Origin of the sequence: Aquiflexum gelatinilyticum, from assembly GCF_024741135.1 — a bacterium.
GTDB lineage: Bacteria > Bacteroidota > Bacteroidia > Cytophagales > Cyclobacteriaceae > Cognataquiflexum > Cognataquiflexum gelatinilyticum.
In genome coordinates this window covers 1-57,671 of sequence record NZ_JANSUY010000019.1, presented here as the reverse complement: position 1 = coordinate 57,671, position 57,671 = coordinate 1, and the positions used below count along the sequence as shown (strand labels likewise).

The window sequence follows — 57,671 nt, the reverse complement described above, 5'->3', positions numbered from 1 at the left end:
CAATTCCCAAATAGGCATTGGCAGATACGATTTTTCCATGGGACTGGAGCGGTAAACCCGTTTCGAGGCAGTTTTCTTCCGGATCCAAAAGTGACAAAACATCATCACCATGCACCACGGCAACTTTCACTTTCAGTCCTTGCTTTTTGGCAATTTCAATGATTTTATTTCCTGCGGCCAAAGGATTGGCTGCACCCATATTAGTAACCAAACGTGTACGGTGCTTTACCAGTAAGGGCAACAGTCCTTCTATCCTTCGTTCAAGCAGTGGATCATAACCAAGTGAGGGGTTGATTTGCTTTTGCTTTTGTGCCAAGGCAATGGTCCTTTCGGCAAGACATTCCAGCACCAGGTAGTCCAGATTGCCCTTTTCGGTGAGGATGAGAGCAGGTTCTATCCTGTCTCCCGAGAAACCCGCACCGCTGCCAATCCTGATTGATTTTTTCATATTCCTGAATTAAACAACTATTACCCCCATCAAAATGGAAACTGAGAGCATCACCAAGGTAACCAAAAAAGCCCAAGGGATGGTCTTGACCTGATGCTCCCCGAGGTCCACGCCGGCCAACCCGATCAGCAAAAATGTGGAGCCTGTCAAAGGACTTACGGCAAAACCAGTGGTCATCTGACCTAAAATCGCAGCTTGTCCCACTTGAATACCCGAGCTTCCAAAAGTCTCAGCGGTATTGGCCAAAAGCGGCAGCATCCCAAAATAAAATGAATCCGGATCAAAAAGCAGACTTGCAGGCATAGCCAAAATCCCCGTGATAAGGGGAAGCTGCATCCCCAAAGTCTGTGGCAAAATGTCTGAGATACCTGCCGCCATGGCATCCATCATCCCTGTTCCTTTTAAAACTCCTGTAAAAACCCCTGCCCCAAATAGAATGGATGCCATCAGCAAGGCCGATTTGGCATGGGCATCGATGCGGTGCCTTTGGTCTTCCATTTTGGGATAGTTGACTGTGATCGCTATAGCAAATGCCAACATAAATACCACATAAGGCGGAGCCCAAGCTGCCATCATGGTTGTAATGGCCAATAGAATCAAAGCAAGGTTGAAGTAAAATAATTTTGGACGGATCAGCTTGTTGTCTTTTTCCAGAGCAGCATATCCCTCAGCCATCTTTATCATTTCTGTACCTAGCCTGTTTTTTTCCTTTTTGCCAAGGTAAAAGGCGATACCCAATACGGTCAATAATCCAATGATTACTGGAATCATGATAGGGAAAAACAGGTCCATCACCTCCACTTTCAAAGATGCCGCCGCCCTGATAGTGGGACCTCCCCAAGGCAGGATATTCATCGTCCCGGCAGCGATGGCCACAATAGTGGCAAGTGTGAGTCTTTTCATTCCCATCGCATCATAGACTGGAAGCAATGCAGGAATTACGATAAGGAAGGTAGTGGCGCCTGAACCATCCAAATGGACCAACATGGCCAAAAACGCAGTGGCAATGGTTATTTTCACAGGATCATTTCCTGCCAATTGCAAGGTTCGGGAAATGATCGGATCAAAAGTCCCTGCATCCATCAGCACCCCAAAAAACAAAATGGCAAAAACAAACATGACGGCTGTTGGCGCAATGCCTTTGAGCCCCTCTCCCACCATTGCCGATAATTCAGAAGCAAATCCAGCCGCTAAACCCGTAATCAGAGGCACCAAAATCAGCGCTACCACAGGCGAGGCTTTTTTGGAAATAACCAAAAACAACAATACCCCAATAGTCAACAATCCATAAAAAGCCAGCATGGCGCAAAATTGGAAGAAATTCCAATCTTTCAAAATCGGGGATTCAAATATCCAAAAATCCGCGTAAAAGGATTTCCTAGCGATCAGGATAAAATAAAATTTCTTCAGATAACTCTAAAATAGAAAATCAGGAAGCCAAATATTCAAAGAGAAAATAAACCAAGTAAGACTAAATATTTTTTAAACTAAACAGTTTCTTATAAATTGAATTTCATTAAATCAGCTTGTTGTGACTATGAAAAATTATTTACTTCTCTTTTTGGCTCTTGTGATATTTGGATGTGCTAAAGAAAAAACTCCTGAGGAGGTTTTTCAGGGGGCCAAAGAAAAATTTTATGCTGCAGAGCAAGTCAGCTTTAAACAGGTGATGCTGTGGGAAAATCCTTTATTGGGAGAAGTCGATACGTTTTTATATGAGTTGAAGCTTCAAAAACATCCAAATATATTTTTTGAATACAATTACATAGGCAGGAGAAAAGATTCAGAATTATCCTATCTGGATGATGTATTGACCACCATCAATCACAAGGACAGCACTGTGACGATTCATTCAGAGGAAACCAAACCTGGAAATGAAAATTTTGCGAGTTCAAATACCTACCTGGATTTTTCTCCTGTAAATCTTTTAAAAAAGTCACCATGGATTTATAAACAGGACACGGCAATCAATGGAAAAACCCACCTGAACTTCTATTGGGTAGAAATGGATACTATGATCAGTGAAAAGAAGATTTACCTAGAAAACAACATGTTTATCAATCCTGCCAACCTGACTGTGAATTTGTTATCGCGCAGGTTGTACCACGATGGAAAAAGAAGCCAATTGATTGAAAATGTTTTTGAGGAATATGAATTCTCCGCAATTAAAGACTCTTTGAGGATCAATCCACCCAAGGGCTACCTTTCAAAAATCGATGGACAGACTGACAAAGAATCTCCCAAAATATTGGCTAAAGGCGAAATTGCTCCTGATTTTGAACTCAAAGACCTTGACGGGAATACGGTCAAACTTTCAGATTTCAGAGGTAAAAAGGTTTTGCTTGACTTCTCAATGATCAATTGCGGTTGGTGCAAAGTCGCATTGGAAGAATTCAGCAAACCGAATTTCGAATTTGCAGCCAACATGGTTCCCTTGTATATCAATCCCGTAGATCCCAAGGAAAAAATGGAGAAATACGTTTCAAGAGTGACTGTTCCATTTCCTGTCCTCATCGACGCCAAATCGGTGGGAGAAGCATACGGTGTAAGCGGCTACCCTACCTTTTTTCTGATCGATGAGTCAGGCAAAATAGAAAATGTGGAAGTAGGGTATTCAGATGAATTGATGGTGAAATTGAATAAGGGCGGTTAATGCCTTTCTTTGAAATCTAATCATAAGTATACAAAATTGTGTACCCTCCCAAAGGTTTTATGGGTAAATCAGAATTAGGACCAAAAGCCTTATCGAACCCTTCATCCGTATATAGATATACTTGGTAATCCTGTGGAAACCTTTCTGAAAGGGCATTTTTATAAATTTTACTTGAAAAAAAATGTACAATTTGTGAAGCATTCATTTCATCCAATTTAGAGTTTGGAATGTGGATTCCGTCTAACCAAATTGCGAACATCTTGGAATCTTTCCAACCTTCAAAAGTCTCGGAAGATGGATTTGCTTTTTTTGGTGCAGGGGGTGGTTCTGGTAATCTGGCTTTTTCAGATTCACTAAGATCGGAATAGAATTTCTGAGTTTTGTTTCCTTTTTTATCTTGAATGTAAAAGGTGGTGTGTTGGTAATACAAATCTTTTTTACCTGATGGAACTGAGTCGGAAATAACCGTTTTTTCCTCAGCTCTAATCAATTCTACGTGTGTTACACCATTTTCAAAAAGCGCCATCTGTAAATCAAAAACATCTCCGGTAGATATGCCTTGGTTTATTGATACTCTCGCAACAAGGCCATTTTCCTTTTTGGGAACCTGTTGGAGAATCTCACTAGTCTGGGCCAATTGGTAGGTCTTGTTATCAACTGATACTACATCGCTTTCGATAAAATTTAAGTGAATGTCAACATCATCTCTTTTATCCTCTCCTAGATCAAGATAGTTCGTTGTTCTGGGCATTTCTTCATCGTTATGGGCAATGACCCGTTCGCTGACGAAATAAACCAATGCCCCGAGTACGGGAAGAACGGCCATAATTTTGAGCCATCTCATCGAATTTGTGGTTTTTTGTTTCATCATTTCCAGTCTTTTTTTGGTGAGTGAAAAATTCAAACTACTTGCCAATCCAAAATTTTGTCCCGTCAAAACCATAGACAATAGCTCAAGTTTATATTTTTCTACAGGAATAATTTTCAATGCAGCTTGGTCAGCTATAAATTCATGGTTCAATTTGATGGCGGTCTTGGCCCAATACAATCCCGGGTGAAACCAAAAGAAAATCAAAAGAAATTCGACCAAAAGGTTATCCCAACTGTGCTTTTCCTGCACATGGGTGGACTCATGAATCAGTATCGCATCCGTAAATTTTCCGCTTTCAAAATCTGTATGGGAGACAAAAATATATTTCAAAAAAGAAAAAGGAGGGCAATCTTCATGGAGCATCACGAGGTTTTCCCCACGGTATTTGATCAAAACATTCCGGTTTACTTTTTCAAATAAAATGTGGATGTTCCTTATAAACCGGACCAACAATGCAAATGTGATCAATCCATAAAAAAGGGTCAGGACCAGCTTCCAATTGAAGCTTTTTTCGGCTTGGGAAACGGTAAGCTGCATTTCCACACTTTCCACGGCAGGTACAAACTCGGTTGGCACTTCAGGTTCAAACAGCGGCTGTGTAACAGCAACTTCAATGGTATTTAAAGGTATCAGGAATGACACCACCACTGAAAACAGGAGGTAAAACCTGTTGAAATGATACATGGCCTCTTTCTGCAACACCAAACGGTGAAACAACAGAAGGAGAAGTAGGCAGACCGCGGATTTGATGAAGTAAAGTGCCATTATTTTTTATTTAGGAGGTTGTCAATATCGGCTTTGATTTCGATGAGTTCCTCATCGCTGAGTTGGGTCTTTTTTGTAAAAAAAGAGGCAAACTGAGCCGGTGAATCATTGAAGAAGTTTTTTATCAAGGCATTGATGTGCTTGGAGAAATAATTTTCTTTGGTCACCAAAGGATAATATTCCCGTGAATTTCCAAATGCCTTGTAGGCCACAAATTCCTTTTCCTGCATCCGTTTTAGCAAAGTGGAGATTGTCGTTGATGCGGGTTTTGGTTCTGGATAAGCATCCAAAAGGTCTTTCATGAAAGCCTTTTTAAGGCTCCAAAGATGGTTCATGAGTTCTTCTTCAGTTGGGGAAAGTTTCATTGTCTAGATTTAAGTTCGATATCTACAAATGTAGATATTAATTTTAAATCTACAAGTGTAGATTGGATTTTTTATTTCAGATTTTCATAGTTGAAAATCTTTACTATATACTTTAATAGAATAAACTTTAAAAACATTCTTAGTTCGATATGGGAATCGATCCTATTTTTTACAGCTACTTTTTTGCTTGACAAAAAAAGTAGCCAAAAAAGTCAAGACGGCCTACCGCACAATCAGGCTATTAAAACTCGCGTTTTAATCCCTTATCCACGCACAAGGCCCGAGCCGGCCCGGTCCGCCGTCATTCCTCCCCACCTCAAACCTATAAGATTTTGTATTAGATAGAAAATTTTAAAAATAGTTATGATCATAAGAAAGTATGGATATCCAAATTTTAAAACCCAACTCCGATATTGGAATTAAAAAACATGGCTCAATCCAAAACCTTAAGGATTGTTTTACCATTATAATTTTTTATCCCCAACTTGCTGCCATGAATCTTAACCTCTTCGAACCAAGTACCAACCCAACCAAAAACCTTCTCCCCAAAGATGGGATCGTCAATTATTACGGGAAAATTTTCAATCCCAAAGAAGCAGATTTTTACTATGAGGTTCTCCTGAATACGATAGAGTGGAAAAATGACGAGGCACATATTTTTGGCAAAAAGATCATCACCAAGCGTAAAGTCGCCTGGTACGGCGATAGGGAGTTTGAGTATACTTACTCGAATGCGACCAAGACAGCCCTGCCATGGACCAAGGAACTGCTGACGCTTAAAGAAGCCATCGAAAAGGAAACAGGGGAAACATTCAATTCCTGCCTGCTCAACCTCTACCATACCGGAGAGGAAGGCATGGCATGGCACAGCGACGGGGAAACAGACCTCAAAAAAGACGGCGCGATCGGTTCGGTAAGTTTCGGCGCCGAGCGGAAATTTGCCTTCAAACACAAAGAAACCGCCGAGAAAGTGGAATTGGTTCTCGAACACGGAAGCCTGCTCGTGATGGCAGGTAAAACTCAAACGCATTGGCTCCACCGCCTTCCTCCCACCAAAATGGTCAAAAGGCCAAGGGTGAACCTGACCTTCAGGACGATAGTTGGCTAATCAAAAACCAATTATCCGGCGGTTCATTCCACTTTGACGACCGGAAATTCTGTGATCCTGAGCGTCGTGCAGCCATAAGGAACAAGGGTAATATCCTTTTGCCTTAGGGTTACTTCATTCAAAGACATGCTTTTGGGAAGGTTTTCAGGGAGTTGTGGCGCACTCTTGACAGTTCTCCATTCCGGTATATGAACACCTTTTAATCTCAGCTCGATAGGCGCGTTTTCCAGATTCCATGGAAATTCCCCTTTCCAGTCATTTTCGAAGATTTCGATATTGCTGCTCAGATTCGAAAGGGTGTTGGCTTCAAGGGCAAAATTCCAATCACTTTTCGGAAAAACTTCCCAAAAGGCACGGAAGCGGTCTTTTCTGTCTTTGATTTTATTTTCAGATTCGATTTTCAAACTGAATACCAAAGGTCCTCTTTCAATAGACACCAAGTCCCGATACCAAGTAGAGTACGTCAATTCCATGGGCAGGGTCAAAGTAACCTTGTCACCACTCTTCCAGGTCCGCTTCAGCACAGCCACTTGACCGATAACTTCAAATTTCTCCTCGGTACCGTTGATTTCAATTTTGGGATTTTGGGACCAATCCGGAATCCTGAGGTGAAAAGGGAATAACGCATCTTCCGAAAGCTCCATTTCGAAATGGGTGGTTTCACGAAAAGGAAATCCGGTGGTTTCTTTGATTTTGAGCGTGGCTCCGTGGCCAACGGTCATTTCTACGCTGCTCGGGGCATATAGCAAAGCAGCCACTCCTCCATCCGGCGTCGCATAGAATAGATTCTGTACAAATTTTGGCCAAGACTGGTGCATGTTGGTCGTGCAGCAAGGATAACCCGAGAGCACCCCAAACACAAAATCCGTCCCCTCGTGATTGGTTTTCTCAAAGGAAGTTTCAAGCTGATCGGTGAGTTCCACTTGATTAGCTGCCTGAAAATATTGCCTTGTCTGGTAATCATCCGAAACCTGTGTCGGGAGGGCGTTGTAAGTGATTTTTTCCAGCAGGTCTGCGAATTCCATGTCGCCGGTTATCTTGAGAATGGTTTCCAGAGAAAACATTTCTTCGGCGATGGAGCACAACTCAACTCCCTGAACAGGATTATTTCCGTGAAGGGGCTCATCGCCTCCATACATTCCCTGTGCCTGCCCGTGATATTGCTGCAGGTCTTGAAGTGCTTTTTTGACAGCAGGCAAGGCTTGGGAGTCTTTGCTTTTTTGGAAATAAACCATCGGCTGCTTGAGGCTTTGGGCGACATTGACAGTATGCAGTCCGGGGACTTTTGACAGGGTCAGGTTCCCGATTTCTTCCCGATCAAAAGGAAAGCGCTTGATTTTATTGTAATGCCAGACATCTTGATATTGGACAGCATTTTCCGCATTGGTAAAAATCTGCTGCCAAGGAAAAGTCTGTTCCTGAATCAAATCCCCCAATTCCAACAGGAATGCATCTCCGGTGATATTATACAGCCAATAGACGACCATTAGGTTATCCCCTGCCCTGCGGTTTGCCCAAAGGGAAAGGTAATCCAGCGGTTTTTCGGGAAGGGTTTTTAATTGGTATTGGAAATATTTGGTCAAAGCAGCAATTACCCGTTCATCGCCTGTAGCCTGATAGTATTGCTGCAGGACTTTGAGCATGACCATTTTCGGCCACCAATCCTCCCTTGGCCCTTTTTGGATTCCTTTTTCGGTTTCCGGTTCGGTCTCAAAAGGAATTGGTCCAAGGTAGCCGGATTCCGCCTGATTGTTCAGCGTCCACTCAATCCAGGTTTGTGCTTTTTCCTTGAGGCGCTCATCATCGAGGATATAGGCCAAAGGCAACAGACCATCTATCCAATAGGGACCCCGTTCCCATCCATCTCCATCTCCGCCAAGCCATCCATTGCGCGCACCTACCACCTCGGGGTAAACCTCGTCCAGGTGTCCGGTCAGTCCTTTGGCCATGCGCTGAAGTTGGTCCTGCAGCCATCCTTCGGCCTTGATACTTCCGAGGGGCAGTTCAAGGTAAGGGGTGGGCTCCAATGGTGCGCGGTTGACAAGATAATGGGATTTTACGGTAGATTCCTGAGAAGAGTCAGTTTGGGAACATGCAACCAACAAGGTACTCAGAATTAAAAAACAGGCTAGTTTTTTCATAGGATGGAGGAATTATTTTGGGTATTCCAAGTTAATTATTTCCATCCTGAAAAAAAGAAATAGAGCTGAAGATTGCCTTGGCTCAGGATTTATGGTGGATTTGATCAATCAAATTTATCACCTAAAGTCTTTATCCCATTTTCATCTCCCTGATTGTTTATCTCAAAAGTCCAGATAAAATCTCTGCAATCTGCAGATACATTTGCCCCGGGACAAGTTTGTTTGGTTCCTTCAATTACATAGCCATTGTGGTCGGAGGTTGATTTCAGCTTTTCTCCGTATTCATTGAAAAATCCTCCGTAGGTCTTTTGCCAAACCAACTGACCTGAACCATCAATATTCAAAAGTAAAACATCATAATTACCGGCCCCGAATGAGCTTGTGGAACCCAATACCAAGCAACCGCCGTCTTCGGTAGGAAGGATTTGGGATGCTTTGTCATAGCTTGTGCCACCGTAGGTTTTTTGCCAGAGGATATTTCCTCCGTGATCTTTCTTGGTGACTTCAATATCGCACTCGGTCTCAGAACCGCAATTCACTGTGGCTACTTCAAAGGCATAATTTTGGGATTCTTGACTTTCATTTGGTCTACTATTTGGCCAAAATAAGAATGTCAAAATAGACAATCCGACAAGCGAAAGCGATCCTAACAGGGGAATTCTGTACAGAGTAAAAGAGGAAAATAAGCCGTTCATGGTTTTGGAATGTTTAGAATTTGGAACAAAGGTTTCTTTTTCAGAATCCTTAAAAAAACCAACCAAATCCACTTCCAGTACCTCGGAAAGTTTCTTCAAAGAATAAAGGCTTGGTTTGACTTCCCCGTTTTCTATTCTTTGGATGGTCCGCAGGGAAATGCCGCTTTGGTCTGAAAGTTCCTGCTGCGTAAGTCCTTTGGCAAGCCTCAGGGATTTGATTTTTTCTTCTGGATTCACGGTCAAATATCTTGTTTATAATCCTGTTCCAAAACGCCAAGCATGCGACATCTTTGCGTCATTATCCAAACTGCCATCCAAAGGGATTGTTGCAGGCAAAGCCTTGAATAAAACTTAAGTCTATGGCAATCCGTAAATTTCAACTAATTTTGTTTACCAAAAATAAAAAAATATGCAAGGTACAGTAAGAAACATTTTTTGGATTGGAATTGTCAGTTTGTTTATATGGACAGGTTGTAAGGAACCTTTAGAAGTTCTTATTCCAAAAGGAGATGATGGGCAGGTATTTGCCATCGACACCCAAGACAGCGAAATCCCCTATGTGGTGATCGACACCCGCGGTGCTTCGATTCCCTATGAACCGGGGGTGCAGGGTCAAATGAAAATCTATCAAGAGAAAAAACTGATCCAAACCCAACTCATTGATATCGAATACCGAGGCAAGACATCCTTTCGCCTCTCAGACAAAAAGGCATTCAACTTTGAAACTGTAGACGATGCCGGAGAAGGAGAGGATGTCTCAATCCTTGGTCTTCCGGAAGAGGAAGATTGGAGGCTTATCGGCCATGTAGTCAATATTCCCGAAAGGTATATTTGGGACAGAAGCCTGATGTTCAACCACATTGCTTATGAACTGTCCAATCAGATTGGAAAATATGCAAGCAGGGGAAAATTTGTCGAAATCGAGGTGAATGGGGAGTATATGGGCGTATATTACCTTTGTGAAAAAGTAAAAAGGGACAGCAAAAGAATAGACATCAAATCCCTCAATACTTCCTCCACCAACCTCACAGGAGGCTATATTCTCAAAATAGACAAGGCTGATGCAGGCCCTGAACACGATGGAAAACCGCTTTCCTATTTTCTCAACAATTGGGATGATGATGCGCGATATACTGCCCAAAACAGCTTTCGCAGTACGTATGATATCTTAAGAAATCCCATTACTTTCCCGGCATTCGGTTCACCGTACCACCCGAACCTTTATTTGGAAACCTACTTCATGTATGAGTATCCAAAAGCGGAAGACATCACCGATGCCCAAAAGTCTTATATCGCCGGCTATCTTGACGATTTTGAAACCGCCTTACTCCAGGATGATTTTGGGGCAGGCGAAAGGACATATGCCAACTATATCGATATCGGAAGTTTTGTGGACTACTTCCTTATCAATGAACTTGGCCGCAATGTCGATGCCTACCGCATCAGTACATTTTTGGTCAAAGACCGGGATGGAAAATTGGCTATGGGGCCGGTTTGGGATTTCAATATTGGTTTTGACGAAGGAGGAAGGATTCCGATGGACGATTGGGTCATCAATTACAACAACTATGTCAACCAAGACGCTTGGATGATGCCTTTTTGGTGGAACAGGCTGATGGAAGACCCAATATTCCGCGAAGCTGTAAAATCCCGGTGGACAAGTCTGAGAAGCAGCACCCTAAGCAATGGAAACCTCCAAAAACTGGTGTCCGACACGTCTAAATACCTTCAAGACAATAAAGCCGTGGTTAGAAATTATTCCAAATGGGAGGTGAATGCGGACCGAACTTACGACCAATCCATCCTTGACCTCCAAAACTTTCTCAGTCAAAGAGCCAATTGGATGGATACGAAGATTGGAACATTCTAAATAAAATTGTACCCGGCAGGTTTTTGAAACTTGCCGGTTTTTTTTTATCAAATCCACAAACCTCCCATTCCTGTAAATCCACTGTCCAAGCTCATTGCTTTGATTTAACTTTTACAGATCAAACCAAACCCATTTTACCTGCTATGAAAAAATATTTTCTATTCCTCCTGTTTGCCGCTTTACTTGTCCATTTTTCCAGTAATACAGCCCTTGCCCATGCCAATGAAAAACAGATCAATGCCTCAACTTCGCCCGGTGAATACAGATGGGTGGTCGAAGGCTTTGATTGGGGTCCTGCCATCAACAAAGTCATTCTCAGTTTGGATGAAACCGTCAAGGAAACCAGTGCTGCTAACTATCAGGTATTTGCAACTCGGAGTCTGGAAGGAGCGCAGATTCCGGATGAAAGCGCGTCAGGAAACAGGGATGTAGTATATGCCTATGTTTCTGATGAAAATGGAAACAGGCTGAGCGAAGGCGGGTACATCACCTTGGTTTTGGCGGTTAGTCCTGTCATGCCAATAGGCTCGGCTTTTCAATATACGAGAATCAACAATCGCGGCTCCAATTATTGGGTGGATTACAAAATGACCATTGTCCATACCAAAACCGGGCATGTCTGGAATAGACCGATAGGAAAAGTCATGCCCATGGTGGACCAATTTGATTTGACCAAAACATTCCAATATGAGAATGGACTGAACCTGTCTTATGCTTCTTTTGCCCCTAAAAATCCCTCAGCAAAAGCCCCGTTGCTCATTTGGCTGCATGGAGGGGGTGAAGGAGGAAATGACCCTACCATTGCATTGCTTGGTAACAAAGCTGCCAATTACGCTTCTCCTGAAATTCAGGTCCTCTTTGGTGGAGCATATGTATTGGTACCCCAAGCGCCCACATTTTGGATGCAGGCAGCGGAAGGAATGACCCGTGGAAAAGACAACGACATTTACAATGAAGCAGTATTTGCTTTGATCCAGGATTATGTTTCCAAAAACCCCGGTATCGACCCAAAGAGGATCTATGTAGGCGGTTGTTCCAATGGAGGCTATATGTCTCTCAAACTGATATTGGAGCACCCTGATTATTTTGCCGCAGCTTACATCAGTGCTTTGGCTTATTCCAATGAATTTATCTCTGATGCTCAGGTCCAAAAAATCAAAAACGTGCCGATGTGGTTTATCCATTCCAAAGATGATGGGACCACCAAACCGGAGGAAACAGTCGTTCCGCTATACAAAAGACTAAAACAGGCCGGTGCAAAAAATGTGATTTTGTCCTATTATGACCATGTCACCGACATCACGGGATTTTATGGAGGAGAAAATTACCGCTACAACGGACATTGGTCTTGGATTTATTCCCATGCCAATACCGCCAGAACGGATCTGGACGGATCTCCAGTCATACTCAACGGACGACCGGTCACCATCATGGAATGGCTGGCCGCGCAGAAGAAAAAGTAAGGGTTGGATAAGTTATTACCATTCATGGTGACTGGATGAAATGGGTAATAAACTTCGATTGGAAGGATTCATTTGGAAATTTGAGTAACAAACTGTTGGCAGTCAACACATACGGGGACAAAATTATATTGACCGATTTAATGAATACTCCCTAAATTCATTAAATTAACGTGAAAGAAATATCCCATGAACTACCCAAGCATTTTTAATGACGTCATCGGACCAGTTATGAGGGGACCTTCGAGTTCTCATTGTGCTGCTTCTTTGAGAATAGGAAGGATCTGCCATGACTTGATGGACGGCAGGATTTCTGAAATCCAGATTGATTTTGATCCAAACGGTTCCTTGGCGACCACACACAAAGAACAAGGTTCTGATATGGGTTTGTTTGGTGGATTCTTGGGTTGGGAAGCCTATGACGAGCGCTTGGTTCATTCCGAAATACACCTTGGTGCAGCAGGGATCAAAGTGAATATCGAGATCAAGGACATACAGGCCGAGCATCCCAATACCTACAAGATCACCCTGAGCAATCCTTGGGAGACCCATCAGGTAATTGCCATTTCAACAGGCGGAGGGATGATAGAAGTGATCGAAATTGATGGGACAAAGGTTTCTTTGGCCGGTGATTGTTTTTTGACCTTGATTTACGCGACCGATAAGCAAAAGCTGAAAACCTACTTACAACAATCCAGTATCTTCGAAGAGCTTGAAATCCAAACAGACGAAGGGGATTTTTTAGCAATCAAATCATCTGCATTCTTGAATGAAACCCTAATTGAGGAAATAAAGGCAATGGAAGGAGTTTCCCAAGTGAAACAGATCAAGCCTGTGCTTCCTGTCCTTACAGGAAAAAACCAAACCGTACCATTCATTACCTGCGATGAAATGATGGCATACAACCAAGACAAGAATTTGAGTCTTTGGGAATTGGCAGTCAGATATGAAAGTATCCGTGGCAATATTACCTCAGCAGAAGTGCTTGCCAAAATGGAACAAATCCGCATTATCCTCAAAAATGCGGTGGAAACAGGTTTGAAAGGAACTCAATTCGAAGACCGAATTTTGGGTCCTCAATCTGTGAAATTCAAATCCATGATGGAGGACAGAAAACTGATCAGCGGGGATGTTCTGAACCGGATCATCATGTATGTGTCAGCGATCATGGAAGTCAAAAGTTCCATGGGCGTGATCGTCGCCGCCCCGACCGCAGGTTCCTGCGGTGCGATGCCGGGTGCAGTTCTTGGGGTTGCAGATTCTTTGGGGCTTTCTGATGAGGAAACCGTCCAAGCTTTAATGATTGCAGGTTTAATCGGGGTGTTTATAGCGGCGCATTCCACCTTTGCAGCAGAAGTGGGAGGCTGTCAGGCCGAGTGTGGTTCGGGTGCCACAATGGCTGCAGCAGCGATTGTCCATTTGGCCGGAGGCAATTTAAACCAAAGTATTTCTGCAGCTTCGATGGCTTTGCAGAGTTCTTTGGGAATGATTTGTGACCCGATTGGGAACAGGGTAGAAGCTCCATGCCTCAACAGAAATGTGATGGCAGCCTCCAATGCGCTTTCCTGTGCCAATATGGCCTTGGCAGATTATGACCATCTCATTCCTTTGGATGAAGTCATTGAGACCATGTATGAAGTGGGAAAAAGTATCCCCAATACCCTGAGATGTACCAATCTCGGAGGATTGTCTATCACCAAGACGGCCAAGGAAATCGAGGCGAGATTGACGCAGAAGTATTTTTACAAGAATTGTTAATTTCCTCCCAATTGATGGATCGTATTCTGAATCAATCCTTTTAAGTCTTTGCCATCTTCATCCTTGATCCGGTATTGGATTTCCATTCCCCAAGTGGGTGTGATATCTGGAATGGTCAATTGGATTGATTTTTTGTCTTTACCCAATACTGCTTTGGTGACTGACAATGTTTGTTCATTGTAGTGTTTAGACCCATATTTTCTTGATCGCAACAGATCCCAGGTTTTCACTGTGAAGTGGGCTGTATCGGCGACACTTCGTGCATCCAATTCATCTGTAAAGCTTAACTCAATCCCTTTGGTAGTAGCTTTGATTCCCACAGGAATTACCATTGGCTGATCTACTCTTCGGATTCGGTAAAGCCCTCCCAACTGTGGTTGGGTGGAACCCCATGCCGACAAGCCACACATGTAAAGTTGCTCATCGCCCGGATTGAATCGGCCACGCATCACGCCGGTAGAAAACCTCGGTATCGGCAGTTCATAGATACCTCCCTGAACTTGCTCCCCTATTGTTTCATATGGGACGACAAAGACTTTTCCATAGCCATAGGAGAAGTTGAGCAGCTTCCCGTTCAGCGCTCCCCACTTTTTGCTATTTACCCACAAAAGTTCGGAGGGTGATTGGTCTCTTTCTCTATCCACCCATACCAAAGGTTGTTCCATGCCTGCTTCAGTGCTGTCAGCAGGTGGATTATAGCCAAACATATTCCCATAGAATCCGCCTTTTTTCACCCAATTGATCCTGTTCATGGGATTCCAATGACCTTCCTGATCAGTCACAATGAAAGTGCCGTCAGGATTGAGGCATACGCCGTTTGCAGCCCTGAATCCAGTAGCAATGATCTCGGTGTTCAGACCGTCTTTATTTACTTTGATCAACGTACCGTGCTGAGGCACTAATGCCTCCCTTGCATGCCTCGCGCTTTTTGCATAATATAAATTCCCTTCTTCATCTGCCTGCAGCCCCATCGCAAATTCATGGAAATGGTCCGTGACCTGATGGTCATTGTTGAAACTTTCATAAAAGTCGGTTTCCCCGTCTCCGTTGAAATCATGCAGTCTGACAATCTGATCTCTGCAAGTGACAAAAATTTCCTCGTTGATGACTTTGATTCCTAATGGCTGAAACATGCCTGAGGCAATACGTTGCCAAGAAAGTTTCCCCGAATTTTTGGTAAATCCTTCCACCATCCAAACATCTCCGTCGGTAGAACAAATCACACCTTTGTTGGGGTCTTTGAAAAAGTCAAGACCGCTCAACCTGAATTGATTCTTCCAAGGACTGTCAAAAGGAGGGTTCATGATATCTATCTGGAACGGCCCTTCTTGACTTCCCTGTTGGATTAAAGTTGTCAATTTTTGTGGATACCTCGCCGGTCCGCCTTTGATCAGCAGATTCAGATCTTCAGGAGGATTTGAAGTTTTGGCATATTGCTGAAGGCCATTCATTCCGGATTTGGCGATCAGGATTTTAATCTTCAAAGATGATGAAGGAACAAGTTCCATAACAGTAAACCCTCCCTCATTTTTCAAAACAGCACCTTCACCCACGAGTGCAACAGATGTCCCGCTAGGGGCAATTCTCATTTTCAGAAGTTTTTCAGAAGGAGAAATGTTCAAAGTTCTGGTTAAAACAGGTTGCTCATCCAAAGTTTCCAAACCGAATGTCTCCAATACTTTGGCATTCCCTACTGTGTAGGAAATGATGACCCTATCTCGGTATTGGTACAATCCTTTGTAATGCGCCCACTCCCGTGGCAATGGTCCAAACTTCCTTTTGTCTCTCGCTGTAAACCTGGGATCATCAAATTTCCCGGTATTTGGATTTGCCCAAGCAGGTGCCACGGGATTTTCAAAATGTAAATCTCCTGTGGTTCTTGGGGAAATATTGTGGCTTCCATTAAATAGGATAGCCTGCCAATCTATGAAACCTTCTCCAGTCCAAGCCCCTGCCACCCTCATCAGGTCATGGTCAAACATCATCCAGGCATTTCCTGCAGCCACTCCACCTTCTCCGGAATCGAGTCTGACGGCAATTCCTTTGTAGGCATAATTGGCATTGATCAGGTTTTCGTCAGGAAGTGGCGAAGGACCTGAGGACCTTTCTCTTTCAGGGGCATTCAGGCCAACTAATTCATAGGTATTGATCAGAAAGTTGCCATAGTCCATTTCAGCCCAGGGTTTGAATTCCTTTGGGGCAGGACCTGTGGTTGTTCCCGTGGGCAAGCCTCCCAAATAGGTTGAATCGATTTCAAAATACCGCTCCGAACTGTCTTTTTGGAGGTATGTTTCCCGCAAGTAATTGATGATGTCATACTTTTCCACCGGAGTCAAATTGACTTGGGGAGGCATGGACCCATATCCTCGGGTAAGGGTCTGATAGATCGAATAGGGATCTTTCCCCACTTTGAAGGTATCTTCCCAAAATTTGAATGCGGTAGGAATCGATCCCACCTGTTCCTGATTTCCATGGCAATTGAAGCAGATGTTGTTGTAAATATGTTCTCCGGTCCTGATGGATTCATCATGCCTGTCGCCCAATGCAGTGAGGAGGCCTTTATGGTCTATGTCTCTTTCATATTCGGGGAGGTCTGATTCCTTGAGGATAAATCCTGTCGGTGATTCTATTTCTTGGTTTTTGGGATTTGGATTGCATCCAAAAAGAAAGAGAAACAGCAGCAATGCTTGGAAAAAGGAAATGGGTTTATTCATTTTGCAGAGAAGTGGCTTTTGGATAATCCCTAATATATTGATTAGCAATTACTAAAAAAAGTTGACAGGCGAATCTGTTAAGAATCATTTCAGGGGTTTTAAGCCAAAGTGCTTATCAAAAAGTCATATATCCCTAGGTAAAGAATCAGATAAAAAAAAAGCCAGTCCTTAGAGACTGGCTTTTTTGAATATAGCTCACAAATTACAATTTCAATCCAAAGGTGAAATAAATTGTCCTGCCCTCCCCAGGCATAATTCCCGGTCCCGGGTAACCTCCCGCTCTTCTGGTAAAGTACATTTCATTGGTTAGGTTGTTGACTCCTGCCTTCAGGATATACTTTCTCTTTATATCCATGGAGGCAGAAATGTCCTGTACCCGGTAGGCAGGAATCAGTCCAACGGTAGAGGCAGCATTTGGCGCAACGGTGTTGGAAGCATCAGAAAATGCATCTCCGACATCGCTCAGCTGCCAGGTTACAGAAAACCTGTTGTATCGGTAGGTCACTCCGTATCGGTTGATTTTTCGGGGAGCATTTTCCACCCTGTTTCCTTTTAGATTGCCTTCGACGACAACACCTTCCCTAACCGAAGTCGTAGCAAAATCACCATACCTCGCATCGACAAAAGCAAGTGATGCAAAAAGGTGAAGGTAACCAAACTTAGACGTTTTGGTCAATGCTGTCACGGGGTCAAACTCCACATATCCTTCAAAGCCTTGGCTTACCGAGTTGCCCAAGTTAGTCCTAAACTGATTGATCGTGCCATCATTATTCTGTTGTGCAATGGTGCCAATCCTGTCTGCATAGTTCAGGTAAAAATACCCGACATCAAACTTCATCCAGTTCTGTACTGCTCCTCGGTATCCAAAATCAAAATTGAAACCCCTTGAATCCTGCAGGTTTTCATCGATAATATCAGTAGTGGCCGGCGGAGTAAGGTCAGAAATCAAAACAGGCCTATATGCTTGGGAAAAATTAGTATAAAACTCCATGGAAGGTGTGATTTTATACTCTGAACCAATTCCTACCAAAAGGAAATTCCTTGTTCTGTTTTGAGGTAGCAAAATCTGCTCTTGCTCATTGACGATATTAAACAACCCTTCCATGTTGGAAGAAATCCTTTCATACCTCAGCCCGGTGGTCAAAAGCCATTTGTTTGAAAACCTGAATACATTCTCAGCAAATGCTGCTTGATTGATATTGGTAAAATCAAAATCCCTTCTGAAAACACCTCCGCTTATAAGGTCAAAGTTCATTTCGGTACCATTGTCACCTGTACCTAATTGCTTTCTGTCAATAAATCCATTGAAATAGCGCAGTCCGGCTGCCAAGGTATTTGATTTGCCAAACAATGAATACTCGGTGATCATTCTTACTTCAGATCCATAGGTCGTGTAAAAATCCCTGTCTACCTGCCTGTTTCCCAAATCATCCTCTTGGTTGATGGGACGCATAAAACCCACAGAATTCCTTTCCGCAAAAGTCCCGAAAGCTTTCCAGCTCAGCTTGGTATTTTCAGTCAAGATATATTCCGCTGTCAATGCAGGAATAAACCAAGGTGTGCTGAACCAATTCCTTTCACGAGTGCTTTTTCTTGGATCACTATTGAACTGCTCATCTGTCAAACCACCAGGTTGTTGGCTTTCTGTAGTCATGTAGGTCATTTCGAGGCCGATCAAAAGGCGGTTGTTGGCGGCATAATTTACTTCCACATGTGCATGGTCAGTATTGAAATAACTGTTGTCTCGCCAGCTATTCCCTACCCTCTTTTGATAATAAGCGGTATAATTCCATTTACCTTCGGTACCTCCCAGGTAATTGAAAGTACTGAAAAGTCCATTGCTCCCTACAGTGTTTAATGTTTCGAAAGTAAACCGCTTGGATTTATCAGGCTTACGCATCACGAAGTTCATCAATCCTCCAAATTGCGAGCCATATTGAATAGAGGACGCACCCCTGACAATTTCAATCTGTTCCACTACTTCCATGGGAGGAGTAAAATATGCCTCTGGATATCCCATAGGATCAGGGGTAATGTCATATCCGTTCATCCTGACATTAAACTCCCAAGACCTGTTTGGATTTAAACCTCGGGCTGCAACTCCCAACTGTATGCCCGAACCGTCATTTTCCCAAATGGAAATTCCTGGCGTCCGGCTAAAAATCTGACGGCTATTGTTCATAGCAAGATTGGCATTGATCTCTCCCACCCGGATTACCTCATTTTTCTTTCCGGCATTTATCCGAAAACGGTCGACCTCAGGAAGCCGTTCTTGTCCCATGATTCCCCTGCTTACAGTAAATTCAAACGCATCCAAAGAAAGTGGCGCTTCCTTTAGGGTAATGTTCAGTTCTCGGTTTTCAGCATCTTTTATCGAAAAGGGAAGCTTGATTTCCTCATAGCCGAGCATGTTAACCTTGAGCACATAATCACCTTCAGGAATATCCCTCATCGTGTAGCTTCCTGAAAGATCAGATTGTACACCTCTCACTGTACCTTCTAAGATTAAAGCCACACCGGGAACAGCCTGATTGGTCTCATCCAAGACCTTTCCTTTCAACATATTCTTTTGGGCAAATGAGACATTCATCCCTATTAACAATGCACTTACTATCGAAAAAACAAGTTTCATTTTATAACTATAGTATTTATTTGGATTAATTTTAAATAAGAATACAATATTAAGAAATGACAGTTTTTTATCCAAAATTTATTTAGATCAATTCTAATAAAAAATTTATTTATGTGTTTGATTTGTTCCAATCCAGAAACAATCTGTTCATAAACGCACATATATATCAATCCGTTTTTTGATTTAACTTATTGATTAACGGATTATTAAAAATTAGGAGCAAAATTTGAAGAAATATTTTTATCCATTTCGATGGAAAAAAAATTCTAAACCAACTATAATTCTTAAAAAAATGAAACCAACTATTTTTCGGGAAAAAACCCTAGGAAGTCTTTCAAATCCGCCGGAAACACATTCCCTCCCGCTTCAATTAAATACAAGGTACAAATCCCCCAAAAACAGGAAAAACCTGCGTTTTCTACCTATTGTCGTCATTACATCCTTATTGGCATGTAGTCCCGGAGATGATCTTTTACCTCAATATCCATTAGAACAAATGGATCATCAGATTGATTTTAGAGTCGCAAAGGCTAAAGATTACAGTGAAGAAATTTTTGACGGTACAAAAGCCTCTCTTCAACTGACTTTATCTCTTGAAAACATGGAAGATGGCAAAAACACCATCCTGTGGGATACCGCATTCAACCTTCGCGAACTGAGGGAATTTCCAAATCCAGATTCACCTCTGCTTTTCCAAAAAAATATTTCCGAAATGGTAAAGGCAAACGAAGTGCTCAGGTTTTCCCATATCATCAGGTATTTTGACAGAAACAATGCTACTTGGATGGAAGCAAAAGGAGAAACCATTCCTCGGGACCAAACCATTGTGACGCTAGAAATAGACCTTTAGGACATCAAAATGTCGATATATAATATTCTAACCATTTTAGTTTCAATTGGGAAAATTATGAACAGATATTTCATCATACTCTTTTGCTTTCTTCTTTTTGCCGGTTGTGGCCAAGTTAATTTAGCCCTGCGAGGTGACTATTGGCAAGGACATGAAAGCTTGCCTGTCCAAGGTCGAACCGGGCTTTTGATCAACCAAAAATTAGCTTTTGGGGATTTCCACACCACAGATGTTAACCGCTCTTGGACCAAAGGCACTAACAGCTACGCCGGATTTGGTATCGGTAGCCCTGTCACAGGGGAGTATTTGAATATTATCGGGAGAGAGTATATTGACAGAAAGCAAACAATCCGATTTGACCTTTCAGATGGAGGACAGCAAGCTTCTTCTGTTTTCTGCGTTTCCCGATTCCAAGCAGCCGACCTCATGATCGGTAACGACCAAGGGCCTCTTTCTTTTGGAATAGACTTGCTTGAATTAAAAAACGGGAATTCGTCAAGTATCTATTTTGCACAGATCTATTCCGGTAACACCTCCGAACCTTGGCAACTGATTTTGGACAACGACAGGGTTCAGCGACAACCCAAAAATCAGGGAGGAATAGTTTCCCTAAGCAGCGGAGAATACTACAGTATTTACCCGGTGACTAGTATCCTGAATCAAAATGGAAAAGCTATGGAAATGCCTTTTGGGTCCATTGGGCTGGAAATTCGTGACCCTTCGGGCAGGCCTCTTGCTGCGGTCAATCTTGCCGACAAAGGTCAAGTCTATTTTGTACAGGGATTGGGAAAAGAAGAAAGGTTTTTGATGGCAAATATCTGCACTGCCCTGCTGCTGCAGGAAGTGATTGGCTAAAAATCTCTATTCGTTTCCTGACTTAGAAATACCACAATTGATCGAATACTCAATCCTTAAACCAACTATTCTTAAAAATGAAACCTACTATTTTAAATCAAGGCCCTGCCTTCTCTAAATTGATCAAGGCATTTGTCTTCTTGATAGGAAAGTGCAAAGCCAACAAGGTATTTTCCCAAGGCAGGATATGGGCAGTTTTACCTGTGATGATACCCTTCCTACTCTCTTCCTGCAATGAAGACATGGACGCACCTACTATTGTGACAATAAACCACCATGTGCTCAAAGAAGCATATCCCGTCCATCGGCACCAAACCTATCTCCTTGACCTAAACGAAGACGATATCCCGGATTTTTCGATCAATGTCATGTCTGTGGGGTTTGATCAGGGAGTCAGGGAGTATTTTCAGATTAATTCTCTCAGAGATTCGAAGGTAATTTTGACCAACGAAGAGATCGCCCCGTTGACTTCAGGTCTGGAAATCAGTGAAGCATCTGCAATTGAAGGATCATCGTGGAGTGTGTTTACCGGTTCCATGATGGTCAGGACCATAACCGAGAATCAGCCTGACCAATGGTCGGGTCCGTGGGCACCTGACGGGGATTATTTTGTGGGTCTCAGTGTAAGAGTCAACGGTGAATACCATTATGGATGGGTAAAATTGCAGGCAGATAAAGAATCCCACGCAATGTTCATCCAGGAATATGCATTCCAGACTATCCCAAACCTACGGATCAAGGCCGGACAAAGAAAATGAGGAATATAACTTGCCTTTACGGCAATCTTTTCTTTTGAAATGGGAGTTAATTAAACATTGATTTATACTTTATATGAATTAAGATATGTTTCATTATTATTTCTAATATGTTTTTTCTTCATGGAAATAAAATTGCAATGCTACATACCTCTTCGGGTCTGTAGGAATCAAATCTTGATTTAAAAAACGGCCACGTGGCCGTTTTTTTTGTTTACAATAAAAACGCATTTTGCACGGTATTCTTTACATCCATCATCACCTATGAAAATCTTCCGATCCAGGCTTTTCCTGCTCTTTCACTTTTTAATTTTTTCTTGTGACTCCCCATATGATCATTCAGGTTGGGATACCTCAAAGGTCCAAATCGTTCGCGATGAATTTGGAGTGCCGCATATTTTCGGACAAACAGATTCCGATGTCGCCTACGGTTTGGCTTGGGCACATGCCGAAGATGATTTTGAAACTATCCAAAAAACATTGCTTGCCGGGAAGCGAATGTTGGGAAGGGTTTATGGTCAAGACGGAGCTGCGGTGGATTTTTTTGGACATTTACTCCAAACCGTTGAAATCGCAGAGGCCAAATATGAATCGGCCTATTCAGAGGAATTCAAAGCGATTTTAGAAGCCTATGCTGCCGGAATGAATGACTTTGCATTGGCACATCCTGAAGAAGTTTTATTCGAAAAAGCCTTTCCTGTCAATACCAAAGAAATAACGGCGGCATATATTCTCTCCCTTGCACAGATGTCAGGAGCAGATCGGGCGGTTCAACAAATCGTCTCCGGAAAAGTAGAAACCGTACCATTTGATGCCGATCCAAAAGGCTCAAACGCAATTGCCATTCACCCTTCCCGAACGGACTCAGGTGAAGCATTTCTAGCCATCAATTCCCACCAACCCCTGGACGGACCTGTAGCTTGGTATGAAGCACACCTCCATTCAGAGGAAGGATGGAATATTCTTGGGGGACTTTTCCCGGGTGGGGCGATGATTTTTCACGGAGTAAATGAAAATCTTGGATGGGCACACACGGTTAATTTCCCCGATCTCTTGGATCTGTACCAATTGGACATCAATCCAAAAAATGAGGATCAATACCAAGTAGATGGGAAATGGCTGGAATTGGAAGAAGAAACAGTTTGGCTTCGTGTAAAACTCTGGGATTTGATCACGATTCCCTTTCCAAAGAAAATCTGGAAAAGCATTTACGGTCCTACCTTGGTTACTGAACAAGGAACATTTTCAATCCGCTTGGGTGCCTTGGAGCGAATCGGAGCGCCGGAGCAATGGTGGAGAATGAACAAGGCCAAGAATTTTAAAGAGTTCAGCGAAGCCATGTCGCGGATGGAACTGACAAGTTTCAATATTGTCTATGCCGACAAGTATGATACAATTTTTTATGTCAGCAATGGCCTGATCCCTGTAAGAGATCCATCCATAGATTTCACCGGAACAGTGGCCGGAAACACCAAAAAAGCCTTGTGGACCAAGTACCATGACTTTGAGGATCTGCCACAACAATACAATCCTGCTTCGGGATTTTTGTTTAACACCAACCATTCTCCTTTTAAGGCGAGTGGATCGGCTGACAATCTCAATTCGTACAATTACCCCAAATCCATGGATTACCTATTGCGGGACAATAACCGATCGACCCGATTCCGTGAATTGATGCCCGACACGGGGAGGATTTCCTACGAGCGTTTCAAAGAAATCAAATATGATGGACAATTGCCCGAAAAACTGGCTTTCCGTACCAATATGGAATCTTTTTTTGGCCTAAACCCAAGCAAATATCCCGAAATCGCAAAGCAGATCGAAACCATCAACAACTGGGACAAACGCTCAGGAATCGAAAGTGAAGGCGCGGCAGTTTTTGCTTTTGTATACTACTATTGGTGGGACAAATTTGCTGAAAATGGGAGGAGTTGGGAAACCATACTTACAGAAGAAGAATCTGTGGAAAGTCTCAAAGCTGCCAAAAATCATTTTAAAACCCATTTTGGAAAGGAATTGGTGACTTTGGGAGAATACCAAAAACTCGTAAGAGGAGACAAGGCGCTACCGCTGCAGGGAATCGACGATGTGATTACAGCCATGCGTTCATTGCCTTGGGAAAACGGGATGAGAAAAGGAACACAAGGAGAATCTTACATTATGATGGTCCGCTTCGGTGCGGGATTTCCAAAGATCGAAACCATCAATGTCTTCGGAGCAAGCAATGACCCTGACAGCCCCCACTTTGATGATCAGATGGAACTCTTTCTTGATCAAAAGCTGAAACCGATGACTTTGGATAAGGCCGAGGTCCTGAAAACAGCGAAAGAGATTTATAATCCGGGAGGTAAGAAGTGATTTGATTTTTGCCTTCCGGTGAGGGAAAAAAACTTTCAAATTACCACATATCAGCAAGACCTCATTCGTCACCTTTTGGAATGGATAATTCAACCAATCCTTATCTTTGAAATTCATAATAAAACAATCAAATCATGTTTGAAGGCCCAAGCTATCCTAATGCGTTAGATGAATCGGTTTTTGAGGAATGGCTCGCAAAAGGACGAATGAGCAAGACACCATTTGCCTATCTATTGGTCATTTGGGATGAACTTGACCGTACCTACATCCCGGTTTATATTGAAGAGCGGAGCGAACTGAAAAATTTTGCCCGCTATGGTCAGGCTCCCGACCATCAACTTTTGGTAGCTGCTTACGACCTGTATTCTGAGACAAGGGTGGTGTAGGGGAGATTGTCAAAAGGTTTTGGAATCTGAGGACACTGCCTCTAAAAATAAAACTATTGTTTAAAAACCTTTCCGGGAATCAAGAAAGGAGTATTTCTGCAGGAATTTTCAACTCCTTGTGAAATAGTTTGGCCAAATCCAAAGTAAGTGGCTTTTTACGGTTTAAAATCATTGAGATATAACTTTTACTCCCAACCTTCCCTACCAAATCTTTGTTTTTCATTCCCAATTCATCCATCTTTAATTTGATCGCATCTATGGGATCGGGTAATGGGATGGGGAAGTTTCTATCTTCATAATCCTTGATCAATAACAGCGCTACTTCTACTTGCTTCCCTATAGCAGTATCAGGAGTTATTTGTTTGTTAAACATTTCATCTATCCAATTCAAATATTCCTCATATTGAACATCAGACTTAATTATTGTCAGTTCCATATTATTTGTTCTTAAAGACTATTGATGCTACATCTATTTTGTCATATTCTTTATGGGTACCAAACCATTTGATTTGAACAACTTTGAAATCAAAGACAAACCTCACAACTAAGCGGTACTTGTTGCCCATAATATTGAATACTACTCTATCGTCGCCAACAAGACTTGCATTTCTATAAACACTTTTTAAATCGTTGAAACTTTTAAACTCCGACTTTAGGATTTCATGATACCATTCAAACAGTGCAGAGGCTGCCTGAGGGTATTTTATGGAATATTCCAAAAGAGTTTTTCTTGTGACAATATTAAACACAGTCAAAATTACAAAAAGTTCACTAAAAGAAAACTTTAAAGATATATTTTTAATGTTACTTCCATGAAAAATATATCCTAACCACTTCAACAATTACGGCAGTCACAATAGCAATCCAGAACCACTTTTTTTGGGTATCTATTTGTAACTGAAGATTTTCTATTTCAAGATCATATTTTTTTTGATCTCTTTCTTCCTTTATTTTCTCCTTCTCCTGTTCTTCTTTTTTAAAATGTAAAAATTTAGAATAATCATCAAAATGAATAGAGTTGGGTGAAGGTTATATAAAATTACTATTCTTTTTTGGTTCTGAAGTTAATAGACCTTCATGCACTAAAACTTCAATGATAAATTTTACATCCTTAATTCTTCTAGGATCATTTTGTTGATTTGGCGTCAAAATGACCTGTGCAAACATTTCATCAGGTAGACCTCCTATTTCTTTGGCCTTTGCAAAAATTTTTTCTGCTAATTCTATTTGAGACTCATCCGTATTTGTATAATTCTAAAATATCGAAATCATGAATTTTTATAATTGCGTTTTCGCCATTTTCCTCTATTATGGATTATACTTTTGTAGCAAATTTGATATCTGCTACTTAATATAAGTAATACTCAATCTCTCTACGAAAGACCTTTCTTGGGCGATTGTCAATAAATTCTTTTTTTTCTATCCAATTGCCAGTTGTATCATAAATATAGGTATAGGTTGTTGTTTTGAATTCTCCAGTATTCAAAGAGATATTTTTTTGACTGGTAATATTATCTTGCTCATCGAGTAGATTTTCAGTGAGATAAACTTGTCCACTTTTGAAGTGGGTTATCAAGACCTTATTAGGTGTCCTGAAAATTTCATCTTGATAAAAATTGATGGTCAAATTTTGTAATCTGGAAACATTGCTGTAATCCTCTTTTCTTATGATTCTTCTTTGGGCATCCATTTCGAAGAAAGATTTACTAATATAAGAACTATCACTGTTGATGGTGATAAATTCTTCGGTCCTGTTTTCTAGTTTATAGTGATAGATTCTTTGGAATTCACCTTTTCGTTTTTCAACAACAGTAGTTAAGCTATCAAAAGGATAAGTATATTCGAAGGTTGCTGTATCAGAACCGTCAATTGCATCAAAAATGTAAGATTCTTTGGCAAGCCGATGTTCTTCATCATAGTCATAGGTCCAAATCCCAGAAGGAATTAGCTGATCTTCCCTAAGTTTCAATTCAGTTTTTTCAAGAAGCCAACCTTGTATATCGAATTTATGGATATAATTATGCATGCCAAAAAAGTCGAACTTTAGCAGGTTAATGCTGTCGGATTCAATACTTATCGGTTCATAAGCTGTGTGTTTAATAGTTTTGACAGCCCCTTTTAAGTTCATCTTATCCACATGTTTTATCGAATTTGTTCCGTTTTGGCAGAATGAAAACCGGGGGAAAATCAGGATCAGTGAAAGTAAAAACCATTTTTTCATACCCTATATTTCCTAAATTAAAAACTTTGTTCAAAGTTATTTGAGTGAAAATATTTGTTTATCAAATCAAAGGAATAGTGAAATGGATTTATTTAACTGCCATAACGTTTGAAGTTGCGGCTTTCGGCACGCTAAAAAGTTGCACGCATTTTGAACGCAAGTGAGAAAAAAGCACCAAAATCAGCACTTTTATCCATCCCATGCATTTCGCCATTTTTGAGGCGACCCAACCCGCTTAAAAAGGAAAAAGACCTCAGAATCACGTTCTGAAGCCCTTTTTAAACGAAAAAACCTCAGATTTCTCTGAGGCTTTTGCTCCCCCTCTAGGGCTTGAACCTAGGACCCCATGATTAACAGTCATGTGCTCTAACCAACTGAGCTAAGGAGGAATTTTATTGATTTTATTAGACCCTTTGGTCTAAGGTGATGCAATATTAGCAGGTTAAGCCATTTTTTCCAAACTGACTCCACAAAAAAATTGGAATAATATCAACTGCAACTTAATTATTCCTATAAATCAGGGACTTATTTTTATTTTTTATCCCTACACACACTTCTTATTCCTTCGCCTCCCCCACTTGCTTTACCAAAAGCTTGTTATAGATGTAGGTAACTCCCAAAACCATCAAGCCAGCAATCACCGCCAACAAAACATTATAATAAGCCGGGGCAGACAAAGTCAGTCTCAGGAATATCGTCGCCAAAGCAAAGGAGGAATACCTGAAAAGGTTATAATACTTGGTCGTGTACCTCAGTGAAAAAAGAAGGATAAACACATCCGTAAATATCAACAGTGTATAAAACAGCTTGATGCTGTAAATAAACTCATGGGTCTGATAGGCCGTGAAAATGTCATAAATCCCCAAAAGTATAAATGAAACTGTCAGGTAAATGGACATCAGCTTTTTGATGGATACAAATCCTTTTTGCTCTTCGTATGTCCTGGTAATTCGGATATGTTTTTGTGCCCGATAAAAAAGCCCTGTGATCAAAAAAATCAGGACCGCTCCAAAGGCATCGGACACAATGGGGAGTAGTTCCATCAAAAACCCAACCTCCCAGGTCATGTCTCCCAGATAATGCCCAAACTCCTTGAATGCATCCCTCAGCAAGAGTAAGGAAACAATCTCAAACTGCTTTCCTACAGAATCCGCGACAGACTTTGGAATCAGAAAAATCAATCCCAACACTTCAAATACCAAAAGCACATTGAAGGCCAATTCAATTGCATAGAATGCAGAGAATTTTTCTCCAAAATAAGCGATATCGAGATATGAAAGTAAGCCCATCAACAGACCTCCTACAAAAAACATCACGACTATATTGCTGATCCATTTGGATACGGAGTCACTTTCCCAGTGTTCATCCAATAAATCGAAAATTCCAATCTGCCAATCAAAAAACCTCTTTAACATACCTATACAACCTCAATTTTCAAATTTGGTTATCAGCCACTTATGCCTACCTCTTCCCGTTCATATTCCAATTATCCAATAAAAATAACCAAAAGCCAATCTTGAGGAAGGAGATAAAAATCACATATTTTTTTATTTATATTGAGATAAAAAGAAGGCTCTTCTTCAAAAACCCAACAACCAACAAAAAAACCAATCTTATGAATCATAATATCAACAGGCGGGATTTTGTCCGCTACTCTGTCCTAACTGCCCTAGGACTACAATTTTTACCTTTCCAAGGCCTCAAAGCCGCCGCATCTGACAGGGTCAGGATAGCACATATCGGCCTTGGCGGAATGGGTTTGGCGCATATGAATTGGTTTGCAAACTTACCCGAAGCAGAGATCGTCGCCCTCTGTGATGTTGATGAAGAACACGCCAGGGAAGCTTTGTCCCAACTCAAAAAAATCCATCCTGACACCAAGGCCCAGATTTATACTGACTTCAGAAAAGTCTTGGAACGCAATGATATCGACGCTGTCACCATCGCCACTCCGGACCATTGGCATGCACAGATCGCTATTTTGGCATTTCAAGCAGGCAAAGATGTCTATGGAGAAAAGCCCCTTTCCTACTCGCTGAGGGAGGGACAGTTGATGTTGGCTGCGCAAAAATCAAACAACAGGGTTTTTCAGTTGGGCACGCAGATCCATGCCGGAGACAATTACCACCGAGTGGCCGAGATCATCCAATCCGGGGAGTTGGGCAGAATCAAAACTGTCAGGCTATGGAAAACCGGTGAACCTCCTCTCATCGAAAAACTCAACTATCAGACCCCTCCACCTAACCTGAATTGGGACATGTGGCTAGGACCTGCCCCCTATTCAGAATACGCCCCTGAAAAATGTCATTTCACTTACCGATATTTTATGGAGTATTCGGGAGGTGTTTTTCAGGACTTTTGGTGCCATATTGCAGATGTGGTGTGGATGTCCATTGCGCCTACCGGCTTGAAATCCATATCAGCAAAAGGTGAAAAATCGGAAGGCGTAGGCGATACCCCAAAATGGATCGATGTGGATTTCAAATTCAAAAAACTCAAAATCCATTGGACCTCCACGCCTCCACCGGTTCAAGGTGCCGACAAAATGGGAATAGGTGCTTATTTCGAAGGCACAAAAGGAAATCTCATCTGTGATTACAGTACGATAGCCATCCACATGAATGGCCAAACATTGACTGATATTCCAGAAATCGCCAAGTCCATCCCAAGATCTCCAGGCCACCAACAGAATTTCCTCGATGCCGTCAAATCCCGTCAGCAACCTGAATCCAATCTTGAATATGCGAGAGGAATGACCCTTCCAATGCATTTGGCATTGATTTCATACAAACAGGAAAAATCTTTGAAATGGGATGCCAAGAAAGAACTGTTCCTAAAAGATGGCGGTGCCAATGAATTGTTATTCAGACCATACAGGGAAAAATGGAACCTGATCGGTGCTTAATCCTAAAAATAATTAACATCTTAATATTCACTCAAAAAAGAACCATCCAACCTCTATGGAAAAATTTTCAATATCTGTCAATGGCAAAAAGCAGGAAGTGACCGCAGATCCGGACATGCCGCTGCTTTGGGTTTTAAGGGATTTGCTCTCGATGAAAGGGACCAAATTCGGTTGTGGTCAGGCACTTTGTGGAGCCTGCACGGTACATTTGGACGATGAAGCCATCAGGTCCTGCAGTACTCCAATCTCTACAATTGGTAGCAAAAAAGTAACTACGATCGAGGGTCTTGATAAAGAAGGCCATCACCCTCTTCAAGACGCTTGGGTGGAACATATTGTTCCCCAATGCGGATACTGCCAAACAGGTCAGATCATGAATGCTGCAGCCTTACTTAAGAAAAACATAAGTCCGACTGTTGCAGAAATCGAAGAAGCCATGGCAGGAAACCTCTGCCGCTGCGGCACCTACAACCGGATCAAAGAAGCCATCATCACTGCATCCGAAGCACTTTACTTAAAACATCAAAGTATATGATGCCGAACTTCCCGTTTTTAAAAAACAAAAAAGCTGAAGACAAAAGCGAAGTCTTTGTTCCTTCACGCAGGGATTTCTTGAAACTCAGTTCTCTGGCCACAGGAGGATTCCTTTTGGGAGTCAATTTCCAATGTGCCGGACCCAAAGGTGAAACCATCACTTTTGCCCCCAATGTATTTGTCAGCATCACTTCAGACAATGAAGTCATCATCGTAGCACACCGTTCTGAAATGGGTACGGGCATCCGCACCACATTGCCACAGATCGTTGCGGATGAATTGGGAGCGGATTGGTCCAAGGTGAAAATTGTGCAGGCCATAGGCGATGAAGAAAAATATGGCAACCAAAATACTGACGGATCATTTTCCGTCAGGATGTTTTATGAGCCCATGCGAAAAACCGGAGCTACGGCAAGACACATGCTTATCGCTGCAGCAGCCAAAAAATGGGAAGTAAGTCCCGCCGAATGCCATACGGAAAATTCGCAGGTCCTCCATTCTTCAGGCAAGAAGATCGACTTTGGAGATTTGGTAGCTGAGGTTAAAGACATGCCATTGCCTGATCCGGAGAGTATCACTTTAAAGGAATTTTCAAGCTATAAACTGATCGGTAAAGACGTCGCCATCTATGATGCAAGAGACATTGCCGCCGGAAAAGCTGTTTTTGGAGCCGATGTAAACCTGCCGGGAATGCAGGTAGCTGTGGTCCGGAGAAGTCCGGTCATCGGTGCCAAAGTCATTTCCTTCAACGATACCAAAGCCTTGGCAGTACCAGGAGTAAATAGGGTAGTCAAGATCGAAGGTGCGGGAATTCCTCCGGGATTGGACAAACCTCTTGAGGGTGTTGCCGTCATTGCCGACAATACCTGGGCTGCGATGAAAGGACGGGAAGCGTTGGAAATAGAATGGGACTTGGGGCCAAACCAAACTTACAATTCTGCCAAACAGTTGGAAGAAATGCTTCAAAGTACTGCCAAGGACGGTAAAGTCAGAAGGGAAAGAGGCAACTTCTTGGCAGCGCAGAGGGCAGCAGGAAAGGTTTTGGAAAGAACTTATCTGGCTCCCTTCTATGCACATGCCACCATTGAGCCCCCTGCTGCCATCGCCCATTATCAGGGAGACGGCATCTGTGAAATCTGGGCACCCACCCAGCATCCACAATGGGCAAGACAGGCAGTGGCAACAGCATTGGATCTTGATCTAGACAAAGTAAAGATGAACATTACTTTGCTCGGAGGAGGTTTTGGAAGAAAATCCAAGCCTGATTTTGTGGTGGAAGCAGCTATCCTTTCAAAGGCTGCTAAGTCACCGGTGAGGGTTCAGTGGACCAGAGAAGATGACCTGCATTTTGACTTTTTCCACTCACACAGTGCCCAAAGGATCAAAGCAACGATTGACAAAGACGGAAACTTCACCGGGTGGAACCACCATACTGTTTTTCCAGCCATCGGGGCAACAGGCAGTACTACCGAGCTTCATCCCTCTGATGGTGAATTGGGTTTGGGCTGTACGGATTTTCCTTATGATGTACCAAATATTAAAATTGAAACCCACGAATCAACAGCCCATACCAGAATCGGATGGCTGAGGTCGGTGAGCAATATCCACCACGCTTTTGCCATCGGATGTATGATGGATGAAATCGCTGAAGCACGAGGTATCGATCCTGTAAAGCACGCCCTTCAGATGCTCGGTGAGGACCGCAATCTGGAGTTCAAACCTGAAACTGACGGGAAATATGAAAACTATGGCGAACCGATAGAAACATTTCCATGGAATACAGGAAGGATGAAAAAAGTGATTGAAAGGGTTGCCAAAGAAGCAAATTGGGACCAAAAACTGGCAGAGGGAAAAGCGGTTGGCTTTGCAGCGCACAAGAGCTTCCTGACCTATGTTGCTTGTATAGTGGTAGTGGAAAAAGACGGTTCGGGCAAAATCTCCATCCCTGAAGTCTTCTATGCGGTGGATTGTGGTATAGGGGTGAATACAGACAGGATCCGCTCGCAGTTTGAAGGCGGGGCACAGTTTGCGACAAGTTTGGCGACCACTTCAGCCATCACTTTCGAAAATGGAATCCCACAGCAAAAAAACTTTGATGGCTATCAGATAATCCGGATGCCCCAATCGCCCAAGAAAATCCATGTCCATATCATAGAGAGTATGGAAAAACCAACCGGTGTTGGCGAGCCTCCGGTCCCTCCTTTCATCCCGGCCTTGTGCAATGCGATGTACAAGCTGACTGGCGAAAGGATCTATCAGCTGCCTTTTAAGGCTTAATTCTTTTCCAAGACCTTTGAGGTTTCAAAAAAACCTCGAAGGTCTTTTTCATTTCCGGCTCATGTACCTTTTTCATCAATACAGCACTGTTAGCATCGGAATTCAGTAACCGGGAATTCATTTCAAAATCTATTCAAGAAGGCAAGAAGCTTTTTTTCATAGTCATTCGTGAATTGAAAATATTTACCTGAATTTATCGACTATTAACTAAGAATAACAAAAATTATTTTTTTACCTTTAAATGTAAATTCATTTTAGGTCGGTCTTCCCATACATAACTTTCTCACCATGCTTCAGAAAAACATCCTTTTCCTATTATTGTCGATTTGCACCGTATGTATTATGTCATGTGAACCAAAGGAAGAACCTGTGGTCGAGGTCTCTGAGAAATGGGAAATCGCTGGGTCGTTCAAAGAAGGCCTGTCGCATGCCAAAGAGATCAATGGAGCACTCTTTGCTTCCTCTAGGTCTGGGGTTTATGCCGATGCCAAAACCCAAGGCTCGGCAAGTGATTTCAATGATCTAAGTCTTTTCATACAAGGCGAGATACCATATAGGCTACCCCTGTCAGAGAAATTGATGGTTGCAATCAATACAGCCGAAGTTTCGATCCTGCCTGCCGGAAGTACCCGCCAAGATGACGCTTTGGTCTTGAATATGCGTGAAATTGACCCTAAATTTACTGGTTTTCATTTTTTGCATTATTACCTATGTGAGCAAATCAGTATCAATGCAAATGGGAATATTCTTGTCCCTTACCGGTCAGCAAAGGATGGAATTCAGAAAAATACCCCCGATTTCTTGTTGCTCAAAACATTGGTCAACGATGGGAAAGTTACGATTCTGGAACAAAAACTGATCAAAGAAGAGCATTTCCTTGGAATTGCCACCATCCGCATCATGAAGAATTTTCCCGATTTTACGCGGGTCACCATTGATGGCAAGACCTTTGACATCGACAGTGAAGGAAACTTGGAACTGCGTTTTGAGAAATTTTCTAAGTCGGTACAGGTCGGCAATGAAATCATCACATTTGCACAATTAGGTCCATTGGACAGCAACGATTTTGAAGTTTACAAATCCGACCTTTCGGGAGAGAATAACGAGCTGATCGGCAGCTATGGTTCGGTGGAAATTTCAACTTTGGACAAGTTTTTGTTAACCCAAATGGCCGATGATATTTACAGTGTCGATGGAGTTATTATTTTAAGGCATCTCGACCGTATCTACCGAGTGACAATGAACAGCCAAAAGATCGCTCTAATCGAGTTAGAGAATGATGGCATGGGAAATGGTTATATCACGTCTGTCTTACAACTTGACGATGAAACTGTCTTTGCCACTACTTTGTGTGATAGAGGCGAGATTATAAGCTGCGGTGGCTTTACCAAATCCATCGAAAACTTCTTCAAGCCAAAGGCAATCAAGCCTATTTGATGACGATTACACCCCATCAGTAAAAGGCTTCCGAACGGAAGCTTTTTTTGTACAATCCTATTTTTGACGCGTACTCCTACAATTGACGTAATGTTACATACGGTCGCCGAAGCCGGGAAAAGCCCAAGAGGAAAATCTTCAACGTCTGAATAAGTAATATAATAGTGAAAAACCTCAAAGGCTTCCCTTCCCTATCGGCGTCTCGTCACATTCCACCTCGCCGACTACATATTGTAGTCCGTTCAAATAGAACCTGAGCAAATCCGGATTTTCAAAACTCTGCGCATTGTGGGAAGGTGAGCAATACATCACTTTTCCTTTGCCCTGCGCACGGATCCAAGCCACGTAAGTTTTCCCTTCTGTCAAAGGATTTTTCTGATCGGTAATTTCTGCGTTGTTGAAATACAGCAAAGGCTTGAAATCCAAATCTGCATAGGCATTTTTGTAAAAATAAGGTTCATCGACATGGTTGAAACCTGTGGCGGGAAATGCCTGCACCAAAAGATGCTTTGGATCCGCTAACCTAATCTGAATGGCTTGCTGTGGCGGGTGGTAATCAAAACTTGCTCCCACCAACTTGCTGAATGCGCGGGAATTGTTTTGGGTCGTCACTGCCCCATGAACCAATAATAAACCTCCACCATTCTCTACATATTTCAATAAATTCTTTTCCAATTGAAGCGCCTTATTCATCAATCCCGCACTGTCAGCATCTGAATCCGCTCGGAGTTTATCCCAAAAAAGGTTGCGGTGATCTCCTTTTGAGCAGGTGTTGTTGAGTACGATGGCGTCATATTTAGCTAGGTTTTTTGCTTCAAACATGCTGATATCCTTACTTCCTGTGACCTCAAAAGCACCACTCTTTTCAGAAATTATCTTGATCATTTGCTCCGTATGCGGAATCACCCAATGTTCATATCCTGTATGAAGGGAGAAAACAAGGATTTTCTTTTTCTCAGAAAAATGAAAAGTAGCTTTCTCCGGAGCAAGACTATATATCTTTTCCTTCCAAGTTTGGTCCTGCTTTACTTCAGGAAGGTCCTGTCCCTGGGCCCAAGAAATCTGAAGCATAAGAAGAAATGCTAATACAATCTTTTTATTCATTTGTGAAATCGTATAAACGGTGGGTAAATTTTTTAAGGAATTTGATAAATTACACCTCCCAATAACCTAAAAACCAATGATATTCAAAAGACTTTTCTATATCAGCTTAGCCTCATTTATTTTTATCGGCAATGCTTTTACCCAAAATATAATAATGGAAGAAACTTCAAACGGAATAGATTTTAAAGCAGCCGGCCAACTCCTTTTGACTTATCAGACTGCAAAAGCGGAAGTACCCGCCGGTGTCAAACCTGAGTTCAGCAAATCCGGATTTATCCATCCCCTTGCCTCCCCCTCGGGTCAAGTACTTACAAGAATACAGCCGCCGGATCACTACCACCATTATGGCATTTGGGGGCCATGGACCAAAACCACTATAGAAGGAAGGGAAGTTGATTTTTGGAACCTTGGAGATGGAAAAGGCCGGGTGGATTTTGAAAAAGTCATTTCCAAAAAGACAAATTCCAAGTTTTCAGAATTGGTAGTCAGGCAAAACCACATGGACTTATTGGCTCCAAAAGGACCACAATTGGCGCTCGAGGAAGACCTTTCCATCCGGGTTTGGAACAAGGAAGGAGAAAGGTATCTTATCGATTATTCCACGACAATCTCCACACCATTGAAGTCAAGTGTCATTTTGGAAGCTTATCGATACGGTGGCGGAATAGGTTTTCGTGCTACGGAAAAGTGGGACCACACCAAAAGTACTATTTTGACTTCCGAAGGAAATGACAGAAAATCCGCAGACGGGACATTTGCCAAGTGGCTGATCATCCAAGGTGAAAGTTCAGCGCCTTCTGGCCAAAGCGGCATCCTTTTTCTCAGCCATCCTGACAACAGGTCACACCCCGAACCGATGAGGGTTTGGCCGGAAGATTCCAATGAAGGAAAAGAAAATGTCTTCCTCGAATTTTGCCCCATCCGTCACGAATCCTGGGAAATCCTTCCAGGCAAAAAATACACACTCCATTACAGAATGGTCGTCTTTGACGGAAATATGACTCCTGAAGAAGCGGAAGAATATTGGAAATCCTTCTCAAAAAAATGACCACAATCTAACCTTAGTTCCTCCTCATGAAAAGAAGAAACTTTATTATAAACAGCGCCATGGCCTCAGCAATTATCGGATTTCCTACGATCGTCCCATCTTCCGTTTTTGGGAAAAATGCCCCAAGCAACAAAATCAACATCGGGCAAATAGGATGTGGAAGGATCGCTCGGGAGCATGACCTGCCCGGGACATGGCAACATGATGTGGCAAGGATAGTTGCCGTCTCGGATGTGGACAGCAAGCGGATGCGTGAAGGAAAGGAACTGATCGAGCAGTTTTATACCAAAAAAATGGGCAGTCCATATCTTGCCGTGAAGCAATATGCAGATTACCATCAGATGCTCCAAGACAAAGACATTGATGCCGTCATCATCAGCACGCCGGATCATTGGCATTCCCAACCTGCCATGGAAGCGGCTTTGGCTGGCAAGCATATTTACCTCCAAAAACCAACTTCCCTGACCATCAAGGAAGGCCGGCAATTGGTAGAAACTGTCAATAAAACCAAAGTAATCCTACAACTTGGGACGCAGCAGCGTTCCAGTTTTCAATTCAGACGGGCAGCTGAATTGGTCAGAAACGGCAGGATCGGAAAGCTGCATACCGTCAGGATTGGCTTGCCCGGTGATCCCTCAGGACCTGAAGCTCCTGCAATGCCGATCCCGACAAACCTGAATTTTGACATGTGGCTTGGGTCTACACCGGAAGTACCCTACACTGAAATCGGCGTTCATCCTCAGCAGGACTATAGCCGTCCGGGTTGGCTCCGGCTGGAAAATTACGGCGCAGGAATGATAACAGGTTGGGGACAGCATCACTTTGATTCGGCGGCTTGGGGAATGGACACTGAACTGACAGGACCGAGATTTATCGAAGCAGTTGCAGAATTTCCACGCTCGGGACTTTGGAATGTCCACGGGGATTTTATAGTCAAAGCAGAATATGACAACGGCATCACGATGCTCACAAGCGGCGGCTATCCCAACGGAATCCGATATGAGGGTTCGGAGGGATGGATTTGGGTTTCGAGAGGAAATTATACCGCATCGGCAAGTGACCCTGTCGCGCAAGGAAACAACGCCAAAGCTTTGGATGCGTCAGATCCAAAAATCCTCCAATCCGAAATCGGAGCTGGAGAAATACACTTATACGAAAGCGAAGAACACCACGGCAATTGGCTCGATTGCATCCAATCAGGTGCACAACCAATATCCCCTGCCGAGATCGGTCACCGTGCCTGTTCTGTTTGCCTAGTCAGCCATGTTGCCATGAAAGTGGGAAGGAAACTCGAATGGGATCCAAAAGCGGAACGCTTTGTCAATGACGAGGAGGCAAACTCCCACTTAAGCAGGCCACAGCGTGCACCTTATGGAACAAATCACATCAAAGTCTAATCAGATGAAAAAGCTTTTTCTCACTATTCCATTCTTGGCTTTTTTGATTTTCTTCCAATACTGCAGTGCCCCAAAAAATGAAAACATGAATCAAACGGATAAAAGGAAGGTAACAATCATGAGTCTGGATCCGGGTCATTTCCATGCAGGCTTGATTCACAAGACGATGTATCCACAGGTTGATTCGACTGTGTATGTCTTTGCACCTGAAGGGGCAGAATTGGATGACTATATCAAGAGGATCGCAGGATATAACTCTCGGGAAGAATCCCCGACAGCATGGAATATAGAAGTGGAAAAAGGGGATGATTTTTTATCAAAAATGATTTCCAAAAAGCCGGGCAATGTGATGGTCGTGGCCGGAAAGAATGACCTAAAAATTGACTATATCAGCGCTGCCATCGCCAATGGCATCCATGTCTATGCAGACAAGCCATTGGTCATCAATCAGGAAGGTTTTCAGAAATTGGTCAAAGCCTTTGAAGCAGCTTCACAGAAGAATCTGCTTTTGTATGACATCATGACAGAGAGGTTTGAGATCGCTTCTCAACTTCAGCACGAGCTTTCGATGTTGCCTGAGGTTTTTGGAGAATTGGAAAACGGTAGCTTGGAAAATCCTGCCATCACCAAAGAAAGCGTTCATCACTTTTTCAAGTACGTTTCCGGAAATCCTTTGGTGCGTCCCGATTGGTTTTTTGATGTGACCAAAGAAGGGGAAGGAATTGTCGACGTGACCACGCATTTAGTGGATTTAATCCAATGGGAGGCTTTTCCTGAGGTCATCTTGGACACCTCTGACGTGCAGATGCTGGCTGCGAAAAGATGGCCTACTTCTCTGACTTTGGATGAATTCAGCAAAGTCACCGGCAAAACCGCGTTTCCGGAATTTCTGGAAAAGAACCTAAAAGATGGAAATCTTGAAGTTTTTTGCAATGGAGAGATGAATTACACACTGAAAGGAAAACATGCCAAAGTCAGCGTAATCTGGAATTTTGAGGCGCCGGAAGGTGCCGGAGATACGCATTACAGCATGATGCGCGGCACCAAAGCAAACCTCATAATCAGGCAGGGAAAAGAAGAAAATTTCAAACCGACTTTGTATGTGGCCCTGTTGGAAGGACAAGATCAAGCACTTGAAGATGTCGTAGCCTCAACTCTTCAAACCAAATACCCCGGGCTTGGACTCCAAAAACAAGAAAACGGAGAGTACTTGATCATCATTCCTGACAGCTACCATATCGGGCATGAAGCTCATTTTGGGCAGGTGACGGAGAAGTTTTTGGAGTATTTTGAATCAGGAAAAATGCCTGATTGGGAAGTGCCAAATATGATTGTGAAATATTTTACTACAACGAAAGCGCTGGAGATGGCGAGGGAGTAAATATTTCAATTCAATTGTCCTGAATTTCCATCATCTCCAAAACAGGTTCCAATGACATTCCGCCCGGATTCAAACCAGGTTTTCCTTCCGGAATTGGGATTCCCAATTCCAAAAAGTAAGTTTCCCAAACTGAAAATAATTCACCTGTGTCAGGGTCTTTGTAGGTCATGGGTTTGGGGTGGAAAAGATCCGAACCTCCATTTGCTGCTTTGAAGGCAAAGTGGATCAATTCAGAACAGTAGTACGCCTCATTTTCAAAATTAAAAGCCGAATCATACGGTTTGCCAAGGTGCTTTTTAGCTTCTGAAATTGCTTCCGGAATCAAATGCTGGTATTCAGCCTTAAGCCTTCCGACCATCACTTTTGGCTTTCCATTTTCATCGAGGTGCCTGTTGAGGAATTCCTGTAAGGGCGTTTTGCTTACTCCTTTTCCGATCGCTTCAAGAACAAACCATTCCCCGTTTTCCTGCATCAGCAAGCCATTGTGTGAAAACTCAATGCCCTGATATCCCTCAGTTACTTTCCGGATGGCTTTACAAAAATCGCCGCAATCCCCATCTTGGAAAAGGATATCGCCTTGCTGCCAAGAGAATTCTTTTTCATTACATGAAAAAAACAAAATCATGACTCCCAATAATAAATGGCTTTTCAAAAATTTCATTGATTATCAGTTTTCGTTAAATAATATTTACCAATATCTCTAGTTCAAAAATGTCCACCAATGACAGGTTTCAGGTGGCGTCACCCTGAGTGAAGCGAAGAGTCTCTCCTAAAATAATGAGATCCTTCAGTCGTACCTCCTTCAGGATGACGCTACACCAACCGTCATTACTTTTCTGAACTTTTTTACTGTTAAAACTCTGTTTGATCTTGAAAGAAGCTGCTGTGGTCTGTCGACTATGGACTGTCAAACTATTATATCACCATAATAAAAAACACCAAAGCCACACCCAACACCAAAATCATCTTTTTGGCCTTGTCCTTGGCCTGTTCGGAGATTTTTCTTTTCTTCAAAACCATGATGGCTATACTCAACCCAAAAAATTGAAACAACAATCCTATACCGTTGAGCGGTCCCATCGGTGCATTCAACAACTGAAAGTACCCATTGAAAAGCGGCAACAAACAAATGGCAATTCCAGCTACCCCAAAAATAAAAGAACGCTGCAAAAGCAAATTTTCATCTTTATCTAACCACTTCATCCCTATTTGATTTTATTTTTTCTATCCTGAAAATATTTCCCGATTGCATCGGCTGACATGGCATTGAAGGTCATGTCTTTGGTCAATCCTCCTTTTCTACCCGCAATCACACCGTACTTCATATCTGCATAGCCTTCCATTTCGTGGGCATCAGGGTTGATGGAAAGCTTCACGCCTTTTTCCATGGCATAATTCACCCACCTCCAGTCCAAGTCCAGGCGCCAGGGATTTGCATTGATTTCAATTACCACATTGTGCAATGCGCAGGCATCAATGACCGCTTTATGGTCAATCGGATAGCCTTCTCTGCGCAATAATAACCTTCCTGTTGGATGTCCCAAAATGGTGGTGTAAGGATTAACAATTGCATTGAGCAATCTTGCTGTGGCTTTTTTCCTGTCCATTCCAAGGTTAGAGTGGACGGAGGAAACAATGAAATCAAAGCTCACCAACACTTCCTCAGGATAATCCAAACTGCCATCAGTGAGGATATCACTTTCGATCCCTTTAAAAATCCTGAATGGTGCCAATTCTTTGTTCAACTGATCGATTTCTTGATGTTGTTTTTGGACTTTTTCTATTTCCAGACCTCCGGCATAAAAAGCTGTACGGCTATGGTCAGATATTCCTAGGTATTCATATCCCAATTCCTTGCAATATTCAGCCATTTGCTTCAAAGTATGCTTGCCATCACTGTAGGTGGAGTGGTTGTGCAAAATCCCTTTCAGGTCTTTTTCTTCCAGAAGTTGCGGGATTTTTCCTGCTTTGGCTAGGTCAAATTCGATATATCCTTCCCGAAGTTCTTCCGGAATCCAAGGCAATCCGGCTTTTTCAAAAAGTTCATTTTCCGAGGCAAGCGGAGAATTTTCCCTGAGCACCTCTATCAAAGTTTTCTCTCCAATCACAGGATAAAGCAAGTGGTTTTTGGTCGCTGTCCTCACTATTTTTTCTTCCACAAAATGGGAAAGTTTCGTAAAATGGATGAGCAAATTGATTTCAGGTTCGATCATCTTTCCCCTCCACTTAAATGGACTGGAGGATTTGCGGTCTTTTTCGAGACTTCCCAAGCTGGAAATTTCTAATATGGTTTCACTTTGGTTTTCGGTCGACACTAGAAATTCTACTGTCTCAATGATTTCCATTTTCCTCCCAAAATCCCCAACAGAAATGATTTCATTTACTCCTTTTAGGCCTTTTACATTCTTGATAAATTCTGCAACGAATACCTCAATATCTGCATAAAGCCATTTCCCCTGATTGGCTTCCCTAAACTGAAGTGAAGCCAGGATGCTTTCCTGAGTTTTTTCTCCAAATCCTTTTGCCTTTGCCACCTGACCGGATTGACAGGCTTCAAGCAATTCGTGGGTAGAGGTGATGTTTAGGTCTTCCCAAAGTGCCTTCACTTTTTTGGGACCCAGTCCCTTGATTTCCAAAATTTCCAAAATACCAGTCGGGGTCTTTGCCAAAAGCTCTTCCAAATAAGGATGTGTTCCAACTGTGGCCAATGAAAAAACAAATTCAGCAATACTTTTGCCCATACCTGCATCTGCCTGTAATTGCTCCACAGACTTTCCGATCACAGGGATGTCGTTCCGGTCGATGTTGTTCAGCGCAGCTTGGTAGTTTCTGATCTTAAAAGAGTTTTCATCATGCAGTTCCATGAGTTGGATGCTGCGTTTGAGAAGGCGGAGGATTGTTTTTTGGTCCAAAATCTTGAAAATGTTTGTTCCTGAGATAGACAAATGTCATCAATTATTGTTTCAAAATAAAATCTTAAGCCTTAACTTAAGCCAATCAAAATTTTCCAAATTATGAATTACTGGCTAGTCAAATCAGAACCAAGCGAATATGGATGGGAGGACCTTGTCACCAAAGGAGAGGATGTCTGGGATGGAATCCGTAACTATCAAGCGCGGAATTACCTGAGGGAAATGAAAGTGGGTGATTTGGTTTTATTTTACCACAGTGGTAAAAACAAGGAAATCGTCGGGGTAGCCATAGTTTCCAAAGAGGCATTTCCGGACCTGGAAGAAGGGGAAGATAAAGGTTGGGTTGCGATCAAAATAAAATCCCATCAAAAATTGAAAAATCCTGTTTCATTAGCGCAGCTCAAATCCGACGAAAAATTGTCTTCCCTCCCGTTGCTCAAGCAATCAAGGTTGTCAACAATGCCTGTAGAAAAATCCCAATTTGACCATATTTTGATACTTGGTTCATGAAAAAACATCCCTTTATATTGCTCTTTTCTCTTCTATTAGAGATTTCCGCTTTTTCACAGGTGATGTTTGTGGATCGTTTTGAGATTCCGAGCAATTTTATAGAGAAAGATTTCATTGTCGTGGCCAAACAGGGTGGTTTGGTAGCTTTTCGTGTTCAGCCTGAAAAAGGATTGAACTTTAAGTCAAATCTTCAATATTTTTTGACTGACTTCAATTTGAATTCAGACAACTTGAAAGAAATCAAAGTCAGGGATGGCTATGATTTAGTAGGCTATGACCTTGAAGGCGAATTCCTTTACATCCTGATGCAAAAAGGCAGCGTGGCCACCTCAGAAAGATACCTGATTGAAATAGACTTAAAGAGTGAAGTCGCCAAAGAAGTCCTTCTTGAAAACATATATTCCATGGAACTTCAGGAGTTTTTTGTACTCAACAGAAGTGCCATTTTTATGGGAAATGCTGACTTGAGACCCATCGTGCAGATCTTTGATATCCAAGAAAACAATGTTATTACTGTACAGGGGATATATTTCAAAGACACCAAAATCCTGCAACTAAAAAAAGAGAGTGAACTGGGGGTACTCGATCTGTTGGTAAGCCGCCGGGATAAATATAAAATGAAACAAATTTCCTTGCTGACTTTTGATGATAATGGAAACAAAATAAGGGAAGTTGTCATCGAAAAACTTGAAGACCAAGACATGGAATTGGTAGAAGGTATGATGACTCCCATTCAAAACTACCAACAGTCTATTATTGGCACCTTTGGAAACAGGAAAAGAGAGGCATATCAGGGAATTTACCTTGGCGATATCAATGAATTTGGCGAGTACAAAATAAAATACTTGACCCTGAAGAATTTCCCCAACTTCTTTAATTACATGAAAGAAAAGCAAAAGGAAAAAAAACTTCAGGAACTAGAAAAATCTTTTGCCAAGGGAAAGACACCTTCCATCAAACCTGTTTTTTCGGCAAGGGAAGTCGTCACACTGGATCAAGGCTACCTGGTCTACAGCGATCACTTTTTAGCCACCAATCCACGTTATATGCAACGGGATGGTGTCTATGCCAATGAAGCCTATCGCTACAGTGCCAATAGACTGATGATGGACCAGCTTGGTTATGGATTGGGACGCTATGGCAACAGCTTTCCCGGTTCAAGATACGGGGGAACTTATGTATGGCAGGAAGAGGGGGAATACGAATTTGTGTCTTCGTATTTTCTATTCTTAAACAGGTCAGGCGAAGTAATTTGGGATAATTCCCTTGACCTCACCGGGAACACCACCAACAATCCCGGAAAGTATGGAGAGATAAGTTTTGATGGAGAAAAACTTCATTTCCTTTACTTGGATGATATCCAAATCTACATGAGTTATATCAAAAACGGAGAAGTGATATTCCAAAACAAAACTTTTGAAATCGAATTGATCAACGAAGAGGAAAGGATCAGAGAAACCCAAGATGGGAGTCTTTCACTTACCCATTGGTATAGCAATTACTTTTTGCTGACAGGAAAACAGAAAGTCAGGTACCTAAATGCTGAAAACAAAGAAGAAACCAAAGAGGTATTTTTCTTGACCAAAATCAAAGTAGATGGAGACCAATATGTGCCCGAGGAGGATGAGGATTTGGAAAAGAAATGAGATTCGGAGGAATCAGTGGGCAGTCTCCATCCTTCGGAATTCAAAAATCCCCTACTTGTGAAAGCTTTTACACTAACCAATTAAAACTCAGAGTGAAGTACAATTGTAGTGGCTATGGTCTGTCGACTATGGACTGATTGTCCGCAGCTTTAATCTTTATTTTTAGAAATTGGCAAAGAAGCGGACAATCATAATCTTCAAAAATCAAATTTTTAAACCCAAACACCTTGAAACTTTTTATATTTGCACACAAAGCAAAGCCATGCAAAAAAGACTTGTTCTGGACCAACAGCAAATCGCGATCATTCTCAAGCGGTTCTGCCATCAGTTGATAGAAAACCACGATACTTTTGAAAATACCGTACTTTTAGGCTTACAGCCGCGTGGACCCATTGTTTTGGATAAAATCGTCAGGTTATTGGAAGAAATCGCGGGGGTAAAAGTTCCTTTCGGATATCTTGATGCGACCTTCCACAGGGATGATTTCAGAAGGAGGGATTTCCCATTGAAAGCCAACGAAACCAAAATTGATTTTCTGATCGAGGGTAAGAAAGTCGTACTGATCGATGATGTTCTTTATAAGGGCCGTTCCGTCAGGGCTGCATTGGATGCCATGATTGCATTTGGCAGGCCGCAGAAAGTGGAACTGATGATCTTGATAGACCGCAAATATACCCGAGATTATCCCATCATGCCTGACTATTGCGGGGTGAAAGTCAACACCCTTGAAAGCCAATATGTTTCGGTGGAATGGGTGGAAAAAGGATTTGAAAAAGATGCCATTTGGATAACAGAAAAAGCATAAACTACACATGTCACAACTCAGCACCAGACACTTATTAGGCATCAAAGACATCAGTGAAAATGATATCCAATTAATTTTTGAGACTGCGGACAATTTCAAAGATGTACTCAACAGACCGATCAAAAAAGTACCCTCTCTGAGAGACATCACCATCGCCAATATATTTTTTGAAAATTCCACCCGCACAAGATTATCCTTTGAATTGGCAGAAAAGAGGCTTTCAGCAGATGTAATCAATTTTTCTTCTTCCAATAGTTCAGTCAAAAAAGGAGAGACGCTCATCGATACCGTCAATAACATCCTCTCCATGAAAGTAGATATGGTGGTGATGAGACATGCAAGTCCCGGTGCTCCACACTTTCTTTCCAAAAACATCCAGGCCAATGTGGTCAATGCCGGAGATGGCACCCACGAGCATCCTACACAGGCACTTTTGGATGCTTTTTCAATCAGGGAAAAACTTGGGGATGTAGCAGGTAAAAAAGTTGCCATCATTGGAGACATCCTTCACTCTAGGGTAGCCCTTTCCAATATTTTCTGCCTGCAAAAACTCGGTGCCGAGGTTATGGTCTGCGGGCCGATCACTTTGCTCCCAAAACACATAGACAGCCTAGGGGTAAAAGTGGAATACGATGTCCAAAAAGCATTGGAATGGTGCGATGTAGCCAATGTCCTAAGAATTCAATTAGAAAGGCAACAAATCAAATACTTCCCTTCTTTGCGTGAGTATTCACTCTATTTTGGCATCAATAAAAAAATGCTGGACAGGCTTGGTAAAAAAATAGTCATCATGCACCCCGGCCCCATCAATAGAGGAGTGGAAATGAATTCTGATGTTGCTGATGGAGAGCATTCCATAATTTTACAACAGGTAGAAAATGGAGTCGCCATAAGGATGGCGGTGCTGTATTTGCTTGCGGGGGCCAAATAATGACTTTTGGCAAAAATCAGAATATTGGTTTTTTAATTACCCGGTTCTTTTAATTCTAGAAGATAATTTTGTGATTTCTGATTAAATTAGCCAAAAGACAATCAGATGGAACCAGATATCAGGTGGGAACAAAGATTTGAAAACTTCTCCAAAGCTTTAAAACAGCTAGAAAGCGCTGTAAGACTTTCAAAAGAAAGGGATTTGTCAGATTTAGAAGAACAGGGGCTGATTCAAGCATTTGAATTTACCCATGAATTAGCTTGGAATGTAATGAAGGATTACTTTTATTATCAAGGGAATAGCCAAATTACAGGTTCACGCGATGCAACAAGAGAGGCATTTAAAGTTGGTTTGGTGACTGATGGAGAAGGATGGATGGAAATGCTAAAAAGCCGAAACAAAACTTCACATACCTATAATCAAGAAACTGCCTCCGATATAGCGAATAAGATCAAAAATTGGTACTATAAGTTATTTCTTGATTTCGAGCAAAAGATGAAAAGCATAAAGGAAAATTGAGTCCATGGAAAAATTTGGCCTAAACAAAACCACAATTCATTCGATTAATTCCGTATTCGAGAGCCACCCGAATATTGAGAGAAGCTTGATTTATGGCAGCAGGGCAAAAGGCAATTTCAGAACAGGTTCAGATATCGACTTGACACTTTTTGGGGAAAAATTAACTTTGTCAGAATTATTGAAAATTGAAAATGAATTGGATGATCTTATGCTTCCCTATAAGATAGATATTTCGATATTTCATAAAATTGAAAGCAGAAATCTAACAGATCACATTCAGAGGATTGGCAAAGAATTTTATTCCTTAACACAACCCGTTGATAAAAGGTGAGTTTTGTATTTAGTCTACATTTATTTTTTTCTAAAAAAAGGGTCTGATTTTTTCTTCTTCAAACTCCAAACACAATTCTTTAAAATCATTTAAAAATAAACCCTGAGGGTCCTTTTCCGACTGTCAATGTTTTGACAAGAATTCCAAGAGGACTTAATATGAAAACGCTTCCATTTCCTTGAAAACCATTGTGCTCAGCGACATAAATTTCTTTGCCTTCTATTTTGAATCCGATTCCATAGATGCCATTACCGACATAAAAGGAAGGGTTTGTAACTTGTCCATTATTTACTGAAACTTTTGCTACTGCATCATCATAATCCGGCCAACCTGTAGAGGTCACGACAAATACCTCACTGCCCTCTCCCAATGCGATTATTGGCGTTGGATTTGTCAAAGGGATTTTTGTGGTTTTCACCACGGTATAGTTTCCGGGATTTACTTCATGAAAAAATACATTATTCTCGTCTGTGGCATAAAGGAATAATCTCCCTTCAATTTGCAAAAACTCTGAAGGAGTTCCTTCTACTGCAACACTAGCAGCCAAAGTTTCGGAAGCTATCGAAATCACATCAAACTTTTTGGCTGCAGAACACGCAACATAAATGAAATTTCCGGCCACAATCATCCCTTCAGGACGGCTTGAAACAGGGATTTTTTTTGCTATTGGCCCTCCATTCAAGTCATTGACCACTGCGATGTATGAATCAGGGTTGTTAAAATCACCATCATATGGCCCCCAATCACTGATAAAAAGTCTTTGATTGACAGAAACCAAGGACCTTGAATTATCTAATCCCAAACTAACGCCACCTACAAGACTGAAGTCTTTTGGAATCACAATTTCTACCTTCCCGGTATTTGCAACCAGATACAGTCTCCCCTCAGCTTCTACCATATCCTGGATCAATCCACCAAAAGGTCTGCTGTTTTTTGTCCGGAAAATATTTTCCTTGATCACTCCCGTAGCAGGATCATAATGAAAAACTTCACCGTCATTGACGCCAAAAGCACCTTCATTCATTATCAAAACCCCGTCTTCAAATTCACCTTTTGGCAAATCAACAGGATCAGTAGTATTTGTGGTACATGAGGAAGCAAAAATCGTAAGCCAAACCAATGGCAGCAGAAAGCGTGAATTTTTCATATTCTAATATTTAAATTAAATTGATAATTTCTTCCGGGCATAGCCCGGAGAGGCATCACTTGGTAATCAGTATTGAATAAGTTATTGATTTGGAATCCAATATTTCCTGAAAGTTTTTTAAATGACCAATTACAATTGCTTCCTAAATCCCAAAGTTGATATGGTTCCAATCTTCCGGAACCATCTGTTCCGGTAAAGCGCTCCCCTACTCTTTGAAAATTAAGGAAAGTACTGAATACCCCTTTTCCAATACTGAATAAAGATTGGAACTTTTGTTCAGGGGTAAATGGCAATTGATTTCCTTTGCTTCGGTCATTTTCAGAAATATCAGTTTGGTTGATGGCTTGTGTCCAAGCATAGTTTGTAGTCAATGCTAAATTCCAATTTCGGATTTTTTGACTTAACTCCAAGCTATATTCAACACCTGAATTTTGCACCTCCCTGATGTTTTGAGGGTTCCATATATTTCCTTTAGGCAGCCATATGATCCAATTATCAACTTTCATTCTATAATAGGTCATTCTTTGATTCAGATCAAAATTGTCTTTTTTGAAGGAATAGACCAGACTCATTTCTCCGCTCCAACTCTTTTCTGATTTCAGATCCTGATTTCCCCCCGGTACCCAAAATCGGTCATTCAATGTCGGAACTTTAAAACTTCTTGCCAAATTGGATTTGAAGAGAATTTGGCTAGATTGATTTTCCCACACTTGCCATTCGCCTCCAAGACTCGGCGTAAATGGTGCAATTTTTCTGTCAAACACCATTTGCCTGAGGTTGAAAGAAAAAGACAACTTTTCATTAGGCTGAAAATTGGTTGATTGGTATAATTCTATCCTTGACTCTTGGGCTCGAAAGGTGCTCAAATTACCAACAATATAGGTATATCTGATACCGGTTTTTGAATTCCAATTTCTGCCGATTTCCCAATCCATATCTGCTGCAAGAAAATATTGGATCGTCTGATTGCGTGAAGTATTAAAAACCTGATCATCTCTTACCAGGCCGCTTTTTAGGTTCCAAACTTTGTTTTTTGAGAAATGAAAATAATCCAAAACCCACCTCAAATTAGTATCAGTCTGAAAGTCTTTGGTATTGGATCCCATTATCGGTTGGATTTCCCTTTCGGTCCCATTCCACCAAATCGATGAACTGATGAGGTTTTTGGAATTGATTTTCCAAGCTAAATCCTCGATTCCACCTTGCTGGATCACCTTGGCATGATCCTGCCTTTCCATGGGTGTACCGAATTTTGTGATGTTCAGAAACGGAAAATCATTTTCTGAGAAATTCCGGTAAACCCTTGTTCTAGCTGAAAACTGTTGGTTCGAAAAGCCATATTCTAATTGTTGGTTCCATATCCCAAAACTCCCAAATAAAGATCCAATCCGGACCTGATGACCTTCGCCAAATTTAAGTTTATTGGTCAAATGCACAGCTCCTCCAATAGCATCCGTTCCGTAAAGCGCCCCTCCACTCCCAAAATGGACAGAAGCCTGATCAAATCCTCCAACAGGAATAATGGAAAAATCCGACTGCCCCAATGAGGGGCTGTTTATCGGAAGTCCGTTCCAAAATACAGCATTGTGACCGGCTGAAGTTCCCCGCATAGTCAAAGAAGATAGCATTCCTGATCCATATTGACGAAGAAACAGACCTGTCCGCTTCTGTAAGAAATCTGAAAATGGCCAGCCTTGGAAATTTATCAATTCAGCTTCAGTGATTGTATTGACCTTATTTCCAAATGTATATTTCTCAATATCAGGTGAAAAAACCTCTACAGAAGGCAATGTAACAGTATCAGGATCTATCATTTCAGTTCCGTTACCCAACCACCTTGACTCTTCAGAATTTAAATACTGAGGTGACAAAGTCCGGAAAAAGCAAACAAACAGGAAAACCAACACCTTTAAAATGATTCGAATGGAACACTTATTTATTCCAAAGCCAAATGCTAGAAATTGGTAGAGAAGAAAACCAAAGGTTCACCCAATTGAGAATGAAGAATTTTGAATTTAAAGGATTCAAAACCCAAATATTGGAAAGCCATCAAAGGACAATCCCATTCTTGCCAATTGTTTTTGTGAAAACCACCTGCTTTTACCTCAGCCTTTCACCCGAAAGCTTTGAACAATATGAAAAATGGCAGGTCTCCTGGCTTCCCTGGATTTACCGGCCTTCTCGTGCGACGCATCACACAATGGCAATGGAGGAGGGTAAATCACTATTCCGATTGGTTCAGAATGGGGTTACAGTTGCGGGGACAGCTCCGGTATTTCACCGAATTCCCTTTTCATCCCGAGAGCCTGATGAAGGTTCGGGAACCATAATTCTGAAACAAACATAGCCAAAGATATTTTTAGACAGGTTAATTGTGTGATTATTTTTTGTACAAAAGCCACAATTGAAAATAGACTTTGGCTTCGGGTGTTATATTTGGAAAACATTTGCTGACACTTTCGAGATGAAAATCCCCCTGCTTCATTCTTTTTATTCTTGCTTCTATTTCGTCTTTCCCATTTTTATAATCCTTTTTTCCTGTCAATCTCCAAAAGAAATCAAAGAATTGGACTTAGTCGAGATCCCAAATTCATATGCAAAGGGCTTTGCTATATTTCAGGGAGAAGGATTTAAAGTTCTTGAGGTTCGGCATGCATTTCCGGATAAACATCCTCCTTTTCGTTATTTGGTCAAAGAAAATTCTGATTTGAAATTGGATGAGGCCGGGTTTGATGCTGTTATTTCACTGCCAATATCGAAGGTGGTTCTGACTTCCACTACCCACATTCCTCATTTGGATTATTTGGAGGCTTCAGATTTATTGAGAGGATTTCCTGATCTGGATTTGATTTCCTCTCCAAAGACAAGAAAATTGATTGACGCCGGAAAAGTCTCCGATTTAGGTAAAGGAGCTCAGGCGAATATTGAAAAGATCATTGAACTCGATCCTGATTGGGTGATGATTTCAACTTTGGGGGAAGACTTGAAAAACATAGAAATCCTAAAATCAGCCAAAATTCCTGCATTCATTAATGGAGAATATGTAGAGCAACACCCTTTGGGAAGGGCAGAATGGATCAAGTTTACAGGCGTATTATTGGGAAAATTAGAAGAATCAAAAACTGTATTTTCCAAAATCGAATCCGAATACAATCAAGCTTCGGATTTGGTAAAGGAATTGCCGGAAAACAAACCAAAAGTAATGGCAGGAGTCATGTATAAGGACATCTGGTATGTACCTGGAGCGGACTCTTGGGGAGCAAGATTGCTGGAAGTAGCAGGTGGTGAATACCTTTTCAAAGACCAAAAAGGAACAGGAAGCGCACAGTTGAGTTATGAATATGTATTGGAAGTGGCCCAAGAATCGGACTTTTGGCTGGGAGCTTCGGATTTCAAGACATTGGTTGAAATGAAATATGCAGACCCTAGATATTCTCATTTTGATGCTTTCCAAAATGGAAACGTATATACCTATACCTTAAAAAAAGGTCCGACAGGCGGTTTAGAATACTTCGAGTTGGGGTATTTAAGGCCGGATTTGATTCTTCGGGATTTGATCAAAATTCTGCATCCAGATTTATTACCGGATTATTCCCTGTATTTTTATAGTAAACTGGATGAAAAATAAACCCACCTATTTCCTTTTTCTGTCCGGCATTTTTATTTGCCTACTGCTTTTCGCAGTGAATCTGGCGAGTGGATCAGTTTTGATTCCGATTCAAGAGGTGATGGGGAGGTTTATCGGGGGGGGATTTTCAAAAAGTTCTTGGGAAACCATCGTAATGGGTTATAGGGTACCCAAAGCATTTGCAGCGATTTTAGCAGGAATCGGGCTTTCTTTGAGTGGTCTTCAGATGCAGACTTTCTTCCGAAATCCACTGGCAGGACCATATGTGTTGGGAATCAGTTCTGGTGCAGGCTTGGGAGTTGCGCTATTGGTCATGGCAGGTTCGGCTTTTGGATGGTCCATGTATTCGGGAGGATTTGGAATCTGGGCAATCGTATTTTCTGCCACTGCCGGGTCGATTTTGGTTTTGTTATTGATGAGTGTTACAGCCTGGAAAGTCAACGACAGCATGACATTACTCATCGTAGGTTTGATGTTTGGCTCTGCTGTTTCGGCTTTGATTTCAGTATTATCGTACTTTTCGGGGGCAGAGCAACTGAAGATGTTTACCATCTGGTCTATGGGAAGTCTCGGAAGTACCCAACCTGATCAGTTATTGGCTTTTTTAATTGTTGTTTTACTGGGATTGATTCCTTTGTTGATCAATCTCAAATCATTTAACGCCATGCTTCTCGGCGAAGCATACGCAGTAAGCATGGGTATAAACATCCAAAAGCTTAGATGGGCTATGATTGTCAGTACAGGGATTTTGGCGGGTTCAGTGACAGCTTTCTGTGGACCAATCGCCTTTATCGGAATTGCTGTACCACATATGGCGAGGTTGGTTTTCAAAACAGGGGATCATCGGGTCCTTTTTCCAGCCTCGGCTTTGATCGGCGCTGCAGTTCTATTGGCATGCGATACGATCAGTCAGTTACCCGGCAGTGCACAGACTTTACCAATCAATGCAGTCACTTCTTTGGTGGGTGCACCGATGGTCATCTGGTTGATTCTGAAGAGGAATTTCAGTAAGGAGTTTTAGGAAAATTGAAAATATAAGATTTGAAAAACCATAACCAACATAATAAACCTTGTCCATTCAAAATTCCATATTGCAGGCAAACGATCTTTCCTTAGGGTATAAAAAAGGCAAGAAGTCTAATATTGTTGCAGAGCAAATTTCCTTTTCTTTAAAAAAAGGAAAACTCACTTGTCTGCTTGGCCCAAATGGTGTTGGTAAATCCACCTTGATCAAGACAATCATGGGACAGGTTCCTGCTCTGAAAAATCAGGTCTATTTGGACAATAAACCCACAGATTTATTTTCAATCAAAGACCTGGCAAAAAAAATAGCTGTCGTCCTAACAGAAAAAATCAGCAGCGGCAATCTCACGGTTGAAGAGATTGTGTCTTTGGGCAGAATTCCACATACAGGTTGGTCTGGATATTTATCAGAAAATGATCGGGAAAAAGTAAGCCAAGCAATCCGTTCTACGCATATCAATTACATTCAGGACAGACCATTAAGCGAACTCAGTGATGGCCAATTGCAGAAAGTAATGATTGCAAGGGCATTGGCACAGGATGGCGAAATATTGATTTTGGATGAACCCACGGCACATTTAGACCTCATAAACAGGTTTGAGATCATGCATTTGCTCAGAGATATCGCAAAAAATGAAAACAAAGCCGTGCTCGTGGTGACACACGACCTAGACATAGCCATCGATACAGCCGATGAATTTTGGTTAATGCAATGTGGAATGCCTTTGGTCTGTGGAAGTCCTGAAGACCTGATACTCCAAGGAAGCATCGACCTTTTACTTCCAAATGAAACCCTCAAATTCGATATATCTGTAGGGAAAGTTCAAGAATCAACAATTTTCAGATACCCGCAAATTGATGGGCCGGAGGAAATCGTGAAATGGGTGAAATCCGCTTTAAGGAAAAATAAAATCAATCAGCAGGGCAAATCTATTTCTATTGAAAAAGATGGTAATCAAATTTCCTATATTTTAAAGACTAATACAGAAATAATCCGATTTGAATCAATCTCCTCGCTGATTAGCCAACTCAATTATTTTGAAAATGATATTTCGATGCCATCATAAAATTTATTGACTTGATATTCCAATTTTCTCCCATTCTCAAGATGAGTTTCTGAAATTCTCCAAAAGTTAGGTTTGTGAATTTTACATTTTTTTATTTAACTTGTAAGACAAACATAAAAATTTTATAAAACATGAGTTTTGAAATCAAATCATCTGGAGAAGCTTATGATGTGATTATCGTAGGTTCCGGTGCCGGTGGCGGTATGGCTTCCAAAATTCTTTCTGAGGCAGGACTATCAGTTGCTGTATTGGAAGCAGGAGGCGATTTTGATCCGGCAAAAGACGAGGATAGGACCCAACTGAGACCACCTTGGGAATCTCCGAGAAGGGGAAGCGGAACCAGGATCAGGCCATTTGGTGACTTCGACCAGGCAATTGGCGGTTGGGATATAGAAGGCGAACCCTATACCAACGTGAAAGGAACCCAATTTGATTGGTTCAGATCTAGAATGCTTGGCGGCAGAACCAATCACTGGGGAAGGATTTCGCTACGTTTTGGTCCCAATGATTTCAAAAGAAGCAGTATTGATGGCATGGGTGATGATTGGCCGATAGGCTATGATGATGTCAAGCCATATTATGATAAAGTAGATAAACTGATCGGGGTTTTTGGCTCAAAAGAGGGGATTTACAACGAACCTGATGGATTTTTCCTTCCCCCTCCAAAGCCAAGACTACATGAAATGTTTATCATGAAAGGAGCAAAAAAAGCAAATATGCCTGTAATTCCCGGCAGGCTTTCTATGCTGACCCGTCCGATAAACAATGAAAGAGGAGTTTGCTTTTTCTGTAACCAATGCAACAGGGCCTGTCAGGCATATGCGGATTTTTCCTCAGGAACAGTCTTGATCAAGCCTGCTATGAAAAAAGGCAAAGTGGAGTTATACACCAACGCCATGGTCAGGGCAGTAACAACCGATGATACCGGTAAAGCCACTGGCGTTTCCTATGTCAGCAAAATAGACATGAAGGAATACAAGCTTAAATCCAGGGTGGTTGTTTTGGGCGCATCAGCCTGCGAATCTTCCAGGATAATGCTCAACTCCAAATCAAAATCCCACCCAAATGGAATCGGAAACAGCAGCGGGGTGGTAGGAAAATATCTTCATGATTCCACAGGTGCGGATAGAATGGGAATTCTTCCGGATTTGATCGACAGAGAAAGATACAACGAGGACGGTGTTGGCGGCATGCACGTGTATACACCTTGGTGGCTGGACAACAAAAAGCTGGATTTTGCACGGGGTTACCATATTGAATATTGGGGAGGAATGTCGATGCCATCCTATGGGATAGGGTTTTCGATGGATACCATGAGAAAATATTTGAAGGATGAATTTGGCAACCCAAGTCCAAACGGAGGATATGGTGAAGGTCTGAAGAAGGATATCAGAAGATCATACGGCTCTATGGTGGGTATGTCAGGAAGAGGAGAAAGTATACCAAGAGAGACAAACTATTGTGAAATCGACCCAAATGTGGTTGACAAATTCGGCATACCTGTGCTACGATTCCATTACAAATGGTCTGACCAAGAAATCAAGCAGGCAAAACACATGCAGGATACCTTTGAAGAAATCCTTACCAATTCTGGTGCTGTCCTATTGGGTCAAAAACCGGGAGCTGACACCATGTATGGATTGGCCACGCCGGGAAGGATCATCCATGAAGTCGGAACCACAAGGATGGGGAATAATCCTGCAACTTCGGTTTTGAACAGTAACAGCCAAGCCCACGACTGCAAAAATCTATTTGTGGTGGATGCAGGTCCGTTTGTATCACAAGCAGATAAAAACCCAACTTGGACCATTTTGGCCTTGTCTTGGAGAACTTCAGATTTTATTATCAGTGAATTGAAAAAGAAAAACATATAATTCAGGAGCTATGAATAGAAGAGACAACCTCAAACTCCTTTTTGCCGGGTCATTGGCATCCGGATTCCTTTTGACCAATTGTAAACCGAAGGACAAAGCTGCAGATATGAGTCCGCAGATTTCCGGAGGTACTATGGGAGGAAGAATTGAAGCTGAAAATATCAGAGATCAAAAACTCCTTTCAGAAACCTTCTTTACCGAAGAAGAAAGAAAAAAACTGGATGTCCTAGTAAATATAATCATGCCTGCAGGTGAAGATTCTGGAAGTGCAACTGATGCAGGTGTTCCTGATTTCATTGAATTTATGATGAAAGATTATACTGCCTATCAAACACCGATGCGAGGTGGATTGATGTGGCTGGACCATTATAGCGATGATAATTACGGAAAAAAATTCCTCGAACTTTCAGAAACTGAAAGAATGGAAATCATTGATTTGATCGCTTGGCCTGAAAAAGCAAAACCTGAAATGGAAGGCGGCGTCAAGTTCTTCAACATGCTCAGAAACTTAACTTCAACGGGATATTTCACTTCTGAGATAGGATTCAATTACTTGGGATATGTAGGAAACAGACCAAATGTATGGGATGGCGTTCCTGAGGAAGTCATGAAAAAACATGGCTTTGCCTACGAGGAAAAATACATTCCTCTTTACTTAAAGCATGAAGAAAGGGCAACAGTCGCTGTTTGGGACGATGAGGGAAATCTGATTGGATAACATTACTTAAACTTTTTTTATTGAATTTCAAAAAAGCCATTGTTTGACAATGGCTTTTTTATTGAAAATCCTGTCTTGAGGAAATCACTTTCCATTTCCATATAATTAAGGTTTAGAAATTGATTTTTAAATTTTTTGAAAAGACAAATTTCTATTAACTAACTTATTTGTGAAATTGATTTTTAACTGTATTTTTCGGAAAAATCATTTTATGAAAAAAGTAAAAATCATTTTACTCTTTAGCCTAATATTTATTCTTAAAAATCCTGTGTTTGCTCAGAGCAATTTTTTGTCCGCAAAGATTGTAAATGCTATAGGTGACACAATCCAAGGAGAAATTGATTACAGAAATTGGGATAAAAATCCGAACAAAATCACCTTTAAAAGCCTTGATCAAAAGGAAATACTAGAATTCACCCCAAAAGACATTCAAAGCTTTTTGGTTTCTGATGAAGTATATCTCAGTGCAAGGGTAGAAACCGAGAGGATTGGAAACAATCAATTTGACCAAAGCCCTACAATTGAAACTACATTAGAAACTGTTTTTTTACAGACTATTATGGCAGGAGAAAAAAGCTTGTTTTTATATAAAAATGAGGCTTCAAGGGAAAATTTCTATATTGAAGAAAACGGGGAGTATTACTTACTCAAATACAAGAAATACAACAAAGTGCAAACTGTAAATGGGGCAACCCGAAGCTACACAGCAGAAAACAAATTCTTCCTGGGACAACTTGGGGCATATCTGAATGGTTGTCCTGATATTCAAAAAGACATCAATATCACACAATATAAAAAGGAAAGCTTAAGCAGGTTGATCCTCAAGTATAATGAATGTACCGGCACTGAAATCAAATTTGAAAAACCGAAAGAAAAGACACTTACCAAATTTGGGGTTTTGGGAGGGGTATCGATGACAAGTTTATCATTCACAGGGGCCAACCATCCAAATTTGACCGAAGCTGACTATGGTGTTTCAATTAACCCGGTCCTTGGCTTATCTGTAGATTTCATTTTCCCAAGAAACATGAGAAAGTGGGGTTTTTCAAATGAATTAATGTTGGCAGGATACCAATTCCAAGGAAACAACATTAACGAAATCACTGATTACCTTATAGAGCATTCCGAGACTAAATTTGAATATACCCAAATCAAAATAAACAGCATGCTACAATACAGCATGTTTTTGGAATCAATTGAGTTGTTTTTCCATGGTGGGATGTCCTTTGGATTTGCTGTCAATGAAACGAATCAGGAGTACATCCAGACTTTTTTTTATCAAACGGTAACATCTGAAACCCGGAAAGCGGTGGATACTTTCAGAGTTGGAGAAATGGGGTTTTTATTTGGAACAGGGATTCGTCTCGGTAAAATATCAGGAGAAATCCGTTATGAAAATGGTAATGGTATGTCTGATATCCCATCGTTATCATCTCCCACCAATAAAGTATTTGTATTAATTGGCTACAGATTTTAAAAATCAAAAATTCAGAAATACATCTAGATAGCTTCCATAAAAACAAAAAGGGTAATGTGGTCAAAAATAGTTGGTGACTTTTACTAAAAAATTTA

At 41.7% G+C, this 57,671-nt stretch carries 47 protein-coding genes, 1 tRNA gene and 1 riboswitch (1 of these 49 running past the window's edge); of the genes, 29 read left to right on the top strand and 19 right to left on the bottom strand.

Annotated elements, in window-relative coordinates; all coding sequences use genetic code 11:
* A protein-coding gene (locus NU887_RS17230) for an acyclic terpene utilization AtuA family protein (protein WP_258424625.1) crosses the window boundary here: on the bottom strand, window positions 1–448 show its 5' portion. Its footprint begins 875 nt before the window's first position; the window shows 448 of its 1,323 coding nt (coding positions 1–448); the start codon lies at window positions 446–448; its stop codon lies beyond the left edge, outside the window.
* Window positions 449–457: 9 nt separating this feature from the next.
* Entirely contained in the window at window positions 458–1,750 is a 1,293-nt protein-coding gene (locus NU887_RS17225; RefSeq protein ID WP_258424624.1) for a CitMHS family transporter, read from the bottom strand.
* Window positions 1,751–1,985: 235 nt separating this feature from the next.
* Between NU887_RS17225 and NU887_RS17220 the strand changes: the two genes are divergently transcribed.
* Window positions 1,986–3,101 carry a peroxiredoxin family protein gene (locus NU887_RS17220; protein WP_258424623.1) on the top strand — a complete coding sequence of 372 codons (1,116 nt, stop codon included), beginning with the start codon at window positions 1,986–1,988 and terminating at the stop codon, window positions 3,099–3,101.
* Window positions 3,102–3,117: 16 nt separating this feature from the next.
* Here the strand turns inward: NU887_RS17220 and NU887_RS17215 are convergent, their stop codons facing one another.
* Window positions 3,118–4,737: a M56 family metallopeptidase gene (locus NU887_RS17215; protein WP_258424622.1), complete on the bottom strand. Its 1,620-nt coding sequence runs from the start codon at window positions 4,735–4,737 to the stop codon at window positions 3,118–3,120.
* Window positions 4,737–5,102 (bottom strand): BlaI/MecI/CopY family transcriptional regulator, encoded by a 366-nt coding sequence (locus tag NU887_RS17210; RefSeq protein WP_258424621.1) that lies wholly within the window; start codon window positions 5,100–5,102, stop codon window positions 4,737–4,739. The genes NU887_RS17215 and NU887_RS17210 overlap by 1 nt, the downstream gene beginning before the upstream one ends.
* Before the next feature lie 493 nt (window positions 5,103–5,595).
* Here NU887_RS17210 and NU887_RS17205 point away from each other — a divergent pair, with 493 nt between their 5' ends.
* On the top strand, window positions 5,596–6,210 hold the full coding sequence (locus tag NU887_RS17205) for an alpha-ketoglutarate-dependent dioxygenase AlkB family protein (protein ID WP_258424620.1): 615 nt from the start codon (window positions 5,596–5,598) through the stop codon (window positions 6,208–6,210).
* 23 nt (window positions 6,211–6,233) lie between these two features.
* Here the strand turns inward: NU887_RS17205 and NU887_RS17200 are convergent, their stop codons facing one another.
* Window positions 6,234–8,351 carry a glycoside hydrolase family 127 protein gene (locus NU887_RS17200; RefSeq protein WP_258424619.1) on the bottom strand — a complete coding sequence of 706 codons (2,118 nt, stop codon included), beginning with the start codon at window positions 8,349–8,351 and terminating at the stop codon, window positions 6,234–6,236.
* A 104-nt stretch (window positions 8,352–8,455) separates the two neighbouring features.
* Window positions 8,456–9,283: a helix-turn-helix domain-containing protein gene (locus NU887_RS17195; RefSeq protein WP_258424618.1), complete on the bottom strand. Its 828-nt coding sequence runs from the start codon at window positions 9,281–9,283 to the stop codon at window positions 8,456–8,458.
* A gap of 172 nt (window positions 9,284–9,455) precedes the next feature.
* Between NU887_RS17195 and NU887_RS17190 the strand changes: the two genes are divergently transcribed.
* The 3 genes from NU887_RS17190 (at window position 9,456) to NU887_RS17180 (ending at window position 14,134) form a co-directional block, all read left to right on the top strand.
* Window positions 9,456–10,916, top strand: a complete 1,461-nt coding sequence (locus NU887_RS17190; RefSeq protein WP_258424617.1) for a CotH kinase family protein — start codon at window positions 9,456–9,458, stop codon at window positions 10,914–10,916.
* 143 nt (window positions 10,917–11,059) lie between these two features.
* The gene (locus NU887_RS17185; RefSeq protein ID WP_258424616.1) at window positions 11,060–12,379 is read left to right on the top strand and encodes a prolyl oligopeptidase family serine peptidase; all 1,320 of its coding nucleotides are present in this window, start codon (window positions 11,060–11,062) and stop codon (window positions 12,377–12,379) included.
* Window positions 12,380–12,565: 186 nt separating this feature from the next.
* On the top strand, window positions 12,566–14,134 hold the full coding sequence (locus NU887_RS17180) for an L-serine ammonia-lyase, iron-sulfur-dependent, subunit alpha (protein ID WP_258424615.1): 1,569 nt from the start codon (window positions 12,566–12,568) through the stop codon (window positions 14,132–14,134).
* Here NU887_RS17180 and NU887_RS17175 read toward each other — a convergent pair.
* Window positions 14,131–16,848 carry a DUF6797 domain-containing protein gene (locus NU887_RS17175; RefSeq protein ID WP_258424614.1) on the bottom strand — a complete coding sequence of 906 codons (2,718 nt, stop codon included), beginning with the start codon at window positions 16,846–16,848 and terminating at the stop codon, window positions 14,131–14,133. The two genes, NU887_RS17180 and NU887_RS17175, sit on opposite strands and share 4 nt — an antisense overlap.
* 202 nt (window positions 16,849–17,050) lie before the next feature.
* Entirely contained in the window at window positions 17,051–19,480 is a 2,430-nt protein-coding gene (locus NU887_RS17170; RefSeq protein WP_258424613.1) for a TonB-dependent receptor, read from the bottom strand.
* Between the two features lie 292 nt (window positions 19,481–19,772).
* Here NU887_RS17170 and NU887_RS17165 point away from each other — a divergent pair, with 292 nt between their 5' ends.
* The 5 genes from NU887_RS17165 (at window position 19,773) to NU887_RS17145 (ending at window position 24,684) form a co-directional block, all read left to right on the top strand.
* Window positions 19,773–20,330, top strand: a complete 558-nt coding sequence (locus tag NU887_RS17165; protein WP_258424612.1) for a hypothetical protein — start codon at window positions 19,773–19,775, stop codon at window positions 20,328–20,330.
* A 57-nt stretch (window positions 20,331–20,387) separates the two neighbouring features.
* Complete coding sequence (locus NU887_RS17160; RefSeq protein WP_258424611.1) at window positions 20,388–21,185, top strand: hypothetical protein; 798 nt, start codon at window positions 20,388–20,390, stop codon at window positions 21,183–21,185.
* 77 nt (window positions 21,186–21,262) lie between these two features.
* Entirely contained in the window at window positions 21,263–21,943 is a 681-nt protein-coding gene (locus tag NU887_RS17155) for a hypothetical protein (RefSeq protein WP_258424610.1), read from the top strand.
* A 261-nt stretch (window positions 21,944–22,204) separates the two neighbouring features.
* Window positions 22,205–24,298 carry a penicillin acylase family protein gene (locus tag NU887_RS17150; protein WP_258424609.1) on the top strand — a complete coding sequence of 698 codons (2,094 nt, stop codon included), beginning with the start codon at window positions 22,205–22,207 and terminating at the stop codon, window positions 24,296–24,298.
* A 134-nt stretch (window positions 24,299–24,432) separates the two neighbouring features.
* Window positions 24,433–24,684: a hypothetical protein gene (locus NU887_RS17145; protein WP_258424608.1), complete on the top strand. Its 252-nt coding sequence runs from the start codon at window positions 24,433–24,435 to the stop codon at window positions 24,682–24,684.
* A gap of 79 nt (window positions 24,685–24,763) precedes the next feature.
* Here NU887_RS17145 and NU887_RS17140 read toward each other — a convergent pair whose 3' ends face one another.
* The 5 genes from NU887_RS17140 to NU887_RS17120 form a co-directional block, all read right to left on the bottom strand.
* The gene (locus tag NU887_RS17140) at window positions 24,764–25,120 is read right to left on the bottom strand and encodes a helix-turn-helix domain-containing protein (RefSeq protein WP_258424607.1); all 357 of its coding nucleotides are present in this window, start codon (window positions 25,118–25,120) and stop codon (window positions 24,764–24,766) included.
* 1 nt (window position 25,121) lies between these two features.
* On the bottom strand, window positions 25,122–25,403 hold the full coding sequence (locus NU887_RS17135) for a type II toxin-antitoxin system HigB family toxin (protein ID WP_275982423.1): 282 nt from the start codon (window positions 25,401–25,403) through the stop codon (window positions 25,122–25,124).
* A gap of 629 nt (window positions 25,404–26,032) precedes the next feature.
* Window positions 26,033–26,905: a hypothetical protein gene (locus NU887_RS17130; RefSeq protein WP_258424605.1), complete on the bottom strand. Its 873-nt coding sequence runs from the start codon at window positions 26,903–26,905 to the stop codon at window positions 26,033–26,035.
* Window positions 26,906–27,220: 315 nt separating this feature from the next.
* Window positions 27,221–27,294 (bottom strand) — tRNA-Asn (locus NU887_RS17125).
* Between the two features lie 168 nt (window positions 27,295–27,462).
* Window positions 27,463–28,320, bottom strand: coding sequence for a hypothetical protein (locus tag NU887_RS17120; protein ID WP_258424604.1), 858 nt, complete (start codon window positions 28,318–28,320; stop codon window positions 27,463–27,465).
* A 200-nt stretch (window positions 28,321–28,520) separates the two neighbouring features.
* Here NU887_RS17120 and NU887_RS17115 point away from each other — a divergent pair, with 200 nt between their 5' ends.
* The 4 genes from NU887_RS17115 (at window position 28,521) to NU887_RS17100 (ending at window position 34,058) form a co-directional block, all read left to right on the top strand.
* On the top strand, window positions 28,521–29,810 hold the full coding sequence (locus tag NU887_RS17115; RefSeq protein WP_258424603.1) for a Gfo/Idh/MocA family protein: 1,290 nt from the start codon (window positions 28,521–28,523) through the stop codon (window positions 29,808–29,810).
* A 55-nt stretch (window positions 29,811–29,865) separates the two neighbouring features.
* Window positions 29,866–30,345, top strand: coding sequence for a (2Fe-2S)-binding protein (locus tag NU887_RS17110; protein WP_258424602.1), 480 nt, complete (start codon window positions 29,866–29,868; stop codon window positions 30,343–30,345).
* Window positions 30,342–32,621: a xanthine dehydrogenase family protein molybdopterin-binding subunit gene (locus tag NU887_RS17105; protein WP_258424601.1), complete on the top strand. Its 2,280-nt coding sequence runs from the start codon at window positions 30,342–30,344 to the stop codon at window positions 32,619–32,621. Before NU887_RS17110 ends, NU887_RS17105 begins: the two co-directional genes overlap by 4 nt.
* A 342-nt stretch (window positions 32,622–32,963) precedes the next feature.
* Window positions 32,964–34,058, top strand: coding sequence for a hypothetical protein (locus NU887_RS17100; RefSeq protein WP_258424600.1), 1,095 nt, complete (start codon window positions 32,964–32,966; stop codon window positions 34,056–34,058).
* Between the two features lie 174 nt (window positions 34,059–34,232).
* Here NU887_RS17100 and NU887_RS17095 read toward each other — a convergent pair whose 3' ends face one another.
* Window positions 34,233–35,162, bottom strand: coding sequence for a ThuA domain-containing protein (locus NU887_RS17095; protein ID WP_258424599.1), 930 nt, complete (start codon window positions 35,160–35,162; stop codon window positions 34,233–34,235).
* Between the two features lie 76 nt (window positions 35,163–35,238).
* Between NU887_RS17095 and NU887_RS17090 the strand changes: the two genes are divergently transcribed.
* From NU887_RS17090 to NU887_RS17080, 3 genes are read left to right on the top strand one after another with little or no spacing between them, the layout of a single operon-like run.
* A complete protein-coding gene (locus NU887_RS17090) occupies window positions 35,239–36,210 on the top strand; it encodes a DUF6807 domain-containing protein (protein WP_258424598.1) in 972 nt (323 codons plus the stop codon).
* A 26-nt stretch (window positions 36,211–36,236) separates the two neighbouring features.
* Complete coding sequence (locus NU887_RS17085; RefSeq protein WP_258424597.1) at window positions 36,237–37,607, top strand: Gfo/Idh/MocA family protein; 1,371 nt, start codon at window positions 36,237–36,239, stop codon at window positions 37,605–37,607.
* A gap of 4 nt (window positions 37,608–37,611) precedes the next feature.
* Complete coding sequence (locus NU887_RS17080; protein ID WP_258424596.1) at window positions 37,612–38,988, top strand: putative oxidoreductase C-terminal domain-containing protein; 1,377 nt, start codon at window positions 37,612–37,614, stop codon at window positions 38,986–38,988.
* A gap of 10 nt (window positions 38,989–38,998) precedes the next feature.
* Here the strand turns inward: NU887_RS17080 and NU887_RS17075 are convergent, their stop codons facing one another.
* The 3 genes from NU887_RS17075 to NU887_RS17065 form a co-directional block, all read right to left on the bottom strand.
* Window positions 38,999–39,649 carry a YiiX/YebB-like N1pC/P60 family cysteine hydrolase gene (locus tag NU887_RS17075; protein WP_258424595.1) on the bottom strand — a complete coding sequence of 217 codons (651 nt, stop codon included), beginning with the start codon at window positions 39,647–39,649 and terminating at the stop codon, window positions 38,999–39,001.
* Between the two features lie 254 nt (window positions 39,650–39,903).
* Window positions 39,904–40,191, bottom strand: coding sequence for a hypothetical protein (locus NU887_RS17070; RefSeq protein ID WP_258424594.1), 288 nt, complete (start codon window positions 40,189–40,191; stop codon window positions 39,904–39,906).
* A 2-nt stretch (window positions 40,192–40,193) separates the two neighbouring features.
* Window positions 40,194–41,852, bottom strand: coding sequence for a DNA polymerase/3'-5' exonuclease PolX (locus NU887_RS17065; protein ID WP_258424697.1), 1,659 nt, complete (start codon window positions 41,850–41,852; stop codon window positions 40,194–40,196).
* 150 nt (window positions 41,853–42,002) lie between these two features.
* On the opposite strand from NU887_RS17065, the gene NU887_RS17060 reads away from it, so the two are divergent.
* The 6 genes from NU887_RS17060 to NU887_RS17035 all read left to right on the top strand — a co-directional run bounded on the left by NU887_RS17060 (window position 42,003) and on the right by NU887_RS17035 (window position 46,642).
* Entirely contained in the window at window positions 42,003–42,410 is a 408-nt protein-coding gene (locus NU887_RS17060; protein ID WP_258424593.1) for an EVE domain-containing protein, read from the top strand.
* The gene (locus tag NU887_RS17055) at window positions 42,407–44,056 is read left to right on the top strand and encodes a transcriptional regulator (protein WP_258424592.1); all 1,650 of its coding nucleotides are present in this window, start codon (window positions 42,407–42,409) and stop codon (window positions 44,054–44,056) included. The genes NU887_RS17060 and NU887_RS17055 overlap by 4 nt, the downstream gene beginning before the upstream one ends.
* Window positions 44,057–44,318: 262 nt before the next feature.
* Window positions 44,319–44,861 (top strand): bifunctional pyr operon transcriptional regulator/uracil phosphoribosyltransferase PyrR, encoded by a 543-nt coding sequence (pyrR, locus tag NU887_RS17050; protein ID WP_258424591.1) that lies wholly within the window; start codon window positions 44,319–44,321, stop codon window positions 44,859–44,861.
* Between the two features lie 7 nt (window positions 44,862–44,868).
* On the top strand, window positions 44,869–45,792 hold the full coding sequence (locus tag NU887_RS17045) for an aspartate carbamoyltransferase catalytic subunit (protein WP_258424590.1): 924 nt from the start codon (window positions 44,869–44,871) through the stop codon (window positions 45,790–45,792).
* Between the two features lie 105 nt (window positions 45,793–45,897).
* Window positions 45,898–46,311 carry a nucleotidyltransferase substrate binding protein gene (locus NU887_RS17040; protein ID WP_258424589.1) on the top strand — a complete coding sequence of 138 codons (414 nt, stop codon included), beginning with the start codon at window positions 45,898–45,900 and terminating at the stop codon, window positions 46,309–46,311.
* A gap of 4 nt (window positions 46,312–46,315) precedes the next feature.
* Window positions 46,316–46,642, top strand: coding sequence for a nucleotidyltransferase domain-containing protein (locus tag NU887_RS17035; RefSeq protein ID WP_258424588.1), 327 nt, complete (start codon window positions 46,316–46,318; stop codon window positions 46,640–46,642).
* An 85-nt stretch (window positions 46,643–46,727) separates the two neighbouring features.
* Here the strand turns inward: NU887_RS17035 and NU887_RS17030 are convergent, their stop codons facing one another.
* Both NU887_RS17030 and NU887_RS17025 read right to left on the bottom strand, forming a co-directional pair.
* The gene (locus NU887_RS17030; RefSeq protein ID WP_258424587.1) at window positions 46,728–47,789 is read right to left on the bottom strand and encodes a YncE family protein; all 1,062 of its coding nucleotides are present in this window, start codon (window positions 47,787–47,789) and stop codon (window positions 46,728–46,730) included.
* Window positions 47,786–49,603, bottom strand: a complete 1,818-nt coding sequence (locus NU887_RS17025; protein WP_258424586.1) for a TonB-dependent receptor — start codon at window positions 49,601–49,603, stop codon at window positions 47,786–47,788. Before NU887_RS17025 ends, NU887_RS17030 begins: the two co-directional genes overlap by 4 nt.
* A gap of 313 nt (window positions 49,604–49,916) precedes the next feature.
* A riboswitch (cobalamin riboswitch) is annotated at window positions 49,917–50,133 on the bottom strand.
* 222 nt (window positions 50,134–50,355) lie between these two features.
* Between NU887_RS17025 and NU887_RS17020 the strand changes: the two genes are divergently transcribed.
* The 6 genes from NU887_RS17020 (at window position 50,356) to NU887_RS16995 (ending at window position 57,576) form a co-directional block, all read left to right on the top strand.
* Window positions 50,356–51,417 (top strand): ABC transporter substrate-binding protein, encoded by a 1,062-nt coding sequence (locus NU887_RS17020; protein ID WP_258424585.1) that lies wholly within the window; start codon window positions 50,356–50,358, stop codon window positions 51,415–51,417.
* Window positions 51,407–52,438, top strand: a complete 1,032-nt coding sequence (locus NU887_RS17015; protein ID WP_258424584.1) for an iron ABC transporter permease — start codon at window positions 51,407–51,409, stop codon at window positions 52,436–52,438. The genes NU887_RS17020 and NU887_RS17015 overlap by 11 nt, the downstream gene beginning before the upstream one ends.
* Window positions 52,439–52,487: 49 nt before the next feature.
* A complete protein-coding gene (locus NU887_RS17010) occupies window positions 52,488–53,507 on the top strand; it encodes an ABC transporter ATP-binding protein (protein ID WP_258424583.1) in 1,020 nt (339 codons plus the stop codon).
* A 131-nt stretch (window positions 53,508–53,638) separates the two neighbouring features.
* Window positions 53,639–55,381, top strand: a complete 1,743-nt coding sequence (locus NU887_RS17005; RefSeq protein ID WP_258424582.1) for a GMC oxidoreductase — start codon at window positions 53,639–53,641, stop codon at window positions 55,379–55,381.
* Window positions 55,382–55,391: 10 nt separating this feature from the next.
* The gene (locus tag NU887_RS17000) at window positions 55,392–56,099 is read left to right on the top strand and encodes a gluconate 2-dehydrogenase subunit 3 family protein (RefSeq protein WP_258424580.1); all 708 of its coding nucleotides are present in this window, start codon (window positions 55,392–55,394) and stop codon (window positions 56,097–56,099) included.
* Between the two features lie 211 nt (window positions 56,100–56,310).
* Window positions 56,311–57,576 carry a PorT family protein gene (locus tag NU887_RS16995; RefSeq protein ID WP_258424579.1) on the top strand — a complete coding sequence of 422 codons (1,266 nt, stop codon included), beginning with the start codon at window positions 56,311–56,313 and terminating at the stop codon, window positions 57,574–57,576.
* Window positions 57,577–57,671: the final 95 nt, after the last annotated feature.

Coding starts and splice junctions, on each gene's coding strand:
- NU887_RS17175 (WP_258424614.1), bottom strand. CDS start 16,848: ATGAATAAACCCATTTCCTTTTTCCAAGCATTGCTGCTGTTTCTCTTT.
- NU887_RS17015 (WP_258424584.1), top strand. CDS start 51,407: ATGAAAAATAAACCCACCTATTTCCTTTTTCTGTCCGGCATTTTTATT.
- NU887_RS17030 (WP_258424587.1), bottom strand. CDS start 47,789: ATGAAAAATTCACGCTTTCTGCTGCCATTGGTTTGGCTTACGATTTTT.
- NU887_RS17085 (WP_258424597.1), top strand. CDS start 36,237: ATGAAAAGAAGAAACTTTATTATAAACAGCGCCATGGCCTCAGCAATT.
- NU887_RS17025 (WP_258424586.1), bottom strand. CDS start 49,603: ATGATAGATCCTGATACTGTTACATTGCCTTCTGTAGAGGTTTTTTCA.
- pyrR (WP_258424591.1), top strand. CDS start 44,319: ATGCAAAAAAGACTTGTTCTGGACCAACAGCAAATCGCGATCATTCTC.
- NU887_RS17070 (WP_258424594.1), bottom strand. CDS start 40,191: ATGAAGTGGTTAGATAAAGATGAAAATTTGCTTTTGCAGCGTTCTTTT.
- NU887_RS17145 (WP_258424608.1), top strand. CDS start 24,433: ATGTTTGAAGGCCCAAGCTATCCTAATGCGTTAGATGAATCGGTTTTT.
- NU887_RS17155 (WP_258424610.1), top strand. CDS start 21,263: ATGAAACCTACTATTTTAAATCAAGGCCCTGCCTTCTCTAAATTGATC.
- NU887_RS17065 (WP_258424697.1), bottom strand. CDS start 41,852: ATGGAACTGCATGATGAAAACTCTTTTAAGATCAGAAACTACCAAGCT.
- NU887_RS17080 (WP_258424596.1), top strand. CDS start 37,612: ATGAAAAAGCTTTTTCTCACTATTCCATTCTTGGCTTTTTTGATTTTC.
- NU887_RS17045 (WP_258424590.1), top strand. CDS start 44,869: ATGTCACAACTCAGCACCAGACACTTATTAGGCATCAAAGACATCAGT.
- NU887_RS17220 (WP_258424623.1), top strand. CDS start 1,986: ATGAAAAATTATTTACTTCTCTTTTTGGCTCTTGTGATATTTGGATGT.
- NU887_RS17150 (WP_258424609.1), top strand. CDS start 22,205: ATGAAAATCTTCCGATCCAGGCTTTTCCTGCTCTTTCACTTTTTAATT.
- NU887_RS17060 (WP_258424593.1), top strand. CDS start 42,003: ATGAATTACTGGCTAGTCAAATCAGAACCAAGCGAATATGGATGGGAG.
- NU887_RS17180 (WP_258424615.1), top strand. CDS start 12,566: ATGAACTACCCAAGCATTTTTAATGACGTCATCGGACCAGTTATGAGG.
- NU887_RS17000 (WP_258424580.1), top strand. CDS start 55,392: ATGAATAGAAGAGACAACCTCAAACTCCTTTTTGCCGGGTCATTGGCA.
- NU887_RS17075 (WP_258424595.1), bottom strand. CDS start 39,649: ATGAAATTTTTGAAAAGCCATTTATTATTGGGAGTCATGATTTTGTTT.
- NU887_RS17190 (WP_258424617.1), top strand. CDS start 9,456: ATGCAAGGTACAGTAAGAAACATTTTTTGGATTGGAATTGTCAGTTTG.
- NU887_RS17215 (WP_258424622.1), bottom strand. CDS start 4,737: ATGGCACTTTACTTCATCAAATCCGCGGTCTGCCTACTTCTCCTTCTG.
- NU887_RS17095 (WP_258424599.1), bottom strand. CDS start 35,162: ATGAATAAAAAGATTGTATTAGCATTTCTTCTTATGCTTCAGATTTCT.
- NU887_RS17185 (WP_258424616.1), top strand. CDS start 11,060: ATGAAAAAATATTTTCTATTCCTCCTGTTTGCCGCTTTACTTGTCCAT.
- NU887_RS17035 (WP_258424588.1), top strand. CDS start 46,316: ATGGAAAAATTTGGCCTAAACAAAACCACAATTCATTCGATTAATTCC.
- NU887_RS17130 (WP_258424605.1), bottom strand. CDS start 26,905: ATGAAAAAATGGTTTTTACTTTCACTGATCCTGATTTTCCCCCGGTTT.
- NU887_RS17090 (WP_258424598.1), top strand. CDS start 35,239: ATGATATTCAAAAGACTTTTCTATATCAGCTTAGCCTCATTTATTTTT.
- NU887_RS17040 (WP_258424589.1), top strand. CDS start 45,898: ATGGAACCAGATATCAGGTGGGAACAAAGATTTGAAAACTTCTCCAAA.
- NU887_RS17140 (WP_258424607.1), bottom strand. CDS start 25,120: ATGGAACTGACAATAATTAAGTCTGATGTTCAATATGAGGAATATTTG.
- NU887_RS17005 (WP_258424582.1), top strand. CDS start 53,639: ATGAGTTTTGAAATCAAATCATCTGGAGAAGCTTATGATGTGATTATC.
- NU887_RS17160 (WP_258424611.1), top strand. CDS start 20,388: ATGAACAGATATTTCATCATACTCTTTTGCTTTCTTCTTTTTGCCGGT.
- NU887_RS17055 (WP_258424592.1), top strand. CDS start 42,407: ATGAAAAAACATCCCTTTATATTGCTCTTTTCTCTTCTATTAGAGATT.
- NU887_RS17170 (WP_258424613.1), bottom strand. CDS start 19,480: ATGAAACTTGTTTTTTCGATAGTAAGTGCATTGTTAATAGGGATGAAT.
- NU887_RS17100 (WP_258424600.1), top strand. CDS start 32,964: ATGTCATGTGAACCAAAGGAAGAACCTGTGGTCGAGGTCTCTGAGAAA.
- NU887_RS16995 (WP_258424579.1), top strand. CDS start 56,311: ATGAAAAAAGTAAAAATCATTTTACTCTTTAGCCTAATATTTATTCTT.
- NU887_RS17165 (WP_258424612.1), top strand. CDS start 19,773: ATGAAACCAACTATTTTTCGGGAAAAAACCCTAGGAAGTCTTTCAAAT.
- NU887_RS17115 (WP_258424603.1), top strand. CDS start 28,521: ATGAATCATAATATCAACAGGCGGGATTTTGTCCGCTACTCTGTCCTA.
- NU887_RS17225 (WP_258424624.1), bottom strand. CDS start 1,750: ATGCTGGCTTTTTATGGATTGTTGACTATTGGGGTATTGTTGTTTTTG.
- NU887_RS17120 (WP_258424604.1), bottom strand. CDS start 28,320: ATGTTAAAGAGGTTTTTTGATTGGCAGATTGGAATTTTCGATTTATTG.
- NU887_RS17200 (WP_258424619.1), bottom strand. CDS start 8,351: ATGAAAAAACTAGCCTGTTTTTTAATTCTGAGTACCTTGTTGGTTGCA.
- NU887_RS17210 (WP_258424621.1), bottom strand. CDS start 5,102: ATGAAACTTTCCCCAACTGAAGAAGAACTCATGAACCATCTTTGGAGC.
- NU887_RS17205 (WP_258424620.1), top strand. CDS start 5,596: ATGAATCTTAACCTCTTCGAACCAAGTACCAACCCAACCAAAAACCTT.
- NU887_RS17105 (WP_258424601.1), top strand. CDS start 30,342: ATGATGCCGAACTTCCCGTTTTTAAAAAACAAAAAAGCTGAAGACAAA.
- NU887_RS17110 (WP_258424602.1), top strand. CDS start 29,866: ATGGAAAAATTTTCAATATCTGTCAATGGCAAAAAGCAGGAAGTGACC.